This is a genomic window from Streptomyces rubellomurinus (genome assembly GCF_000961885.1).
Lineage (GTDB): Bacteria > Actinomycetota > Actinomycetes > Streptomycetales > Streptomycetaceae > Kitasatospora > Kitasatospora rubellomurina.
In genome coordinates this window covers 56620-108996 of record NZ_JZKH01000018.1, presented here as the reverse complement: position 1 = coordinate 108996, position 52377 = coordinate 56620, and the positions used below count along the sequence as shown (strand labels likewise).

Below are 52377 nucleotides of genomic sequence, written 5' to 3'. Positions count from 1 at the left end.
GGGGCGGGTGGGAGTGGGCGTCGGCGACCTCCCAGGGCTCGCGCTTTCCGACGCCCAGGCGCAGGTAGCCGCGGGGGTGGGCGGGGCCGCCGAAGCCGATCTCGTTCCAGGCGGTGGGGTGGGAGTAGTAGGCGGTGCAGGCGTACCTGGTCCACAGGCTCCAGACGTGCCGGGCGGGCAGGCCGTGCCAGCGTTCGCCGTCCAGTGCGCCGACGCGGCCGATCAGGGCGCGCTGCTGCGCCTCGGTGAGCGCGGCGAACGGGCCGTCCGCGTCCTCGTCCAGGGCGTGCAGGGAGCGGCGCCAGGCCTGGTCGTCCGGCGGCATGTCGGCGTAGTGCCAGCCGTCGGTCTCCAGCTCGGCGAGGCGGGCGTCGATCATCCGCAGCAGCGGTGGTTCGGGGTGGTCGAGCAGCTGGTCGAGCAGGGCGCGGGCGGTGGCCTCCTCGGCGGGCGTGAAGAACCGCAGGGGCGGCTGCGGCCCGGTGCGGGCGTACACCACGGCCGCCGTCTCGCGGTCCCAGTACCGGGCCTGGGCGAGGACGTCGAAGCCGGGGAAGCGCGGCTCAGGCATCGCGTGACTCCCGGCGCAGTACGGCGGCGACCAGTCCCATCCCTCCGACCAGGCTCATCAGCAGCGGCGCGAACAGCGGCGGGCCCATCTCGACGTTGTAGCGGGCCATCGCCCAGCCGCCCGGCTTCTCGGCGATGCCCCGCACGTGCAGCCAGGTGCCCTGGATGCCGTTGACGGTGATCGCGGCGGAGGCGACGGGGAGCAGCGTGTGCGCGGCCCGCGGGTCGAGCGCGCCGGCCACGCCGGCCACCGCGCCGACCGGCCCGAGCCACACCGGCCACCACATGACGCGGTTGCCGAAGCCGGCCCGGTCGTGCTCCAGGTAGATCTCGGCGGCCGTGACGACCGAGCCGGCGGCGGTGGCCAGGGCGAGCGAGCGCTGGAAGCGCCCGGTGCGCACGTTGCGCAGGGCGAGGTCAACGGCGCCCATGCCGGCCTCCGAAGGTCGGCAGGAGCTCCTGCAGCTTGGCCTTGAACCCCTGGCGGACCATCGCGACGCGGTCGCTGTCGCCGCGCAGGACGGACTCGGCGGCGGCCTGGATCTGGTCCCAGGTGGCGTGCGGCGGGATGGGCGGCACCGCCGGGTCGGTGCGCAGTTCCAGCAGGAACGGGCGGTCGGCGGCGAGGGCGTGCTGCCAGCCGCTCGGGACGTCCTGCGGCCCGAGCGCCCGCTCGGCGGCGAGGCCGAGGGTGCGGGCGAAGGCCGCGTAGTCGACGTCGGGGAGCTGCTGGGAGGGCAGGAAGCTCGGCTCGCCCGCCATGGCCCGCATCTCCCAGGTGACCTGGTTGAGGTCGCGGTTGTTGAGCACCGCCACCACCAGGCGCGGGTCCTGCCACTGCTGCCAGTACTTGGCGATCGTGATCAGTTCGGCGAGGCCGTTCATCTGCATCGCGCCGTCGCCGACGAGGGCGATCGCCGGCCGGTCCGGGTGGGCGAACTTGGCGCCGATCGCGTAGGGCACGCCGGGGCCCATGGTGGCGAGCGTGCCGGACAGCGAGCCGCGCATGCTGCCGTGGAAGCGCAGGTGGCGGGCGTACCAGTTGGCGGCGGAGCCGGAGTCGGAGGTGACCATGGCGTTGTCGGGCAGCAGGTGGTCGAGCTCGTGGATCGCGTACTCGGGGTTGATCGGGTCGGCCTCGACCGCGGCCCGGCGCTCCATCACCTCCCACCAGCGCTCGGTGTTGTCGCACACGGTGCGCTGCCAACCGCGGTCCTCCTTGCGGACCAGCAGCGGCAGCAGCGCGTCGAGCGTGCGGGCCGCGTCGCCCACCAGGTTGACCTCGTACGGGTAGCGCAGCCCGACCATGAACGGGTCGAGGTCGATCTGCACGGCCCTGGCCTTGCCGAACTCGGGCAGGAACTGCGAGTACGGGAAGCTGGAGCCGATGGTGAGCAGGGTGTCGCAGTCCCGCATCAGCTCGTAGGACGGGCGGGTGCCCAGCAGGCCGATCGCCCCGGTGACGTACGGCAGGACGTCGGGCAGCGCGTCCTTGCCGAGCAGCGCCTTCGCGACGCCGGCGCCGAGCAGTTCGGCCGTCTCCTGCACCTGCCGCCGGGCGCCGCGGGCGCCCTGGCCGACGAGCATCGCGACCTTGCGGCCGGCATTGAGCACGTCCGCGGCCCGGCGCAGTTCGTCCTGCTCGGGCACGACCGTCCAGTGCGGGTTGCCCAGGCTGGACGGCACCATCTTGAAGGCGTGCTCCGGCGGGCTGTAGTCGAGCTCCTGGACGTCGGCGGGGATGATGACGGCGGTCACCGTGCGGCGGGCGGCGGCGGTGCGCACCGCCCGGTCGAGCACGTTGGGCAGTTGCTCGGGGACGGTCACCATCTGGCAGTAGTCGGCGGCGACGTCCTTGAACAGGCTGAGCAGGTCGACCTCCTGCTGGTAGGAGCCGCCCATGGCGCTGCGGCTCGTCTGCCCCACCAGGGCGACCACCGGGACGTGGTCGAGCTTGGCGTCGTACAGGCCGTTCAGCAGGTGGATCGCGCCCGGTCCGGACGTCGCCACGCACACGCCGGTGCGGCCGGAGAACTTCGCGTAGCCGACGGCCTCGAACGCGGCCATCTCCTCGTGCCGGGCCTGGACGAACACCGGCCGGTTCTCGGCCCGGCCCCAGGCCGAGAGCAGCCCGTTGATGCCGTCGCCCGGGTAGCCGAAGACGTACTCGACGTTCCAGTCGCGCAGCCGTTCCAGGATGTGGTCGGAAACCTTCGGGGTCACGGTGCTCCTCCTTCGCGTACCTCACACGGGCTCTGCCCCCGAGGCGCGGGTTTCCGCTGCGGCGATCGGGAAACGTCCGCACGGGCGCTGGGCTCGGACCGGCCGCGCCTCGGGCGGATCGATTCACCGGCGGGTCGCCGGGTACACGTGCTCGCGCAACGACTCCCGAGGAGGCAGCGCGATGACGATCCCCTCGCCCCCGGATCCGGACACCGAGCCGATCCCCCACCCCGACCCCGTGCCGCGGCCGGGCCCCGACCCGGCACCCCCGCCCACTCCGCCGTTCCCGGGGCCCGAGCCCTTCCCGGACCCGGACCCGGCACCGCTGCCGACGCCCCACCCCGGGCAGCAGTAGCCGGGCCCGAGGAGTCCGGAGGAACCCGGAGGACCCCGGAGTCGATCCCATGACAGCACCCAGCACCGGACGCACCGCCCGCACCCACGTGCCGCGGACCGGACGGCGGGAGTCGGCCGACGAACGGGCCGACCGCCGCTGGACCGACCTGCTCCAGGAGGTGCGGATCGCCCAGACCGGTTCGCAGGTGCTGTTCGGCTTCCTGCTGAGCGTGGTCTTCATGCCGCGTTTCACGCAGCTCGGCGGCCTCGACCGGGCCCTGTACGTGGTCACCGTCGTCCTCGGCGCCCTGGCGACCGGCGCGCTCACCGCGCCCGTCGCCTATCACCGGATCTTCGCCGGGCACCGCTTCAAGCCCCAACTGGTCGACGCCGCCGCACGGTTGGTGGCGGCCGGCCTGCTGATGCTGGCCCTGACCATCGGCTCCGCCCTGCTGCTCCTGCTGCGCGTGGCGACCGGCTCCGCGGTCTCGGCCTGGATCGCCGGGGCCGTCATGCTCTGGTTCGCCTTCTGCTGGTTCCTGCTGCCGGCCCAGCACCTGCGCCAGCAGAACGGGCGCTGCCCGCCCGAGGATCCACCGGCGGGCCGTCGTCCGTCGGAGGGCGAGTCCTGACGTTGCGGGCGCCGAGGTTCCGAGCCCTGACGTTTCGGGCCCTGACGTTTCGGGCCCTGACGTTTCGGGCCCTGACGTTTCGGGCCATGACGTTTCGGGCCCTGACGTTTCGGGCGCGGTGCCCCGGCAAGACGCCCGCCATGACGACTTCCCGCACGCCTTCCGAGCCCCGCACCGTGGTCATCACCGGCGCCACCGCAGGCGTCGGCCGGGCCTGCGTCCGGGCCTTCGCCACCGGCGGCGACCGCCTGGTGCTGATCGCCCGCGGCTCCGCCGGGCTGCACGCGGCGGCGGCCGAGGCCCGGGCGGCCGGCTCGCCGGTGCGCACGATCCGCGCGGACGTGGCCGACCCGGAGGCCTGCGAGGCCGCCGCCGAACGCGCCGAGGCCGAGTTCGGGCCGATCGACGTCTGGGTCAACGACGCCTTCGTCTCGGTCTTCGCGCCGTTCACGGAGATCAGCGCGGAGGAGTTCCGGCGGGTCACCGAGGTCACCTACCTCGGGTACGTCAACGCCACCCGCGCCGCGCTGCGCCGGATGCTGCCGCGCGACCACGGCACGGTCGTGCAGGTCGGCTCTGCCATCGCGTACCGGGGCATCCCGCTGCAGACCGCCTACAGCGGCGCCAAGCACGCCCTCCAGGGCTGGCACGAGGCGCTGCGCTGCGAACTGCTGGCCAGCGGCTCGGGCGTCCGGGTGACGATGGTGCAACTGCCCGCCGTCAACACGCCGCAGTTCGACTGGGTGCTCAACCGGCTGCGCGGCCGGGCCCGGCCCGTCCCGCCGGTCCACCAGCCCGAACTCGCCGCCCGCGCCGTCCGGTACGCCGCCGAGCACCCCGGGCGCCGGGAGTACTGGGTGGGCGCCAGCACCGCCGTCACCCTGATCGCCAACGCCGTCGCCCCCGGCCTGCTCGACCGCTACCTCGCCCGCAACGGGGTCGACGCCCAGCAGGACGAGCGGCCGCGCCGCGCCCAGGACCCGGACAACCTGTGGGCGCCCGCCGACGACACCGCCGACCACGGCGCCCACGGGCGCTTCGACGCCGAGGCCCGCGAGCACAGCGCGCAGCTGTGGGCCTCCCAGCACCACGGCCTGCTCGCGGTCGGCGGGGCGGCGCTGCTCGGCGCCGCCGCGGCCGGCGCGCGGGCCCGGGGCCGGTGACCGGCGGCGCCGCGTGCGCCACCCGTGGACGAGAAGGAGACCGCCACCAGGAGGTGAGCAGGATGAGCGACCAGCACGAGCACGCGCCGGTGGACCCGACGACCCCGGTCGAGACGCCGGAGTCGCGGATGACCGGCGAGGGCGGACCGCCGCCCGAACACGAGGAGGAGAAGGGGCCGCAGGACGGCCCGGAGTACGAAGTCACCGAGCCCGCCCACGAGTCCGCACCGCCCGGCCCCGGCTGACGGCCCGGCCGATCATCACAGGACCTGTTCCCGCACTGCGGCGAACGGGTGGTCCGCAGGGGCGATCCCGCGCGCGGCGGCGTTGCGCGCGGGGCCGGTCCGCCGAACGGACGGTACACCTGGGGGCCGCCCGCCACGGTGGCGGGCCCACGGGTGGTACATGGGGGTGGTGCGGTGCGCTCGGCCATCGAACTCCTGCTCTGGTGGGGGCTGTTGCTGCTCCTCAACACGGTGTTCATCAGCTCGGTGACGCCGCTGGAGGTGGCGGTCGGCGGCGGCGTCGCGCTCCTCGGGGCCCTCGGCGCCGGCGCCGTCCGGCGCGCCTCCGGGGCCGCCCCCGGCGGGCCGGCCCGGCTCGCGCACGCGCTCTGGGCGTTCCCGTGGACGCTGCTGGCCGACACCGGCCGGCTGGCGCTCCTCGTGCTGTCGCCCGCCCGCCGGCGGGAGGCCGGCTTCCGGACCGTCCGGCTGCGGCCCGGCACCGGCGCGGCCTGGGCCGCCGCACTGCTGTCCTCGACGCCCGGCGCGTACGTCGTCGCCACCGAGGACGGCGTGCTCACCGTGCACGCGACCAGCAGCCGGGTCTCCCTGCTGGAAGGCGCGTTGACGGGCGGCGCGCGGTGAACGCGTGGCTGCTCGCGGCGGCCTTCCTCGCCGCCGGCGGGCTCGGCCCGTGCCTGCTGGTCGGGCTGCGCGGCGCACCGCACGCGCGCCTGGCCGGCCTCAACCTGGCCGCGGCGGCGGCCTCCGCCGTCCTGCTCCTGCTCGCCCAGGGCTTCAGCCGCACCTCGTACACCGACCTCGCCCTCGACCTCGCGGTGCTCGCCCCCGCCGGGACGCTCGTGTTCACCCGCTTCCTCGCCGGCGACGAGCGGTGACGGGCCGCCACGCCGTCGCCGTGGCCCTGCTGTGCGCGGGCACCGCCACCCTGCTGCTGGCCGCGCTCGCGCTCGCCGTGCTGCCCGGCCCGTACCTGCGCCTGCACGCGCTCTCCGCCGCCGGCACCCTCGGCGCGCCACTGGTCGCCCTCGCCCTCGCCGTCGACACCGGGCCGGGGCGCGCGGCCGTGAAACTGCTGGTCATCGGCCTGCTACTGGCCGCCGGCGGCACCGTCACCACGATGGCCGTCGGCCGTACCACCGTCCGCGGCGAGCGGCGGTCCACCGCGGGGGCCGACCGGTGACCGACACCCTGATCGTGATCGCCCTCCTCCTCACCGCCACCGCCGCGACCGCCGCCGCGCTCACCCGCGACCCCGTCCGGCAGGCCGTCGTCCTCGCCCTGCTCGGACTGAGCCTCGCCGTGCTGTTCACCGTGCTCCAGGCACCCGACGTCGCGCTGTCCCAGCTCGGCGTCGGCAGCGCGATCACCCCGCTGCTGATCCTGCTGACCGTCCGCAAGGTGAACCGCCGGGAGACTCAGCCCCAAGAGGGCGACGACGACCGCCCGGACCGCGCCGAGTGAGCCGGACCACCCGCCTGCGGCTGTTCCTGACCGCCGCCGCCGTCCTCGCCGCCGCCGTCCTCGCCGCCGCCCTGATCGTCGCCGCCGAGCAGCTCCCCGGCTTCGGCGGCGCCCGACACCCGTACGGCGAGCGGGCGGTGGCCGCCGGGCTGGCCCGGCAGAGCGCCAACATCGTGTCCGCCGTCAACTTCGACCAGCGCGGCTTCGACACCCTCGGCGAGGAGTCGATCCTGTTCGGCTCGGTGCTCGGCGCGGGCATGCTGCTGCGCCTGGCCCGGGACGAGCACAAGCGCCGGCCCGCGGCCGAACCGGTCCTGCCCACCACCCGCCTGTTCGGCGCCACGCTGCTCCCCCTCACCCTGCTGACCGGCGGATACCTCGTCGCCCACGGCCAGTTGAGCCCCGGCGGCGGCTTCCAGGGCGGCGTCGTGCTCACCACCGCCCTGCACCTGGCGTACGTCGCCGCCGACTACCGCGTGCTCAAACGCATCCGCCCGCTGGCCGTCCTGGACGTCACGGACGCGATCGCCGCCGGCTCCTACGCCGCCCTCGGGCTGATCGGCCTGGCCCAGGGCGCCGGCTACCTCGCCAACACCCTGCCGCTCGGCACCTTCAACGCACTGTCCTCCAGCGGCCTGGTGGCCGTCATCAACGCCGCCGTCGGCGTCGAGGTCGGCTCGGCCGTGGTGGTGCTGCTGGCGCACTTCCTGGACCAGGCCGTGGAGGTCACCCCCCGGAGGAGGAACCGATGACCGTCCTGCCCTACCTGGTGGCCGGGTGGATCCTGCTCGCCGGGCTGTACGGCCTGGTCACCAGCCGCAACCTGGTGCAGGCGGTCGGCTGCCTCGCCGTCGCGCAGTCCTCGACGTACGTCCTGCTGCTCGCCGTCGGCTACCGCCGCGACGCCACCGCGCCGGTCTTCTCCGACCTGCCCACCGACGCCCCGGTCGTCGACCCGGTCGTCCAGGCGCTCGCGCTCACCGACATCGTCGTCGGCGCGACCGTCACCGCGCTGCTCCTCTCCCTCGTGATCCAGCTGCGCAAGCGGCACGGCACGGTGGACCCGGAGGAGCTCACCGGACTGCGCGGGTGACGGCCGATGGACACCGCGGACCTCCTGCCGCTCGCCGTCGCCGTCCCGCTGCTCGGCGCCGCCGTGGTGGCCGTCGCCGGGCGGTGGCTGCCCCGCCCGGGCCGCGACGCGCTCGCCACCGCCTGCGCCGCCGCCGACGTCGGCTGCCTCGCCCTGCTGTGGGCCCGCACCGACCCGGACGGCCGCGCGGTGTCCTGGCTCGGCGGCTGGCGGCCGCGCGGCGGCCACGGCGTCGGCATCGTCCTCGTCGCCGACCGGCTCGGCAGCGGACTGGCCCTGCTCGCCGCCGTCCTGGTCCTCGCCGTGCTCTGCTACGCCTGGCGCTACTTCGACGAACCCTCCGGCGAGCACGGCGGGATGTTCCCCGGGCTCCTGCTGCTCTTCCAGGCCGGCATGTGCGGCTTCGCGCTCACCGGCGACCTCTTCGACGCCTTCGTCTTCTTCGAGCTGATGGGCGCCGTCGCCTACGCCCTGACCGGCTACCGCATCGAGGACCCGCGCCCGCTCCAGGGCGCCCTCGCCTTCGGACTCGTCAACTCGGCCGCCGCCTACCTCTCCCTGCTCGGCATCGGCCTGCTCTACGCCAGGACCGGCGAGCTCGGCATGGCCCAGATCGGCGCCGCGCTGGACGAGCGCGCGGCGGCCGGGCACGGCCGGGACGCCCTGGTCGTCGTCGCGTTCGTCCTGGTCCTCGCCGGCCCGCTGGTGAAGGCCGCGACGGCGCCCTTCCACTTCTGGCTGCCGGACGCCCACGCCGTGGCGCCCAGCCCGGTCTGCATGCTGCTGTCCGGGGTGATGGTCGAACTCGGCGTCTACGGCGTGGCCCGGATCCACCGCGTCGTCTTCGCCGGCGCGGGCGGCCTGCCGGACGCCGCCGTCCGGGACACCCTGCTGGCGGCCGGAGTGCTGACCGCGCTGGTCGGCGCCGTCATGTGCTGGCAGCAGCGGCACCTGAAGCGGATGCTGGCCTTCTCCACCGTCGGGCACGTCGGCCTCTTCCTCGTCGGCACGGCCCTGCTCACCCCGGCCGGCCTCGCCGGATCCGCCGTGTACGTGGCCGGCCACGCGGGCGCCAAGGCCGCCCTGTTCGGCCTCACCGGCGTCCTGCTCGACCGCTACGGCTCGGTGGACGAACACGGGCTGCACGGCCGCGCCCGCGAACTCCGGCTGCCCGGCGCGCTGTTCGCCCTCGGCGCGCTGGCCCTGGCCGGCCTGCCGCCGTTCGGCACCGGCCTGGGCAAGGCCGTCGCCGAGGAGGCCGCCGGGCGCGAACTCGGCTGGCTGCCCGCCGTGTTCGTCCTGGTGTCGGCCCTCACCGGCGGCGCGGTGCTGCGCGCGGGCCTGCGGGTCTTCGGCGGGGTGGGCTCCCCGCCGAAGGAGCACCCCGAGGTCGCCGCGACCACCGGCGAGGGCGAGGAACCCGAGATCCGCGGCCCCGGCCGCCGGCTGCCGGCGCCCATGATCGCCGTCCCCGCCGCCCTGCTGGCCGGCTGCCTGGCCGTCGGCCTCGCCCCGGGAGTCGGGCGCGCGCTCGCGGCGGCGGCCGCGGCCTTCACCGACCGCACCGGCTACCTCGCCGACACCCTCGGCGGCACGGCACCGGCCGCCACCCCCGCGCCCGACACGGACTGGACGGCCTCCGGCATCCTGCTCGGCCTGCTCTCCGCCGCCCTGGCCGCCGCGTTCGCCACCGCCGCCGTCCGCCGCGACCCGCGGCGCGGCACCGGCGCCCTGCACCGCGCCACCGTCCTGCCGCTGCGCCGCTTGCACTCCGGCCTGCTCGGCGACTACGTCGCCTGGCTCGCGGTCGGCCTGGCCGCCCTGCTGGTCGCCCTGGTGGCCCAGCTCTGACCGGTGGCCCGGCTCTGACCCGGCCCGCCGGGGGCCGCGGCCGGCGGGCACGCGCACCCCGTCGCTTCGACGGACCCGGTCGCACGTGCGGCGGCCACAGGCGCTGACCTCGGCCTTTTCGACCCCGACCTGCCCGCGCACCTGGGCTCGGCCGTCCTCGGCCCGGACCGGGCCGCCTGGTCGAGCGGCAGCGGGCACTACGCCTACTGCACCCTGCGCCGCCTGGACGGCGGCCCGCTCACCGGCGACTCCGCGCCGTGAGACCGTGCGGAGCGCAGCAGGTGGTCGCGGACCAGCGTGACCTGCGGATTCGTGGCCGATCCGGGGCGCTGGACCAGGAAACCCGTGTTGATCGGTGGGTCGTCCGGGTCGTCGAGGAGGACCAGGGCGCCCGAGGCCAGCTCGTCGGCGCACAGGTAGCGCGGCAGCACGCTGAATCCGGCGCCGCCGACGACCGCCGCCCTGACCGCTCCGAGGTCGGGGACCGTGACGGCCGGACGGCAGGTCAGGCGCCTGCCGAACACGTGGCGCCAGTAGCGCCGGACGATCGGCAGGTCCTCGGCGTACGAGACGAGCGGCACCCCGTGCAGGACCGCGGGCCCCTCGGTGGCGAGCCGCGAGCCGATCCGTTCGGCCCATGAGGGTGCGGCGACCAGGACGAACTCCTCGTCGGCCAGCGGCACGGCGGCGAGCGCGCGGCCGCGCGGGCGCACGGTGGCCACCACCAGGTCGTGCCGGCCCGCGCGCAGTCCGTCGAGCAGGTCGTCGGTCAGGCCGAAGGCGACGCGCAGGCGCACCCCCTTGTCGACGAGCGGGGCGAGCGTCGGCATCACGCAGTGCGTGAGGTACTCGGCCGGCCCCGCCAGGTGCACGGGCTCCGCGTCGCCCCCGCCGAGGAGAGCGCCGCCGCCGACCGGGCCGAGAGCGTCCAGCGGCTCCGTGACCCGCGCGGCCAGCTCGTCGGCGAACGGGGTCGGGGCGACGCCGCGCGACAGCCGCTCGAACAGCTCCCGGCCCAACTGGCCCTCCAGCGAGCGGATCTGCGTCGTCACCGTCGGCTGCGACAGACCCAGCACGCGGGCGCCCGCGGTGAAGGAGCCGGCCCGGTACACCGCGAGGAACGTGCGCAGCAGGTTCAGATCGAGGAGGCCGCTCCCCTGCGGCGACGGCGTTTCCGGCCGCCCATCGGAATCCCTATCTCTCACATGCACGAGCCTATTGGATTCCGATGGGGTCGGGGCTCTACCGTCGAGGACGCCGCCGCACTGACGAACTGTGCGCGAAGAAGTGTCAGTCCCTCGGAAACGTCGGCGGCGGCCACCTACCGTCCCCGATCCCCGTACGGGATCCGCACCGCTCGGAGCTCCCCCCATGTCGAAGATCCTCTTCGTCGTCACCGGCGCCGACCACTGGACGCTGGCCGACGGCACCAAGCACCCCACCGGCTTCTGGGCCGAGGAGGCCGTCGCGCCGTACCAGGCCTTCAAGGCGGCCGGTCACGAGATCGTGGTCGCCACTCCCGGCGGTGTCGTCCCCACCGTCGACCGGGGCAGCCTCGCCCCCGAGGTCAACGGCGGCCAGGAGAACGCCGACCGCATCGCCGCCGCCCTGGCCGGCTTCAGCGAGCTGCGCTCGCCCGTCGAGCTCGACGAGGTGGACCTCGACGACTACGCGGCCGTCTTCTACCCCGGCGGCCACGGCCCCATGGAGGACCTCGCGGTCCACCCCGGCTCCGGCCGCCTCCTCACCCGCGCCCTGGAGTCCGGCAAGCCGCTCGGCGTGGTCTGCCACGCCCCGGCCGCGCTGCTGGCCGCCACCCGGGCCGACGGCACCAACGTCTTCGCCGGCTACGACGTCGCCGCCTTCACCAACGCCGAGGAGACCCAGGCCGGCTTCGCCGACAAGGCGAAGTGGCTGCTCCAGGACCGCCTCACCGAGGCCGGCGTGAACGTCCGGGTCGGCGAGCCGTGGGTGCCGAACGTGGTCGTCGACCGCAACCTGGTCACCGGCCAGAACCCGGCCTCCTCCGCCCCGCTCGCCGCCGAGCTGCTCGGCAAGCTGGCCTGACCCGATGGGCACCGACCGGCTCGACGAGGTCCTCGACGCCGCGTACGACTGCCTGCTGGGCCTGCCCGTGCCCGCCGTGGCCGCCCTGACCGCGGGCGGCTGAGCTCCCCGACTCCCGCCCCCGGGCCCCATGGCCCGGCGGCGCGGGTCGTACACGTGCCACGTTCGGATGAATCACCTGCCGGGAGCACCACCGGCTCCCTCCTCGGCGCCAAGATGGCACCGCACCCGGCCCCGGGCAGCGGGCCCGTGTGCTCCCCACCCGCTTGCTCCGCGCCCGCGCGGGCATGCACCGCACGGCAGAGGGGCCACCATGGCGAACGGCACCGTCCTCCTGGCACTGCGCGACGACCCCCTCGGGGGCGGTGTGAGCGCCGAGCAGCTGCGCCGGATCGGCAAGGAACTGGAGGACCGCGGCCTGGAGTTGCGCTGGGCCGGCGACAGCAGGGACGCCACGGCGACGCTCCGGATCGAGGCCGGCCTGGCCGCCGCGGTCGTGGCGTGGGGCCTGCCGCGCCCGCCCGGCGGCGGCGGAGCCGACGGTGCCGCGGAGAGCGGGGTCGAACTGCCCACCGGCGGGGCCGAGGTGCTGGACCGCATCCGGCACCGCTTCAAGGACCTGCCGGTCTTCCTGCTCATGACGGACGGCTCCGACCGCGACCTGGAGCACCTCCCGCTGTGGGTCGCCGAGGCCGTCATCGGCTACATCTGGCCGCTGGAGGACACGCCCGCGTTCATCGCCGGCCGGGTCGCGGCCGCTGCCGCCGCGTACCGGCGCGACGTCCTGCCGCCGTTCTTCAGCGCCCTGCGGCAGTTCGACGACGCGCACGAGTACTCCTGGCACACTCCCGCGCACTCCGGCGGCGTGGCCTTCCTCAAGTCGGCGGCCGGCCGGGCCTTCTTCGACTACTACGGGGAACGCCTGTTCCGCACCGACCTGTCCATCTCGGTCGGTGAACTCGGCTCCCTCTACGAGCACTCCGGCCCGATCGGCGAGGCCGAACGCAACGCGGCCCGGGTCTTCGGCGCCGAGCACACCTACTTCGTCCTGCACGGCGACTCCACCTGCAACCGCATGGTCGGCCACTACAGCGTCACCTCCGACGAGATCGCCCTGGTCGACCGCAACTGCCACAAGTCCGTCCTGCACGGCCTGGTCGTCACCGGCGCCCGGCCGGTCTACCTCGTGCCGACCCGCAACGGCTACGGCCTCGCCGGACCGCTGCCCCCCGCGGCCATCGACGCCGCGGCCGTCGCCGAGCGCGTCGCCGCCAACCCGCTGAGCGCCGACGCCCCCTCCCCGCACCCGCAGTACGCCGTCATCACCAACTCCACCTACGACGGCCTGTGCTACGACACCCTCGCCGCCGCCCGGGCCCTCGCACCCAGCACACCGCGCCTCCATTTCGACGAGGCGTGGATCGCATACGCCCGCTTCCACCCGCTCTACCGCGGCCGGTACGGCATGGCCGTCGGGCCGGACACCTTCCCCGAGCCGCAGCGGCCGACCGTCTTCGCCACCCACTCCACGCACAAGCTGCTCGCCGCCCTGTCGCAGTGCGCCATGGTGCACGTCCGCCCCTCGCCCCGCGCGCCCGTCGAACACCACCGCTTCAACGAGGCGTTCATGATGCACGGCACCACCTCGGCCTTCTACCCCGGCATCGCCTCCCTGGACGTGGCGACCGCCATGATGGACGGCCCGCAGGGCCGCTGGCTCATCGACGAGGCCGTCACCGAGGCCGTCCGCTTCCGCCAGGCCGTCGTGCGCACCGGCCGCCGGATCGCCGCCGCCGGCGACCGGCCCGGCTGGTTCTTCGGCGTCTGGCAGCCCGAGACGGTCACCGACCCCGCCACCGGCACCGGCATGGCGTTCGCCGACGCGCCGCTGTCCCTGCTCGTCAGCGAGCCCTCCTGCTGGCAGCTCGAACCCGGCGCCGCCTGGCACGGCTTCGACGGCCTGACCGACGGCTACAGCCTCCTCGACCCGATCAAGGTCACCATCACCTGCCCGGGCGTCACCGCCACCGGCCGGACCGAGCCCTGGGGAATCCCGGCGCGCATCCTCACCGAGTACCTGGCCGGCCGCGGCATCGTCGTGGAGAAGACCGACAGCTACAGCACCCTCGTCCTCTTCTCCATGGGCATCACCAAGGGCAAGTGGGGCACTCTCATGGACGGCCTGATGGACTTCAAGGCCCTCTACGACACGAACGCCCCGCTCCACCAGGTGCTGCCCGCCCTCACCCGCGACCACCCCCGCCACTACCGGGGCACCGGCCTGCGCGAGCTCTGCGCACGGATGCACCGCCACCTCGGCGACGGCGCCTTCGTCGAGTCCCTCGACGAGGCCTTCCGCCACCTGCCCACCCCGGTCCACCCGCCCCGGTACTGCTACGAGCAACTCGTCCGCGGAGGCACCGAACGCGTCCGCCTCGCCGACGCCGCCGAACGGACCGCCGCCGCCATGGTCACCGTCACCCCGCCCGGCATCCCGGTCCTCATGCCCGGCGAGTCCCTCGGCGCCCACGACGGCCCCCTGCTCCGCTACCTCACCGCTCTCGAAGCCTTCGACCGCGCCTTCCCCGGCTTCGGCAGCGAAGCCCACGGCGTCGTCATCGACCCGGACACCGGCGACTACCTCATCGAGTGCCTGCTCCCCGCCGCGCCACCGCGATCCTGACGGCCCCGTCCGCCGGGGTGACGCCCACGCGCGACGCCCGGCCGGGAGACCCCGGCCGAGCGCGTGCCGTGCCGTTCCTCCGGTGGGCCGGGGCTCAGAACTCGGTGCTGACCGTGACTCCGCTGAAGTCGGTCACGGCGTACAGGCCGAGGTAGTGGTAGCCGGCCGTCTGGTTGGTGACGGTGAGGGTCTGGGCGGTGCCGGCCTGGGTGGAGGAGGCGGTGTAGGCCTTCGGCGAGGCCCAGGTGCCCGGGTTGTAGTACAGGTGCGCGGTGCCGGTGCCGCCGGAGGTGGTGACCTTCAGGGTGGTGGTCCCGGCCGGCAGGTAGACGTACAGGTAGTCGGTGTTGCCCGCGGTCGCGGCGCGGCCGGTGCGCGAGCAGTTGCGGCCCATCGCGTCGGTGCGCCGCTCGGTGCAGGCCGGCAGGGTGGCCGGCGGGGCGGTCACGGTGACGGTGGTGGGGGTGGTGGCGATCCGGCCGCTGTCGTCCTTGGCGGTCAGGGCGACGGTGTAGCTGCCGGCCGCCGCGTAGGTGTGGCTGGGGTTGCGCTCGTCCGAGGAGGTGCCGTCGCCGAAGGTCCAGTGCCACGCGGTGATCCGGCCGGGGCCGGTCTGCACGGACCGCTCGTTCACGCTGACGGTCGCGCCGTTCACCGTGGTGTCGAACAGGGCGGTCGGGCCGGCGGCGTAGCAGGCGCCGGCGGCGCAGGCGGTGAGCCAGGCGTCGAAGTCGGCGTCGTAGGCGGTGCCGAGGCCGTTGTAGACCGCGTAGCCGCCGGTGTAGTCGCCGACCCGGAACCGGTCCAGCACGGCCCGGACGTCGGCCGGGTGCTTCTCCAGCATGTACCGGACGGCCAGGTAGCCCCACGGGTAGACGCGGGTCGAGTCCGCGTTGTCGTAGGTGGTCTGGAAGAGGGTGCTGAGCTGGTAGGTGTGCTTGCCGGCCTGCGTCATCGCGTCGGTGTCGGTGGCGCCGCGGTAGCTGTACGAGGTGTACTCGGCGAGGCCCTCGATCCACCAGATGTCCGGGACGGACGTCTGGGCCTTGAAGTTGCCCTTCATGTCGTAGATGCCGTCGAGGTAGTGGGTGTACTCGTGGTTGAGGTTCCACACCCGGGCGGGGTCGTTCTCGTTCCACTTCTTCTGGTACATCACGGTCACGGCCTGGGAGTTCGGGTCGGTCGCGTCCATGAGGGTCTCGCCACCGTTGTCGGTGTCGTTGCCGAAGATCGCCCACGAGTAGGTGGTGTAGTCGGCCTTGTTGGCGAAGATCCCGAAGGTGACCGTCTTGGCGTACTGGTTCGGGACCGGCCCGTTGTCCTTGACCACGCCGTGGAAGAACCCGTCCTGCTTGCGCAGGCTGGCGCAGACGGTGGCCAGTTCGTCGGCCGACAGCGCCTGGGCCTGCAGGGTGCGGTTGTCGCAGACCAGCCGGTGCGGCAGGACCACCGAGGCGAGCTTGGCGGGGAGGTCGCAGATGCCGTAGTACGAGCACTGGCCGGGGTCGTAGGACGCGGCCTGGACGGCCGTGTGCACGTACAGCGGCGCCGCGGGCGTCAGCAGCGGCGCGGCGTCCAGCACCTTCCTGACCAGCGGCTTGACCTTCGGCTCGACGGCGGGGCCGCTCCCGGCCATCCGGGCCAGGTCGTTGCCCGCGTTGGTGTCCAGGACCTCGTGGGGCCCGCCGATCAGGTCCTTGTGCTTGATCGCGAAGTCGGCGAGGGAGTGGGCCAGGCCGGGGTCGGCGGCGACCGCCCGGACGAAGTCCGGGTTCGCGTTGCCCCGCCAGAGCGGGTTCTGGAGAACGGAGTTGACCGCGCCGACCATCGCCGGGACGGAGTTGTAGGAGTTGTCGTAGCCGTCCAGGATCCGCCGGTAGACGCCCAGGTAGCCGGCCTGGACGTCGGCGCTGTCGGTGAGCGACACCACGTCCGCGAGCACGGCGCCGTTGTTCTCGGTGACGTCGCGCCAGCGGGCGCCGGCGAAGAACGCGTCCAGGGCGGCCCGGACGGCGGTGGTGAGCTCGCCGGTGTACGGGCCGGTCTCGTCGGGGTGCTGGACCTGGATGTGGTAGCCGGCCTGCAGGTAGAGCGCCAGCTGGAGGATGCCGGTCGAGTTGTCGCCGGTGTAGCCGGCCGCCAGGTCCTTGAAGGCGGCGGCGACGGACAGCATCCGGGACTGCCGGAAGATGCCCGGCTCGGCGGCGCCGGTGTCGGACAGGCCCCGGACGCACTCCGGGGTCGAACCCTTGATGAACGCGACCAGGTCGGCCCCGGTGCGGGCGGCGAAGTCGGCCGGGGCGCAGGACTGCGCGGCGGCCGCCGCGTCCGCGCCGGAGCGGCCGTTCGCTCCGGAGCGGCCGTTCGCGACGGAGGGCTCGGGCCGGACGGGGGCGCCCGTCACGGCCGACCTGGCCATCAGGCGCTCGCCGATCAGCGCCGGGGGCAGCGGGGCGGCGGGCGCGGCGGGGGCCTCGGACCCCGCCGTCGGGGTCGGGGCCTGGGCCGGCGCGGCGGCGACGACCGTGGGTGCCGCGAACGCCTGGGCGGGCAGCACAGCGGTGGCCGTGGCGCAACAGGCGACAACGCCGGCCGCGAGCATGGAGAGTCTTTGTGTACGCAGGAGCACGCCGAGTCCTTCTTCGGATGGGGTCAGCCCGACATCGGTGCGGGCCGGGTGAAGGAGATTGGCGTGCATCCTGTCACCGACCGACCGCCAGAACAATGTCACAGGTTATATTGCACGACTCTTTCGGCCACCTTCCCGCCAGGGGCGGCCCCCACCCGGCTGACCTGCGACGGCGGGGCCCGGGCCGGTGCGGCGCACGGGTGCCGACGGCCCGTCCGACCACGAGCCGGGAGGTCCGCCCGTGGCCGACCGGGCCGGCGGGCGGCGAGGAGTGGCCGATCCGAACAGCGGATCCCGGAGCTCTCGCCGGGGGGCTATCCCCCGGGAAGGTGTCGGGCCGGCCCCAGCGCGCCCGGGCCGCCGCAGGCGTGACGATCTTTCTCAGCAGCATTCGACGTCGCACGGATTGAGGAGTGGTCACACATGATCGGCTATCGGAAGCGCTGGGCGGCCGTGGCTCTCGCACTGGCCGCGGCAACGGGCCCCGCGACGGCCGCGTACGCGTCACCGGCGGTGCCCACGCCCACCGCCGCGCCGGATCCCGTCCGCGCGCTGGACCGCATCGCCCGTCCGCTGCTGTCGGCGGAGCCGGGCACCGGCACCACCGACCTGCGCGCCCTCGGGGCCATGGTCGGCGACGCGAGGATCGTGGGCCTGGGCGAGGCCACGCACGGCTCGCACGAGTTCTTCGCGCTGAAGGACCGGGTCTTCCGCTACCTCGTCGAACACAAGGGATTCACCACCTTCGCCCTGGAGATGAGCTGGTCGGCGGGGCTGCGGATCGACGACTACCTCCAGCACGGCGACGGCGACGGCAACGGCGACGACACCGGCGACGCCCGGCGGCTCGTGCACGAGACGATGGCCGGCTCCCCCTGGGACCGCGAGGAGTTCGTGACCCTCATCCAGTGGATGCGCGGCCACAACCGCGAACACCCCGACCACCCGGTCCACTTCCTGGGCGACGACATCGGCGCACCCAGCCTCGACGCGCCCGTCTTCGACGCCGTCACCGACTACGTCCGCCGGACCCGTCCGAAGTCCCTGGCACGTGTGGACGAGCTCCTCGCCGGCCTGCGCCCGCTCGACGACGCCATCGGGTACCTGAGCCGACCGCTCGCGGAGCGGCAGCGGAACGCCGCCACGGCACAACAGCTGCTCACGCTGATGGCGGGCCAGGGAAAGCCGGGTGACGACGACTTCGAGTTCGCCCTGCAGAACGCCCGCAACATCGCCCAGACCTACACCTTCCTCACCGTCGACCCGGGCGACCCCGCCTCGTTGACCGCCATGGAGCGCTACCGCGACCAGGTGATGGCCGAGAACACCGCATGGTGGCAGCGGCGGACCGGCGGCCGGATCCTGCTGTCGGCCGCCGACGACCACGTCGGCTACACGGCCACCGACCCCGCGACGTATCCGAAGACCCAGGGGTCCTTCCTCCACGACGCCCTGGGTACGGACTACCTCGCCATCGGCACCACCTTCGACCGGGGGTCCTTCCTCTCCAAGGCGCAGGCGCTCGGCGGCGACTGGAAGACGTTCACCCTCCCTCCCGCCGGCCCCGGCACGAACGAGCACACGCTCGACCAGGTCCGCTACCGCGACTACTACGCCGACCTGCGCAAGGCCCCGGCCGCAGCCCGCGACTGGCTGGCCGTCCCGCGCCCGACCTACGCCGTCGGCACCCAGTTCCCCAACCCCACGCCGCCCGAACTCGCCATCGGCCGGGCCTACGACGTCCTGGTCCACCTCCACGACGTCCGGGAGGCGAGCCAGCTCTGACTGATCATCTCGGAATGAGGTCCGGAGCCTGCGCGGGCAGATGATGCTGCAGGCGAGTTGGAGCAGACCGTAGGGGATCCGCCGGCGCCTGAACCCACGCGCGCTGTTCTGCCAGCGGCAGAACAGCGGCCGGACCGGGCGCGACGATCACTACAGTCCGGTCTCATGGGGACGATGACGACGCGCACGGTCGAGTACCCGGCGGACGGCTTGACGATGATCGGCCACCTCGCTCTCCCGGCGGGTGTCGACCGCCGGCCCGCGGTGCTGCTCGGACCAGAGGGCATGGGGCTCAGCGACGTCGAGCGCCGCCGGGCCGACATTCTCGCCGAGCTGGGATATGTAGCGCTGGCCTTCGACCTTCACGGCGGGCGCTATTTGGGCGCCCCCGAGGAGATGCTCGCCCGGTGCTTACCGCTGCTCGCCGATCCGGACCGGATGCGGGGCATCGGCCATGCCGCGCTCGACGTGCTGCGCACCGAACCGCGGACCGACCCCGACCGGATCGCCGTCGTCGGCTACGGCACCGGGGGCGCCGTCGGGCTGGAACTCGGGCGCGACGGCGCCGACCTGCGCGCGATCGGGACAGTCAACGCTTTGACCACGGGCCGGCCGGGCGAGGCGGCGCGCATTCGCTGCCCGGTGTGGGCCGGGGTCGGGTCGGAAGACCCGATCATGCCGCCCGCGCAACGGAACGCGTTCACCGCCGAGATGCAGGCCGCCGGCGTCGACTGGCGCCTCACGGTCTACGGCGGCGCCCTGCACGCCTTCCACCACCCCCCGGTCGACCACCCCACGGTCCCCGGCGTCGGCTACCACCCGCAGCACGCACAGCGAGCCTGGCGCGACGTCGTCAACCTCCTCGCCGAGTGCCTGCCCGTGACGGAGGCTCTGGGGGCATGACCCAGGCGGTTGAACGACAAGCTCAGGTCGGGTGGACGAGGCGGCTGTCGTAGGCGAGGACGACCGCCTGGATCCGGTCGCGGAGTCCGAGTTTCTGCAGGATCCGCCCGAGATGGGCCTTCACGGTCGCCTCGGCGAGGTGCAGGGCGGCCGCGATCTCGGCGTTGGACAGGCCGCTGCGCCCCGAGACCTTCACCGCCGACCCGGACGACCGGCGCACGGTCGTGGTCCAGCTCTGGTACCCCGCGCAGAAGAGTCCCGCGGGCGCGCAGCGGGCCCAGTACCTCGGACGCACGGAGCAGGAGGCGCGCACCGTCTCCGATGCCCTGGCCGGTGCCGTCTGCCTGCCCGGCTTCCTGGTCGACGGCGTTCCGCGGGCCCGCACCCACGCGGTCTTCAACGCCCCGGTGGCCGGTGGGGGCGACCGGTTCCCCGTCGTGCTGTTCTCTCCCGGAGCGGGCGGGGTGCGCACCCAGAACACCGCCTGGGCGGAGGAACTGGCCAGCCACGGCTACGTGGTGGCCGCCCTCGACCACCCGTACGACTCCGCGGCGGTCGTCCTGGACGACGGCCGGACGATCCGCGCCGCGACCGCCTCCACCGGTGACCGGGACGCGGACGAGGAACTCGCGGCCGGCTGGACGGCCGTCCGGGCCGCCGACCTCGGCTTCGTCCTCACCCGGCTGGAGAGCCTGGACCGCGGCACGATCGCCGCCCCGCTGGTCGGACGCGAGCCGTCGACCGGGCGTCTGGACACCGCACGGGCCGCGGTGACCGGCCACTCCATGGGCGGTGCCGCCGCCCTCCAGGCAGCCCGGCAGGACCCCCGGTTCGCCGCCGTCATCGACCTGGACGGCTACCCCCACGGCCCCACCTCGTCGCCGTCACCACGCTCGCCTTCCTGGACGCCACGCTGCGGCACGCGCCCGGCGACCTGGCCGGCGCGCTGTCCGCCTACGGCAGCCTCAGCGTCCATCGCCCGGACGACCCCCGCTGACCTGCCGCGCCGTCACCGGCCCACCGCGGCGCGTGGAGCCCGGTCCCGCGCCGGGGCCGCTCCGGGGAGGTGGAGCGGCCCCGGGGGGACTTGACGTCAGCGGGTGCCGAAGTCGGCGTTCCAGGAGGCCGCGCCCGTACGGGCCAGGCCGACCTCGTTGAAGTCGCCGATCATGATCCCCAGGTGCTTCGGGGAGTTGATCCAGCCGTCGACGGCCGCGTCGACGGTGGTGGGCCCGTAGAAGGCGACCTCCCCGAAGCCCCGCCAGGTGTAACCGAGACCTGACGCGATGCCCGAGGAGTTGCAGAAGTGCCCGGAGACCCGGCGCTGGTCCATCTGGTCGGCGTTGCACTTCGCGACCTGGGAGAGCGTCGAGTTGAGCCGCACCGGCGCCTTGCCGTATTGGGCGCGCAGGGCGTTCACCCGGTCCAGGAAGCGCTGCTGGTCGGGGGTGACCGGGCCCGGGCTCGTGCCCGCCCCGTTCAGGTCGAACCGCTGGGACATGCTGCCGTCGCAGCCCTCGACGGTGACCTCCCGGTCGACGCCGTGGTAGGTCAGGCAGCCGTTGTTCTCGGCGTTGCGCAGGTAGGTGCCGCCCTCGGCGGCGGTCTCCAGGGTCCACTGCTGGTTGGCGCCCGCCCACCAGTGGACGAACTGGGTGGACCGGCCGTCCCGGGTGTCCATCTCCAGCACGCGCTCGGTGCCGTTGACGCTGCGGGCGAAGTCGACCCGGTCGCCGGGCTTGTTGGACATCCAGAACGAGGTGGAGGCGTCCTGGAAGCCACGGGCGACGATCCGCGAGCCCTCGCCGTCCGAGCTGGCCAGGGAGTGGTGGTTCTGGTGGTCCTGGATCGTGACCATCTGCTCGACCACGCCCGCGGTCGCGGCGCTGGCCGGCGCCGCCAGCAGCGTGGCACCGCTCGCGGACAGCGCGGAGACGGCGAGCGCCAGGGCCGCCAGCCGGGTGCGGCGGCGGGTGCGGCGGGCGGCGGCGCCCGGGCGGAGGGTACGGGTGGACGGGTGGGACACGGGCTTCTCCTGCTCTCGAGGGACCGCGTGCGGAGGTGCAGGCGGACGCGGGGCAGGACATCAGGGTCGCGTTGACAACCGATCAACAGCGCCGTGAACGGTCATATGAATGACGATTCACTCGTGCGAGTGCAGTTACTCTGCACACGATGCGTGACACCGCCGATCCGTGCTGTCATAGCTCTGCCAAATCCCCCGGCACGCAGCGCACTTGCGCGGGAAGGCAGCAGAATGGGCAGATCCACGTTCGCGGCCACGACGACGGCCGTCGCACTGACGGCCTCGGCGTTGCTCGCCGCCGCAGGGAGCCCGGCCCACGCCGAGGCGGGGCAGGACACCATCACCATGTACAAGCAGGAGAAGTCCCAGTGGTGCTGGGTCGCCTCCGGGCTGACGATCGCCAAGTTCCAGGGCTACGGCAGCACGCAGACGGACTTCTGCACCCGGGCCAACCCCTACTACGGCTGCAACAACCAGCCCGCCACGCTCGACGACATGGCCAGGGGCTGGAACAGCCTCGGCATGACCCACCTCGGCACGGGCCTGAACAGCGCGGCCACGTTCAACCAGGTCTACACCGACGTCAAGGCGGCCCGGCCGGTCGCCGCCCGCATCGGGTGGAAGTCGGGCGGCGGCCACATGAACGTCGTCTACGGCTTCGACACGTCGAACAACACCATCGGCGTCGCCGACCCGTGGCCGGACACCGCCACCTACACGTGGTGGAACTACAACGACTACGTCAACAACAGCTCGTTCGCGTGGACCCACTCCCGGATCGGCATCTCCCGTTAAGGCAGGCGGCATGCACGACACAAGAACGTCCGGCAGGCGGGCGGCCTCCCGCCTCTCCCGCCTGACCACCGTCCTGGCGCTCAGCGCGTCCGCGCTGCTGTCCGTCGCCGGCCCCGCCCGCGCGACCGCCCCCATGGACCCGCTCCCGGCCGACATCCCGGACTACCAGGCCGCCCTCGACCTGGTGAAGTCGGCCGACGTCCACAACACCGTCTGCCGCTTCCTCAGCGTTCCGGTGCCCCAGGGCGACGGGGGCGGGACGCCGCAGCCGATCCCCGACAAGGCCGACCCGTGCGAGGGCCTGCCGGCGTTCACCGTCAAGGACCCCTTGGCGCTGAACGAGATCACCCCCGGCTTCGTCGCGGGGACCTCCCTGCCGATCGCGAGCCAGGCGGTCCAGCTGAGCCACCTGGTCTCCGCGCTGGACGCCCCGGTCAACGGCCGGAACGCCACCGTCATGCTCGCCCCCACCCAGGGCGGCGGGTGGCACCTGGCCGCCGTGCGCGACGGCGACAGCGACGCCGCGTACGCGGGCAAGGCGACGGTGGGGACCCTGGTGTTCACCGAGCCGCAGATCCGCGGCTGGTACCAGCTGAGGCTCACCACGGTCGAACCGCTCAACGACCAGGCGCGGCAAGGCCTGGCCGGCCGCTCGTCGGTCTCGCTGAGCGAGTACCAGAAGCTGGTCAAGGCCCGGTACGCCGACAAGCAGCCCGGCTCGCTGTACGACACCTCGGGCATGTCCAGCGGCTACGCCGCCGCCAAGAAGACGGCGGACACCCCCTCGTCGACTCCCCTGCTCATCGGCGGTTCGGGCGCGGCCGTGGCGCTGGCGGGCGGCGTCTTCGCCCTCCGCCGCCGGCACGACACCACCACCTGAGCCCCGCCCCCTTCGCCCCCCTTTCGCCCTGACCCCGGCCTCCGGCGGGGGGTCAGGGCGAAGCGCTTCAGCGGAGGTCGGCGAGGGCGGTCTCGACGGCACGGTGGAACGTCGGGTAGGCGTAGATCATGTGCCGCAGGCGCTCGGTCGGCACCTGGGCCTGGATCGCGACGGCCAGGCCGTACAGCACCTCGCCGCCGGCCGGGCCGGCGGCGGTGGCCCCGACCAGGACGCCGCGGTCGGTGTCCTCGACGAGCTTGACGAAGCCGTCGTTGCCGGCCTTGTGGATCCAGCCGCGCGCGGAGGACGGCAACTCGAAGCTGCCGGTGCGCACGCGCAGGCCCTTGTCGCGAGCCTGTTGTTCGGTCAGGCCGACAGCGCCGACCTCGGGGTCCGTGAAGGTGACCCGGGGCAGGGCGCGGTAGTCGGCGTCGGGGCCGGGGTCGCCGAGGATGCTGCGGACGGCGATCTCGGCCTCGTACATGGCGACGTGGGTGAAGGCGCCGTGGCCGGTGACGTCGCCGATCGCCCACAGGCCGTCGCCGGCGCGCATCTGCCCATCGGTGCTGAGGGCGCGGGCGGCGGGGTCGAGGCCGACCGTGTCGAGGCCGAGGCCGGCCAGCTCGGCGCGGCGGCCGGTGGCGACCAACAACCGTTCCGCGGAGAGGAGTTCACCGCCGTCGAGGTGCAGCGTGAAGGTCACCCCGTCGTGCTCGGCGCGCACCGCCCGGGCATCGGTGCGGATGCCGACGCCCTCCCGTTCGAGGACCTCGCCGATGAGGCGGCCGGCCTCCGGTTCGTCCGCAGGCAGCAGGCGGTCCATGGCCTCGACGACGGTGACGGTGGTGCCGAAGCGGGCGAAGACCTGGGCGAGTTCGAGTCCGATCGCGCCGCCGCCGAGCACCAGCAGCGAATCGGGGAGTTCCTTGACGGCGACGGCGTCCCGGTTGGTCCAGTACGGCACCTCCGCCAGCCCCGGGACGGGCGGGGCCGCCGGGCGCGTGCCGGTGGCGACGACGATGCCGCGCCGAGCAGTGACGACGAGGTCGTCGACCGTGACGCGCCCCGGGCCGGCGAGGCGGGCCCGGCCGCGGACGAACCGGGCGCCCTTGCCGGTGAGGCGGTCGACGGCGACCTGGTCGTTCCAGTCGTCGGTGGCCTCGTCCCGGATCCGCGCGGCGACCTGCGCCCAGTCGGGGGTGACCTGCGAGGCTCCGGCGATGCCGGGGACGCGACGCGCCTCGGCGACGAGGTTTCCGGCGCGGATCATCATCTTGCTGGGAACGCAGCCCCAGTACGGGCATTCGCCACCGACGAGCTCGGCCTCGATGCCGACCACGTCCAGACCGGCCTCGGCCAACCGCCCGGCGGCGTGCTCGCCGCCCGGGCCGAGGCCGATCACGACCACGTCCGCCTGCTGCTCCTCGGCCATCGCCGGTTCCTCCTCGGGTGAGTCCGTCGCTCTCCCCACGCTAAGGCCTGTCTCCTGGATCCTTGCCGGGCGCGCTCGGCCGGCAGCGGCCCCGAGCGGGAATCCGCGTGGCGGGCGGCGGGCGCCGGGGTCCATGCTGGGCGCGTGACACGGACGGCGAACGAACCGACGGCCCGCCGAGTGGCGGACATTCAGCGGCGGCTGGCCGCACTCGCCTCCGGGCGGCCGGGTCGGCCTCCCCGGTCGTCCGGCCGCCCGGTCGACGCGGCCGCCGTACGGGAGTTGGAGGCCTTCCTGGGCGCGCCGCTGCCGGCGGCCGTCGCGCTGTTCCTCACGGAGATCGGACTCGGGGTCGGGCCGTACGGCGGCTTCCTGGCTCCGGAGAAGATCCGCTACGAGGTCCAGCTCGACCGCGACGACTGCGCGGACGACGGCATCCCGGTGCCCGACCTGGCCGCCCCCTTCCCGATCACCGCGCAGGACGTCCGCACCCGGCCGTTCCCGATGCGGCCGCTTCCTCTCGACGGCGCGGTGCGGATCGGCCAGCAGGGCTGCGGCCGGTGGACGGTCCTGGCACTGACCGGTGAACTGGCTGGCACAGTCTGGGACTTGGACGGCGAGTGGGCCGAGCGGACCGAGTGGCGCCCGGCGGCGCACTGGCCGGAGGAGCCACCGGCGAGCGGCCCGGTCCACTTCCTCGACTGGGTCGAGCGGTGGCTGGACCGGCAGTAGCCGGATCGGCCGGCGACGCCCCCGACCCGACCCGGCCGCCGTCAGGCCTCCCGCAGCGCCGCGTCGAGGGCCTGGAGGTGGCGGTCGACCGGCCCCAGGGTGAGCAGGCCGCTGCCGGCCCCGACGAGTTCACCGGCGGCGGGCAGCAGCCGGTCCCGGGCCCACGCGACGGCCTCGCGGTCGCCGAGTTCGAGGGCGAGCACGCCCTCCAGGCAGCAGCACGCCTCGTACAGCAGGTCGGCGGGCGGCTGCGGCAGGGCACGCAGGACAGCTCGGGCCGCGCCGCGGTCGCCGGTGGCGAGCAGGGCGAACGGCTCGGCCCAGGGCCGGTACGGGCCCCAGTCCTGGCGCAGGTCCACCGCGGGCCGACGGTCCCCGCCCGCGATGCGCAGGGCGAGCAGGGCCAAGGGCAGCAGGCCGGCCTCCAGGCCCGGCATGCCGGCGCCGTCCAGGCCCACGGCCGCCGCACGGTAGGCCGTCTCCGCTTCCACGGCGGGGCCCAGGGCGGCGATCCGCAGCGCGCGGTACCAGTCGGTGAACACCTTCACCAGGGGGAGTTCATGACGGTCGGACAGCTCCTCGACCGCGCGCACGCACTGCTCGGCCGCCGCGAAGTCGCCCAGCGCGCAGGCGAATTGGAGGCGGATCAGGTGCCCGAGCACCTCGTGGGTGGTCAGCCCGTGGCGGGCGGCCAGCTCGACCAGTTCGGCGCCGATCGCGTCGCGTTCGCCGGCCAGCCCGGCCCGGGTGCAGGACTGCATGAACCGGCCGTTCAGCGCGAAGGCGAGCAGCGCCGGGTCCCGCAGCCGTCTGGCGATCGCCTCGGCCTCGCGCGCGGCGCGCGGCGCTCCCGGGTCGCGGGTGCCGCGTGACTCCAGGGCGACGGTGGCGAGCAGTCGGCAGCGGGCGACGGTGTCGCCGGCGGGCAGTGCGTCGAGGGTGCGCTCGGCGGCCGCGACGACGCGGGCGGCGAGCTCGGGGTCGTCGCTGCGGGTCCAGATCGCCGGGACGTCGAACGCGCCGATCACGCGGGCGGTGAGCTCCGGGTCGCCGTGCCGCTCGGCGGCCGCGATGACGGCCATCCGGTGCTCGCGGGCCGCGCGCAGGCCGCTGCCGCCGCTCACGGCGAGGCCGCGCATCAGGCCCACGGTGCTCTCCAGCCGCGCCCGCGCACCCACGGCCAGCGTCCGGTCGTACGCCGTCACGGCCTCGTGCCAGAGCCCGGCCGGCGTCGTCGCGGCCGGCGTCGTCCCGCCCGGCGTCGTCGCGGCCGCCATCGGGGCGAGGTCGAGCCCGGGGTCCTGGGCGAGGATGTCCGCCTCCAGGCGGCGCAGCGCGTGGCTCGGGTCGAGCCCGAGGCCGTCCGCGAGCACCGTTCTGGCCTCGCGCAGGGCGGCGAGGGCTTCGCCCTGTCGGCCCGTGCGGTACTGGGCGAGGGCCAGGAGCCGCCAGGCGTCCTCGCGCCAGGGGTGATCGGCGAGGTGGGCGCGCAGGTCCGGGACGGCCTGGGCGCCGCGGCCGAGGGCGAGCAGGGCCGCGGCGCGCTGTTCGACCGCGCGCAGGCGCAGTTCGGTGAGCCGGGTGCGTTCGGCACGGGCCCAGTCCTGGTCGGCGTGGTCGGCGTGGGCGGGGCCGCGCCACAGCGCGAGGGCGTCGTCGAGGCGGGCCAGTGCCCGGTCGGCGGGCAGCTCGGCCGCCGCGCCGACCGCCGCCTCGAAGCGCCAGGCGTCGACGGCGTGCGGCGCGGGGCGCAGCGCGTACCCGGGGCCTTCGGTGACGAGCAGCCGGGCGGGGGCGCGGGGCGGCCGTTCGGGTTCGAGGGTGCGGCGCAGGTCGGCGACGAAGGTGCGCAGGGCGCCGAGGGCGGCGGGTGGCGGGTCGGGCCAGAGGTCGTCGATGAGGCGGGTGACGGGGACGACGCGGCGGCGGGCGACGATCAGGCGGGCGAGCACGGCCCGGTGCCGGGGGCCTTTGAGGGCGAGGGCCGTGCCGTCCCGATCGGCGGTGAGTGCGCCGAGCACGCCGAAGGTGACCTGCGTCATCGCTGCCCTCCTGTCGTTTCCGCAGGTCGGGCCTGCCGTTCCCGCGGGTCAGGCTATCGCGCTGGCCGGTTGCTGATCGGTTGCTGATCGGGGCCCGGCAGGCTCGTGCCGTCCGCTCACTCCCCGCTCCCCCTCCCCTGTTCCCCCGCTCCCCCGCTCCCCCGAACGAGAGGTCTCGTCATGACCGTCACCATTCCCGGCTTCGACCACCGCCGGGTGCCCGTCGCGGACGGGGTCGCCCTGCATGCCGCGGTGGGCGGCCAGGGCAGCCCGGTCGTGCTGCTGCACGGTTTTCCGCAGACCCACCTGATGTGGCGGCACGTCGCCGTGGATCTCGCCGCCGAGCACACGGTGATCTGCCCGGATCTGCGCGGCTACGGCGCCAGCGACAAGCCCGCCGAGACCTCGGACGGCCTCGCGTACGCCAAGCGCACCATGGCCGCCGACGTCGTCGCGCTCGCCGCCGCCCTCGGCCACGAGCGGTTCGCGCTCGCCGGGCACGACCGGGGTGCGCTGGTCGCCTTCCGCACCGCCATGGACCACCCGGACCGGGTGACCCACCTGGCGTCGCTGGACGTGCTGCCGACGCTGGACATGTGGGAGGTGATGCGCGGCCGGTCGGCGGCGGTCGGCTTCCACCTGTACCTGATGGCCCAGCCGCCGGGCCTGCCGGAGCGGCTGATCGCGGCGTCGGCGGACGGGTTCTTCGGCCACTTCCTGGACCTGTGGTGCCGCGACGCCGGCGCGATCCCCGCCGAGGTGCGGGCCGCCTACCTGGCTGCCTGCCGGGCGGCCGTCCCGTCCATCGTGGCCGACTACCGCGCCTCGGCCGGTGCGGACGTCGACCACGACGCCGCCGACCGCGCCGCCGGGCGGCGGCTCCGGATGCCGGTGGCCGTCCTGCAGCAGGACTGGGGCGCGGCGCTCGGCTTCGACGCGGCCGCCCTCTGGCGCGCCTGGGCGCCCGACCTGGTCCACCGCACCGTGGACTGCGGTCACTTCATGGCGGAGGAGGATCCGGGTCTGGTCGCCGACGCGCTCCGGGCGCTGCTGGCCCGGTAGGGCGCGGCCAGGGACGGCCTCGGGCGGCCTCGGCGGGGTTCGGAGAGCCCGCCGGGGCCGCCCGCGTCACGGAACCGTCCGGTTCACCCGGCGGCGGTGGGGTGTGCGGTCAGTGCAGCCAGGGCCGGTAGTTCGGGTTGTCGACGCAGCCCGACTCGACCAGGGAGGCGGTGGCCCGGTCGACGGGGCAGGCCCGGCGGATGAAGTGGCGGTCGACGCCGCCGGGGAACGCGACCTCGACCTGGTCGGCGTACTGGTGCTGGTCGCCGATGGTCGCGTTGACGTCGAGGCCGCCGGGGGCGTCGATGAAGTAGTCCCAGGGCACCTTCTTCCACTTCTTGAACAGCTCGGGGTCGTAGGTCGTGCTGACGAACGGCGAGGGCTGGTTCTGCAGGACGTAACTGGTGACGTCGTACTGGCCGTTGACAGTGTCCTTCGGGGCGAAGCCCTGGTCGAAGATGACCGACGGGTCCCGGCCGTCCGAGCGGAAGAGCGGGTGGCAGTCCTTGCGCCAGTGCGGCGCGGGGGTGATCCGGGGGACGTCGACCCGGCGGTCGACGGCGGCGTACAGCGGGTCCGGGCCCGCCGGGATGTGCTCGAAGACGGGGGCGGGCAGGGTGACGGCCCGGTGGTCGGCGCAGTCGGCGGCGCGTAGGTCGGCCTCGTCGGCGAAGTCGATCCGGCGGCCGTCCAGGACGACGGCGACGGCCTCGGTGCCGAATTCGCGGACGACGAGGCCGTCGCACTGGGGGCCGCTCCAGAGCCCCGTCCCTCCGGGGTCGAGGCAGCGGAACGGGGCGGTGTCGGCCGGGGCCGCCGCCGGCACGGCGACGGCCTGGCTCGCGGGGGCGAGCACGACGGCGCAGGTGACGGCAACTGCGCTGGCGGCAGCCCGAATTCGCATGTTGATCATGACCGCTACCCTGGCGGCTCACCACCGCCGCGGCGCGGCACGTCATCCTTTCGAGGGCGTGTCCGCGGCCTCGGTGGACTCCGCTCGACGCCCCGGGGCGGTGAAGGGCCGGAGCGGGGCGCGGCAGCACGTGCAGGAGCGCGACCACGACCGTGGACTCTTCCTCCTCGTGGCGATTGTCGGGACGGATGTGGTGTGCGTCCGGCCGTGCGGAGTAGTGGCTGGGTGACCGGTTTCGTCATCCTGGCGTTCCGGATGCCCGTCGGCTGTCGCCGCACTGTCCCCCGCCCGTCTGCGCGGGTTCGATGCCCCGGCCCGCCCCTCACGGTGGAGCCTTCGGTGGGCTGGGCTTGGAGCAGTGCCGTGACCGCATACCGAGAGCACGCGGAACGCGTGTGTTCGGAGCCGGACCTGAGAATCGAGATCACCCGCGCGGGCAACGCCGTCGTGTGCTCGCTGGCCGGTGACCTGCACATGGACAACGAACAGCAGGTCCGGGACGCCCTGTCCCAGGCCTTGGACCGGGGCCCGGGCTTGCTCGCCGTGGAGATGTCCGCCGTCACCCTGTTCACCTGCAGCGGCCTGGACACCCTGCTCACCGCCCGCCGCCGGGCCGACGCCGATGGCGCCGTGGTGGTCCTGGCGGCGCCCAGCCCCGCGGTGCGCCGCGTCCTGCGGATCACCGAGACCGCGGTCTTCCCGGTCTACCCGTCCCTGGAGCAGGCGGTGCGCCATCGGAGACCCTCCCCCAGGGTGCAGTACGTCTCCGACCGGGCACACGCCGGACCGGACCCGACACGGACTTCACGGAAGCTCTCATGCCCAGACCGCTTGCCGCCCCGGCCTTCCACGACCGCCTCGACTTCCCGCTGGGCAGCACGGGGTGCGCACGCCGCGGCCTCGCGTTCACCCGGACGGCGATGACGCTCTGGCGGCCCGACGCGCAGGGCACGGCCGTCGACGACGCGCTGCTGGTGACGGCCGAGATGCTCTCCAACGCCGCCCATCACGCCGGCGGCCCCCTCGCCCTGGACCTCCGCCTCGACCCCGGCCGGCAGACACTGCGGATCGCCGTCACCGACGCCGCACCCGACCCGCCGCGGATGCGGCGGCTCCCGGCGGCGGACGAACCGCACGGCCGTGGCCTGCGCATCATCGACCGGCTCACCACCTCCTGGGGGACCACCCCCACGGGAGGGGGCAAAACCGTGTGGGCGGAGCTCGCCCTTCCCCTGGCCGACGACCAGGTGACGTCGCGCGACGGCGACCGGCCGCCGCGAAGCTGACCACCACCCCGCCCGCACGCCGACGATCGGTCGAGGGCGGGGGTCGGCGAGCCGGGTGCGGATGCGGTGGGCGGTTGGCTCAGCGGCCGGTGAACGCGGCGGCGTTCTCGGTCGCCCACTGGTGGAAGGTGCGCGCCGGCCTGCCGAGCAGGGTGTGCGTGGTCTCGGCGATCGGCGCCGGGCCGGCGCACGCGGCGGCCCACAGGGCGAGCAGCGAGCGGACCATCGGGGCGGGCATGAAGCGGCTCATCTGCTGCTCCGCCTCGGCGTGGGTGATCGTCTCGACGGTGATGTCGCGGTCCAGGACGCCTGCCAGCACGGCGAGTTGCTCGCGGAAGGTGAGGGACTGGCCGCCGGTGAGGGTGACGGCGCGCCCCTTGAGGGCCGCGCCGGTCAGCGCCTCGGCCGCGATGTCGGCGATGTCCTCGGGGTGGATGGGCGCGATGTGCGCGTCGGGGTAGGCGAGCCGGATCGGCTGTCCCTGGCCGATGGGGTGGGACCAGCCGAGGGCGTTGCTGGCGAAGGCGTCCGCGCGCAGGAAGGTGCAGGGCAGGCCGGAGGCTGCGAGGGCGCGCTCGACCCGGAGGCTGTGCGAGGCGAGCGGATCGGTCTCGGCTCCGGGCGCCAGGACCGAGGAGGACGAGAGCAGGACGATGTGCTCGACACCGGCGGCCCGGGCGGTCTCGACGAAGGCGTCGATGCCCCCGGGCTCGGGATAGAGGAAGACCTCGCGCACGCCGTCGAGCGCGGCCGGGAAGGTCTCCGGCCGGTCGAGGACCAGCTCGGCGACCTCGACACCGGCCGGAACGGTCAGCCGGGCCGGATCGGCACTGGCGGCACGGACGGGCCGGCCTGCGGCGCGCAGACGGCTCGTGACGGCGCGGCCGACCTTGCCCCGGGCACCGGTGATGAGAACGGTCATGGGAACCCCCGAAAGTGATGGCATCGGCTGTCGCAACGATGCTTGCGAACATATGCATGCTCACATGCACGTATTTTCATGTCAACACATGCCTTCCTGAGGTCATGGATACTAGGATGGGCGCATGACGACGAACGACGCACCGCAGGAGCAGCCGGCGACCGAGGAGCTGACGGCCGACGAACTGCTGAACGCGGTCGGCCCGGCGTTCGGAAAGCTGCGCCGCACCTCCCTGCTGGAGGTCGAGAACCCGATCTCGGCCAAGGACCTGAGCCGCACCCTGGTGCTCGGCCTCGTCATGGAGCACACCCGCGACTCCGAGAAGGAGATCACCGTCGGCGCCGTGGCCGAACTCCTCGGCGTCGACCCCTCGGTCGCGAGCCGGATGGTCACCGACAACATCAAGGCCGGCTACCTGCTGCGCGCCGCCTCCCAGCAGGACGGCCGCCGCACCGTCCTCCACCTCAGCCCCGAGGGCACCGAGCTGATGGCCCGGTTCCGCCGCCACCAGCGCGCCGCGTTCGAGTACATCACCGCCGACTGGGCCGAACACGACCGCCTGGAGTTCGCCCGCCTGATGCTCAAATACGTGGACTCACTGGGCCAGTTGAAGGAGCGAGGGCGCGCGGGGGACGCGAAAGGGCACTGATCGGCGAGCGCAGGCGCAGCCGGAAGCCAGCGACCCTGCCGCTGGACGTCTTGAGCGACTCACCACTCTCACCGGAGCAACCCCGTGACGTTCACCCCGCCCGCACCGCCCGCCTTCTCCGAGTCCACGCCCGCGCAGAAGGCCGCCAAGATCATCACGGACGCCCTGGCCCCGGCCAACCTCGTGATCGCGCTGCTCCTGCTCGTCGGCTGGCACAGCACCCGCTCCTGGGCCGGACTCGGCTGGGGACTCCTCGCCGCCCTGTTCTGCGGTGTCGTCCCCATCGGCATCGTCCTGCTCGGGGTGAAGCGCGGCGAGCTCACCGACAAACACATACGGGTCCGGCGACAGCGGGTCGTCCCGATGACCCTCAGCCTGATATCCGTGGCCGCCGGCATCACCCTGCTGCACGTCCTGAACGCACCGGCCGACGTCTCCGCCCTCGTGGTCGCGATGCTCGTCGGACTCGTCTCCTCCCTCCTCGTCACCATCGGCTGGCAGATATCCATCCACAACTCGGTCGCCGGCGGCACCGTCATGATCCTCCTGCTCGCCTTCGGCCCCCGGATGCTCCCCGCCGCCCTCGCCGCCGCCGCGATCGGCTGGTCCCGCATCATCCTCAAGGCCCACACGAACGCCCAGATCCTCGCCGGCACGGCACTCGGCGGCACCGCCGCCCTGACCTTCGCACTGCTCCGATGACGACCTCGGACTCGGCCGGCCGCCCCTGGGCGTAACCCGCGGCCCCGCACGGACCCACCCGTCGATCCGGTGGCATACGTACGACTAGTGCGGCAGACGGTGTGTCGGATCGTCAACAGGGCCCAGCCGCCCGTCGAATGAGCGCGGCGGCCGAGTCCCCGGCCACCGTCCCACCCACCGCTCCGGAGGTACCCCATGCGCATCGCGCGCAGGATCGTCGGACCCCTGCTCGCCGCCGGCCTCGCCCTCACCGGGTCGGTCGCCGTCGCACCCGCCGCCCCGGCCACACCGCTCCTCTCCCGCCCGCTGCCGATCCCGGCGGTGCAGTACTGCGCCGCCGTCCTCGGCCACGCGCCCGGCGCGGACGGCCGGTCCCCGATGCTCGGGCGCGCGTGTTCGGCGGACTCCCCCGAGGACGCCCTCGCCCAGGCGGACGGCGTGGACCGGTCGGCCGAGCAGCGGATGGACCGCACCCTGCTGCTCGAGGAGTTCAAGGACGTCGACTACGGCGGCGGCGTCATCTACGCCTTCTACGGCGACGCGGGTGGCTGCGACACCACCGGCTACCACCTCGTGAACTACTTCGGCGTGGCGCTCAGCGTCTCGTCGATGAAGGGCTACAACAACTGCAACGCCGTCCACCTGTGGTCCACCCTCGACGCGGAGAAGACGATGGACCTACCGGCCCCCGCCCTCGGCGGCAACTTCAACGACGCGGTCCGGGAGCTCCAGGTCTTCCACCGCTGAGCCTCCGCCCCGGCGGCCCCGCTCACTCCGCCGGGACCGCCGCCGCGCGTCAGCAGCGCCGGCCGGGCGCGATCAGGCGTCAGTCCGGTCCCGTCCGCCGTCCGACCCCGGCGGGTCGGTTCGGGCCCGCCGGGACCGGACGGCGGCTCAGGCGGGGCGGCTGCCGGGGACCTTCCACCAGAGGCGCCAGGCGCCGGTGGAAATGATCAGTACGTTGATCACGACCTCAGCCCGGCTCTCGCCGAAGCCCAGGGTCCGGAGGCCCAGCATCTGCACGGCGACGGCCTTCGCGGTGGCGAAGATGGGCTACCTCGACTTCCTCGACTTCCTCCTCGCCGAGGAACTGGCCGTTCGCGACGACCGCCGCTTTCGCCAGGGCTTGAGACTGTCGAAGCTGCCGCACCACAAGACACTGGACGACTACGACTTCTCGGTCCAGCCCGAGCTCGACCCGCGCAAGGCCAAGGACCTGGCCGCGCTGTCGGTCGTCGAAGCCAAGGTCGCAGGCTGTGGCGCTTCGACCGGATGGCACCCGGTCGTCGGGGAGGAGCGACCTCACGGCCGCCCCTCCCCTGCGTGTCTCATCCCGCGTTTTCCGGACCGGTAGCCGGAGCCGACAGCACATCGAGCTCGTGGCCGATCGCTTCGCGCAAGGCGTCGTGCTCCGGCCCGAGCGCACTTGCGGGATCGCGCCAGTTCTCCGCGGGATACAGCCACACCGGGTAACGGACGAGATCCGCACTCTCCCACTCGAACCGAGGCCACACATGCGCGTGCAGAAAACCGTCGGTATTGCCGAGGATCTCCAGGTTCACCCGCCGGAACTCCCGGTCCATACGCCGGCAGGCCCGCTCCACCGCCTCTCCCAGCCGATCCATGTCCGCCAGGAACGCCATCCGCTTGCTCCGCGGGAGATCGGACAGACGCTCCACATCGGGCTCGTCCACCAACAAAACCGAATACCCTGGCAGGAACTGCACGTCGCCAATCACCGCGAAGCTGGCGTCAAGCCGCCGGAGCACAGTGGGATTCGTGCCTTTCAGGGCACTGCCGATCCTGTCGTCCCGCCAATCATCAACCATGACAGCGCACCCTACACGCGCGTGATCAAGCAGGACTCAGCCGATCGCCCCCGATGACGGTCGCTCGCCACTCCCCAGACTCCCCGCTCCGTTCAAGCCGGACGAAGTGAGGCGAACAGCAGCACTAGCCAAAATCAACCAGCCTCATCAGTTCGATCTTGCCGTGGCGAGCGATGACCGAGGACCCGCGCGGCGGCTCGCGTCGGCCCGGCAAACCGCCTGCTGATCAGCCATCAGTCGACCCGCCAGGCCGGCACGTCTGAACCTCAATCGCGGACCGAGTCGTAAGACGGTCGGTGGTGCACTCAACTCCGTACCCGCTGGAGCACTCAGATCAGTACGCGGACACCCGCCGGTAGTCGGTGCTACGACTCCCAGGTAGGGCGCAGCGCCGGGCTGCTGCGGCGGCACCCAGGTGTCGCCAAGGTGACCGTTCCGGAGGTCGCCAACATCGCCGCCATCTGCCTTGTGGGCGCTGCCTGCCGGGCGCGACGCCCCGGGGCCAACGACTGACCCGCCCGGTTCCCCGCGATAACGATCAAGGCCCCACACCCGCACCAGCAGCCGAAGCCGCCAGGGTCCGCCCGGCGGATCACGGAGGTCTCCAGGGTTATAGTCGTCGGCGCCATATCGACGTGATCACCGAAAGGAGCTGCTCGACGTGTGGTCGGCCCCGTGGACCGTGGTGGCCGACTCCGACCGAAAGCTCTGGGACTGCGCGCCTCTGGAGCGCGTCGGCCCACTGCGGTTCGGCATGAGCGTGGAGGAGGCGACCGGCGCGATGCTGGCATGCGGCTTCACGTCCGACCCGGCTTCCGAGCTCGGCAAGTCGGGCCCGTTCAAGCAGTTGCGTACGAGGTTCCGTGCGGTGGACGCCCCCTTCCATCGCACGGACGTGGTGGCCTACTACGTGGGCCCGATGGGACTGACCTGCATTGCGGTCGACGCCCTGACCGGTCCCCAGGTCACGTTGGAGGGGATGCGACTGGTCGGCCGGCCTCCCTCCGAGCTTTCGGATGAGCTCGCCGCCTACCTGGAGAGCACCAACAGGAGGGTCGAGATCACACCGGGTGGCGACATCGGCTCGCAGGAGCTGGGCATCATGCCGTGCGCTCAGCGAGCCGGTGACAGGCTGCTGACGCGGCTGGTCCTCGGCAGGCCCAACGACTGGGCCAACACCATGAGCGACTGCATTCCGGCCGACGAAATGCTCGGACGCTACTGATCTCGTCCAGCGGGGGCACGAAGGCCGCCGCTCAAGGCTGGAACCAGAGGCGGATCGGTGCCACGGAGGCGGTTCCGGCGAAGACGCAGGCGCGCTTGGCGTATCGCGTGACCGATCCCATTGTCAGACGGCCACAAGATCCGCCGGACGGACCCTCATCCGATCGCAGAGCACCGCCGCTCCGGCGCCGGCCCGGCGCGACGCCTGCGGGTTGGAGCCGAACCCGATGCGCCCTCCGGCCGGGGATTGATGTCACAAATGACACTAACTCGCTGGCTGGCCCGCCCAATGACCGTCAATCGGCCGGGCTGTGCACCGCCGCCGCCGCGGCTTCCGTGTCACCGGACGACGGAACCGGGATCGCGTTGTTGGCGGCCGAGGCGTGCTTCCGGGGCCTTCCCTTGGGACGGCGGGTGGGCGCTTCCGCACCCAGTCTTGAGAGCTCCTCGGCGCTCCAGCCTGCGGCCTCGGCGGCGGCGTAGGCCCGCCCGTACGGTGCTTCGGTCTCGGCCAGCAGGTCCTTCAGGCGGCGGCGCTCCGTCATGATGGCGGCGAGCGGGACGATGGCCTTCTCACGGTCGTCCTGGATCTCGCGCATCCGTCGCAGGAACTCGTCTTCTCTCGTCATGGCCGGGATCGTACGGGCACGATCGTCCCTGATCGTGGATCGACTCCGGAGGGTCACCCGTGTCAGCGATTTTCGGTTCGCACACCGGCGTAGCGGCGGGCGGACGACGCGTCGGCGCAGCAGAGTGACGCGGCGGGAGGGCCCGCGATCGCTGTCCTTCCGCGCAGCGGTTCCGTGAGGTCGAGGAGGGTCGAGGTGGGTGCTGGTCAGGGGGCGCGGCGGCGGGAGCGGCAGATGGAGTCGCCGCGGTCGTACCGGGTGAATCTGGCGTACAACGAGGCCGAGCTGACCATCGTGCGGGAGGCCGCGAAGCGCGAGGGCATGGCGGTGTCGGCTTGGGCCGCTCGCAAGGCGTTGGCGGTCGCGAAGGACCAGCTGGTGCCGGTGTCGGCGGATGCCCGCGAGGTGCTCGAGGAGCTGATCCGGTCGCGCGGGGAGCTGGTCCGCCTCGGTGAGTCGGCCGGGGTGGGCGGGGGCGGTGCCGGTTCGGTGGCGCGGTTCGTCGAGGAGGCCGTGCGGCGGGTCGATCGCGCCACGTTGCAGCTGATGCGGGAGCGGGCGGCGCGCTGGTGATTCCCAAGCGGGCGAGGGGCGGGAGCGACACGTCGGGGCTGCTGCATTACCTGTACGGCCCGGGCAAGCGGGACGAGCACGAGGATCCCCGGATGGTCGCGGCCTGGGCGCCGTGGGTGCCCGATCCGGCGCGGTCGGCGGAGGTGGCGATCGGGGACTTGGCGTTGCTGCTCGACGCGCCGGTTCGGGCGTTGCGGGGCAGTGTGCCGTCCGAGCACGTCTACCACGTGGCGGTGCGGGTCGCGCCTGATGATCCGGTGTTGTCGGACGAGCAGTGGGCCGAGGTCGCGCGGGGGATGATGGCCGCGGCGGGCATCGCCCCGCACGGTGATCCGTGGGGTTGCCGGTGGGTGGCGGTTCGTCATGCGTGGGACCACATCCACATCGTGGCGACGAAGGCGCGCCAGGACGGGATCCAGCCCAATCTGTGGCAGGACATCGTGCGCATGCAGCAGCTCGCCCGGCGGTTCGAGGCGAGGTGGGGTCTGCGCCGGTTGACGTCCGGGGACCGGACCGCCAAGCGGTGGCCCACGACCGGCGAGACGCGCAAGGCCGTACGTCGACGGCTTACGGAGAGCGTGCGCGAGCAGCTCGAGCGGACGGTTCGCGTGGCGGCGGCCGGCGCGGCGGACGAGGAGGACTTCTTCGCCCGGCTCCGCTCCTCCGGGGTGCGGGTCGCCCGCCGTGCCGCCCCGGGCGGCGGCTCCCCCGCGGGCTATGCGGTGGCGCTGCCGGGCGACCGCGATCGGGGGCATCGCGCGGTGTGGTTCGGGGGTTCGAGTCTGGCCTACGATCTGTCGCTCCCGCGGGTTCGCGAGCGCTGGCAGCGCCTGCCGGCCCCGACACCGGAGGTGTCGCCGTCCGCGCTCTGGCCGATGCTCGAACGCGGCGTTCTCGCGGCCTCCGAGCACCTCGGCGGGGCGGGAGCGCCCCGGGGGGCGGGTGACGTGGCGGCGCTCGGCGATCTCCTCGTCCTGGCACCTGGTGCTGCGCCGCCCGTTGTCCGAGCTCGTCTGCGCGAGTGCGCGACCGCGTTCGAGCGGGCCGCCCGGGCACCGGGCAAGCGCGACCTCGACGGGCAGGCGCGGGCGCTGTTCCGTTCGTCGGCGCGGGTCCTCTCCTCGGCGGCTGCGGCGTCGGGTCGCAACGACACGGCCGCGTTCCTCGGCTTCCTCCTTGCCCTCGTCACGGCCGTCGCGGCGGCGCAGCGTTGGCACGAGGAGCAGGGGTTCGGGTTGCAGGCCGAGGCTGCGGGGCGGGCGGGGCGGGTGTTGCGCGAGGCGGTGGAGGTGGGCACCGGAGCGGCGGCGGGTGACGTCGCCCGGCCGCGTGCGCGGCGGGGGACGGAGTCGGACGGAGCGTTTCTGCTGACGAGGGCTCTTCCTGCCCACGCGTCGACGGTGCTGATGGATCCCGCCTGGCCGGACCTGTGCCTGCGTCTTGCCGCCCTGGAGCGGCTGGGCATCGACGCCGGGTCGGTCCTGGCGGCCGTGGCGGCTCGACGCGAGCTCCACTCGGCGGGCTCGATCGCCCAGGTGCTGGTCTGGCGGCTGGACGGCTGGCTCGCCGCTCACGACCGTGCGTCCGATCCCCCTCCGGCTGCTCCGGGCGGCGCCAGAACGCCTTCCTCGCCGGCAGCAGCCGCCGCACACGTTCGCAGTGATCGGGACGGACCCAACCGGGTCCGCTGAGACGGGAGAGCACGATGACGATGCCCTATCCGGGCGAGCCCTTCGCCGAGGCGGTCGGCGAGGCGGTGCAGACCTCCGCCATGGCCGTCCGCCTGGTCCTGGCCGTGGCGGACGCGGTGCGGCGCGCGGCCCAACGCAGGGCGGGTGGTGAGCAGCCGTTGCCGCCGCCCGGCCAGGCCGTCCCGGAAGCGGCCGGCGATCTCAAGGCCCTGGTCTCCCCCGACGTGGCGTGGGCCTTGATGTCCGGCGCGGACTGGCCGGCCATGGCGCAGCAGTTGGTCGCGCTGCGCCGTGCCGGTGTCGACCTGGAGCAGTTCCTTCCGCGGGTGGGCGAGATCGCCGTTCTGGTGCGGGACTCGGTGGCGGCTGACGCGGCGCGGACCGCCGCGGAGGGAACGGAGGAGTGGGCGGGGCTGTTGCGCTCGACGATGCCGGCGGGTCCGGTTCGCGAGGCGATCCTGTCCTCCCCCGCGTGGCCCGGGCTGGCGGCCACGATGAACGCGCTGCGGGAACGCGGCGTCGACGTCCGGCAGCTCCTGGCGGCCGCGCACGCCGAGGGCGTCGGCGTCGACCAGGCGATCAGCCGGGTGCTCGACGCGGGCCGGCGTACGTCGGCCGGGCCGAGCCGGGATGCGGTCCGCTCGTACGGCCCGCTGACGGTCGGTCTGGACCTGCCGCCGGACCTCGACCTCGGCGACCGTCGACGGGCGCTGGCGCAGCTGGGTGTCAGCGAGGCCGAGAACGCGCGCTACGTTCGATGCGTACATCTGGCGTTGGCGGGGCGGGAACGGGAGGCCGCGCTGCTGGTGAACGCCCGCCAGTGGCCGCTGTTGGCGGCCCGGATGGCCCGGCTGGAGGACGACGGCCGATCCGTGCCCGCTCACCTGGCCCGGCTGCTGCGCGACCGCTCGTGGGAGGCCGGCCCCGTCTCCGCCCTCGTCCCGCGCCTGGTCCACGCCACCGCCGAGGCGCTGCACCGGCCGACGCACGACGGCCTCGCGTCCGCTCCGGTGGTGACCGCCTCGGCCAAGGCCTCGTCGGCGACCACGGGCGGACCTCCGTCGCGGGCACGAGGCAACGCACCCTCCCACCGCCCCAAGGGCACGCCCTACCGCGCCCCTGTCCCCCACCCCGCTTCGAGGCGTTCGAGGTAGTCACGACCCGGGGCGCGGCCAGCGCGAGGCGTCGGCGCGGAGGACGGGCAGAGGGCAGCGTCGCCCGCGGACGAGTCGCGCACGCTGCCCCCTGGAACTGTCCTGCCCCCCGCTGTCTGACCTTCAGGGTCAGGGGGTGGTACACAGCACGTCGACGAGGAGCTTGCGCCGGTCGAAGCCGTCGTTCTTGGCCCACGCCGTCCAGCCCGTCGCTGTCGGGGCCGAGGTGGTCAGCAGGACATCGGTGCCGCCGTCCGCGCTGCCGCTGAGCGGCACCTGCCCGGCGGGGCACTCCGCAGTGGCGTTTCCCACCTCCCCGGGTGCCAGGTCGGCGGTGGTGCCGAACTTCCACACGGGCTGCGTGTCGGAGCAGACGGCGGCGGACCTCTGGAAGGACGCAGGCGCGTCCGGGCTGTAGTTGGTGTACTTCATGTACACCGCCCACCCTCCGCCATTGAGGGAGCCCGAGGAGGTGACGAAGGTCCTGTCGCCGCCCTCGAAGCCGCCACCGACGACGTAGCGGTTGGTACCGCACTTCGCCTCGGTGAACCCGGTCTCCCCGGGTTCGAGCTGCGTCTCCTTGCTGGCTTCGTAGGTGAGGGTGCTGTCGGTCGAGCAGATCACCTTGGGGTGGACGGTCTGCACGTCGGGGCTGGCGTTGTACGCCAGCAGCACCCAGCGGTTGCCCGCCGGGTCCGGGAGGGACTTGCGGAAGTAGACGGCGCTGCGCAGGTCGCTGTCGACCGACGCTCCGCCTCCGGTGGGTTTCGTCCCCTGCGGGCAGTACGCGGCCACCGTCCGCTCCTGGCCCGAGTACAGGACGGCGGGGTGGCCCGGCTGCTGGCCGACGCCGCGGGTCGCCGGCGCCGGCCCGCCGTCGGCCCGCGCGTCGGGGGCGGTGAGCGCGCACGGCACGGACAGGGGAAGGGCTGCGGCAAGGAACGTACTGATCGTCCGTGCGGTGCTGCGGGTGCGTGGCACTACGGCCTCCTCGTGGCCTGGTCCTCGGTCGGGAGGAGAGCGTTCCCCGTCCCGCGCCCGGACGCCTGCGGGCGGACGCGGATCGCCCGGACGGAGCGACGATGCGAAAAGCCGTCCTGGCCGACTCGGCGAGCCTGGTGACGACATTCCTGCGCTGATGACGTCCATCGGGATTCGGCACACCTCCCCCTTGTGACGGAGCGCGCTATCTGTCAGTGGCCCTCTGTTTGGAGAGCCGGTACGGGCCGGTGGCCGGCCAACGTCGTCGGCCGGCCACCGGAGGGGGTGTCGACCGTGACCGGCCGGTACCCGTGGATGGTCAGTGGCTGATCTTCAGTCAGCCGGCCTTGGTCCAGCCGTCGAGGCCGGAGGCGCGGGCGGAGGTCACGGTGCCGTGCAACCGGACGGCGGCGGGCAGGGGTTGCAGGTGGGCGCCGGCTTGACGCAGACGGTGACGGAGTCGGTGTTGTTCTCCGGGTGGGGGTCCTTCTCGTTGCCGTGGGCGGTGGCGGTGTTGGTGACGGGACCGGTGGTGGTGGCCTTGGCCCGGAGGGTGAGGGTGGCGGTGGCGCCGACGGCCAGCGTCCCGACGGTCCACTGCCCGGTGCCGGGGTTGTAGGTGCCGGCGGCGGCGGTGGCGGAGATGAAGACGAGGCCGGCGGGGAGGGCGTCGGTGACGGTGACGCCGGTGGCCGTGTTGGGGCCGGCGTTGCGGACGGTGACGCGGTAGGTGACGGTCTGGCCGACCGTGACGGTGGTGGTGTCCGCGGACTTGGTGACACTCAGGTCAGCGGCCGGGAGGACCTGGGTGTCGGCCTCGTTGGACGTGGCGGTCAGCGGCTGCGGGGTGGGGCCGAGGCGGTTCTCGTAGGTGGCGGTGGCGGTGTTGGCGACCTGTCCGCCGGCGCTGGCCTCGTCGATGGTGACCCGGTACTCCACCGTCGTCCCGTTCGGCAGGGTGTCGGTGTTGGGCAGGCTGCCGCCCTGGGCGCTGGTGGCGCCGTTGCCGAGGTTGAACACCACCCGCTTGCCCGCCGGGTCGAAGGAGGCCTGGTCGTCGCCCGCCGGGTCGGTCTTCGCGCCGGCGTTGGGGCCGTTGGTGATGCGCAGCGAGCCGGGCAGGTAGGTGGTGCCGGCCGGGATGGTATCGGTCAGGACGAGGGCCTCGGCGTTGCCGCCGCCCTCGTTGCGGGCGGTGATCCGGTAGGTGATCGCGTCGCCCACCTGCAGCGGCCCCTGGGGGATGGCTTCCTTGGTGAGGGTGACGGAGGGGGCGGTGCCGAAGAAGATGCCGTCGAGGAAGTTCCCGATCCCCTGGTTGCCGCCGGCGGCGGAGACGGAGCGGAAGGCGAAGCGGGTGGTGGTCTGCCCGGCGGGCACGGTGTAGGTGCCGGTGTAGAAGCCCCAGGCGGTGTTGCCGTCGGTGAACTGGCGCTGCTCGATCACCGCGCCGGGGGCGCCGATGTCCAGGGCCATGGTGTCCTGCCCGAGCCGCCCGCGGTGGTACAGCCGCCAGTACAGGACGGCGCCGGGGGTTGTGGCCAGGTCCTGGTAGAGCGTGGAGACGAAGTTGGCGTTGAGCTCCGCGAACTGGGTGCCGACGGCGGCGGGGACGCCGTTGAAGCCGTCGTGCCAGATCTCGATCTGGTGGTCGGGGGCGGTGGTCAGCCAGCCGGGGACGTGGTTGGGCTGCGGCTGGGAGGCGTCGGGGAAGAACCCGACACCGGTGGTGACGGTGGGCTGCTCGAAGCTGCCGTTCACCAGGGTGATGCGGGACGGGACGGGAGTGCTCACGGTGGTTCCCCTTTGGTGCTGTGCTTGCTGGCGATCGCCGGCAGGCCGGACCGGGCGAGCTTGGGCCCCGGTGACGGGCGGCCGGTGCACGGGAACGGCGGTCCCGGTCCGGTCAACCGGGGAACGGAGCCGCGCCTCGATGCGGTGGTGAGGGGATGAGTGAGGGACGGAGCCCACAGAGTCCACGGCCGGTCCGGAACAGGGTCGGGGCCGCAGGAGGGGCATCCGACCTCAGCGTGCGCTTTGGTTCCCGTACACACCAGAGCGTGAGTTCCGGCTTCCGGAGTGCACCAGGTCGCGATCCGCCCAACACACGCCCGGTCGCTGCGCGGCCCGCGCAAGGACAGCGGCATAGGACGGGGGCATGCCTCCGCACGCCCCAGCGTCCTGGCTCGCGCATCGGTGACAGGTGTCGTGCTCAAGCGACAGCTAGTGCCGCATCAGGCAACGTTCGCCCCCAGCCCTTGGGGGCTTGCCCCACCCACCCGTCGCAGGTATTACCGGTAGCCGGTAGCGGGCAGCCGGTGGCATGCTTGCCACTCGCATGTGATCAACCGGGGTATCCGTGTCTGCAGAACCATCAGGGTCCAACCTGCCCTCGGCGGCACCGAGTCCTGGCACTCCGACAGAGAGACCGCCTCCGATGGACGATGCCGACCGCATTCCCGAGGACCTGACCGAACTCGAAAGGCTGCTCATGCGCAGCTGCTCCCCCTTCCGGTGGGTGGAAGCGGCCGAGCGGCTCGTCCTGCAGGTGGACAACCTGCGGGACTGGCTCATCAAGAACCACTTTCTTCGTATGCACATGAGCGAGTCCGGCCCGTATGCCGCCACGGACTTTGCCGAGGCCTTCGACGCCGCGTGCGAGATCCTGCGTGGCGGCAGTAGTGCCCTGGAGGCCTCTGGTCTGCGCAGGTCAAGCTTCTCCGTTCTCGGTGTCGCTGCCAACCTCTGTGGCCGTGTGCAGAACTCGCTCCGCTACTCCGTCCACGAGATCGACGACCACGATGCCCAGGCGGTGGCGTTGGCGGTCCTTTATGCCATGGGCTATATGGACGCTACCGTGGACGTGAACGGCAATGAGGTGGACGGCTGGGGGCCGAACTCGTTGGCCTACGAGGAGCGGTTGTCCCAGCCCTGAGCAGCCGCGCGGCTCCCACGACGGTTCGGTCCCGCCTGCCCGTCGTCGGCGGCCCAGCCTGAAGGGTCGCCTCCCCGACGCCCGCGCCCGGCCCGGCCCGGCCCGGCCCGGCCCGGAATCGAGGACACATACGTCGTTTCGGGAGCTTATGCCGCATCAGGCAACGTTCGCCCTGGTGACGACTTCGCGGAGGCGTTCGTCGGCGGCGTGCTTGTGCCGCCAGATGATGTGCGGCGGGTCATGCTGCCCTGTTCCTTGTGGCTGGCACCAGGTAGCCGGGGCGGAGCGGATCGCTCCGCCCCGTGGGACCTGGTGACCGCCGACACCGCCTTGGCCCGCACCACGCTGCCGTCCGCCTTGACCACGGCGCCGGCCCGCACGTACGGGGCGTTGATCCCCTGGTCGGTCCGGGGTGCGTCGGCGGGGACTTCGATGCGGAGGGACCTGATGCTGTTGTTCCAGCGCACTTCCGCGTACCAGCTGCTGCTGGTGTCCACCTGCGCGCTCAGGTTGGCCCGGGCACCACCGTCGGGAACCACCAGCTCGTTGCTGCCGGCTGACGATCTTCTTCACGCGCTCCGAATGTCGAGTCCGTGCTGCCGTGGTGGTGGCTGCCTCCGCCGGTTCGGGTTCTCGCGGCCGACGGTCCACATGTGGGCGGTGTCTGGGTCGCTGGAAGAGGTTGCTGTTGGCGGTGGCGGTGTGGGCATGCAGAAATTGGGGTGCCGGAACCGGGGGCACATCCCTACCCTCGGCCCATGCGCCACGAATCCTCCCTGCTGAACGTCATTGATGTGGAAGCCACCTGCTGGGACGGACAGCCGCCGCCCGGCTCTGTGAACGAGATCATCGAGATTGGTCTCACCGTCGTGGACGTGTTGGCTCGGCGCCGCGTGTCCCGGCATCGTGTCTTGGTCCGCCCTGTCCGGTCGGCGGTGAGCGACTTCTGCACTGAACTGACCGGACTGACGCAAGCCGAGGTGGAACGGGGCGTCACCTTCGCCGAGGCCTGCCGGATCCTCGTCGAGGAGTACGAGGCCGGGGAGCGCCCCTGGACGAGCTGGGGCGAGTACGACCGTCGGCAATTCGCTCGGCAGAGTCAGGCTGCCGGGGTGGCCTATCCGTTCGGCTATCCAACGGAGCGCACCCACACCAACGCCAAGGCCGTGTTCACCGCGGCCTACGGGCTGCGCAAGAAACCCGGTATGGACCACGCTCTACAGATCGCCGGACTGCCGCTCGAGGGACGCCATCACCGCGGCGAGGACGACGCGTGGAACATCGCCGCACTCGTCCTCGATCTGTTGGACCGCAGGGCATGGCCAGTCACGGCCACAGTCGTCTAGGGACTGCGAGTTCAGATCATGTGGGTTGGAGACTGCGGAGCCATATGACGGCACCGCGAAGGTGGAGTCCGGCCAGGCAGCTGGTCGGGGTCTTGTCTGTAGCGGGTGGCCAGGCCGCGCCACTCCTTGATCTTGTTGATGCAGCGCTCGACGGTGTTGCGTTCCTTGTAGAGCGCGGGGTCGTGGGTGACGTGGCGGCCGCCACGTCACCCCGGCCCCCACGTGCACGTCGAGTCGACCGTGGGAGGTGCAGTGAGCGCCGGACCGGCGAATCGAGATTCCTCCGAACGGGGCAGAATTCATAGTTCAGCGCACGGTGCAGTGAGAACTCGCCAGCTGCCGTGCGAGAGGACGGGGAAGCTCACGTCCCCCCTCGTTCGGACTGCAGCTGGTGACAACTACCGCGCTGAAGTGACAGGCACCGCCTTTCGGCACAGATTGTCCCGTCTCAGCTAACTTTGACGTTGCCTCACCATCGGGCTCGATCGTCCCGGTGTGGCGTCCCGCGCTTTCCATGGACGCGCTCGCTCCCCACTATCAGCTCCTCCTCGCCACGCTCACCGAACAGGCATCCGGCGGGAAGCCAGTGATGTCCTGTCAGGAGATCGCTGCCGTACTCGGACCGGAGCCGGTTCCGGCACGTGCGGAAGGAGTTCGGTCGAAGATGAAGCGGCTGGCCGACCGGGGCCGGGCCGACGAGCCCACCCCGGGACGGTTCAACGCTCGCCACCGGGCCAGCCGGCGGCTCATGAGCATCGTCATCGACCCACAGCACCATCTGCTCATGCACGGCGGGGCAGCGAATCGGTCTCGTCCTCGCGGGATCGCCAACGAAAGAGCAACTGATGCAACCGATTGTCCTCTTCGACCTGGACGGCCTTTTGATCGACTCCGAGCCGATCTGGGACGCGGCAAAGCGTGAAGTGTTCGGTCCGCTCGGCCTGCACCTCACAACGGAGATGCAGGCGGCGACGCGCGGGCTGCGGCAAAGGGACATGGTGGCCTACTGGTTCGATCGGGCCACCATCCAAGCCGACCCCGACGACGTCGAGCAGCAGATCGTGGCCGCCGTGTGTCGCAGGTTGGCGGGAGTGGCGCTGAAACCCGGCGCCGAACACGCCGTCGCGGCGTGCGCGCGTGCATCGAGGGCGATGGCCGTCGTGTCGTCTTCGCCGGAGTCGGTGATTCGGGCTGCGCTCGCGAGTACCGGCCTTGACCGATCTTTCGATGCCGTGTTTTCGGCCGAAGACGACGAACACGGCAAACCCCACCCGGGCGCCTATCTCCGCGCAGCCGCCGCCCTCGGCGGGTCACCCGACGAATGCATCGTGATCGAGGACTCGCTCAACGGCGTCCTCGCCGGCGTGTCAGCCCGGATGACGGTCGTCGCCGTTCCCGAGGCCGCTGATCGCTGCGATCCTCGCTTTGCCATTGCCACTCTGGTACTGGAGTCCCTCAAGGATCTCGATACCTCTGCATTCGGCGCTTATGTCTCCAGGGGGAGCCGGGACGCCACGTGGGCATCGCGTGCTGCGGATCCTCAACCGTTCCGCGCACCGGATCGTGCTGTATGACGCCCTCGATCGTGGGTTCGGGCCTTCACGGGTGAAGGCCCGAACCCACCTCGGGACGGTTCACGCGCGCCACCGGGCCAGCCGGCGGCTCATGAGTATCGTCATCGACCACAGCACCATCTGCTCATGCACGGCGGGGCAGCGTCTCGTAGCCGCGCACCAAGCGCCGCGAGCGCATCAGCCGGCTCAGCGTGCGTTCCACCCCCCAACGTCTGGGCAGCACCACGAACCCAGAGGCGTCGTCGCTGCGCCTGACGATCTCCAGAGCGAGCCCCAGTTGCTGCGAGGTAGTCGGCGACGGCTGCCGGGATGACGAAAGGGGCAGCCGGGCGGGTGTCCGCTCGGCTGCCCGCTTCGGGTCACTGTGTCAGTGCGCGGCGGGCCGGTGCGCCAGGTCGGCCGGATCGGTGTTCGCCCCGCACAGCACCACGCAGACCTTCTCCCCGCTGCCGGGCCGGTAAGTGCGGCTCGGGCCAGTGGGCCGGGTCGGCAGGTCGCGGTCGGCGACGGGCTGGTCCGGGCCGGTGAGCGCGGCCAGCGCGGTCGCGGCGCCGTGCTCGACCGCGATGCGGCGGTGGTCCCAGAGCGCCTGGCGGGCGCGGACGATCTCGCCGTCCGCCACCAGCACGGACTGCACGCCGTCCTGCTGGGCTGCGCGCAGGGCCATGGCGGAGGTGCGGCGGGCGCCGAGCGAGTCGGCGGCGATCGAGTCCACCGTGACGTCGACCGGGCGGCCGGCCTCGATCGCGGCGTTGAGCGCGCGGCAGTTCTCCGGCTCCACCGCCACGGTGCGGATGCCGTGGTGCTGCGCGGCGGTGGCGACGCCGGCGAACAGGCCGCCGCCGCCGACCGCGACCACCACGGTGTCCAGGCCAGGGAGCTGGGCGTGGATCTCCTCCAGCAGGGTGCCGGCCCCCGCGGCGATCAGCGGGTGGTCGTAGGCGTGCGAGGCGAGCGCCCCGGTGGCGGCGGCGAACTCCTCGCACGCGGCCAGCGCTTCGGCGTATTCCGAGCCGACCAGCCGTACCTCGGCGCCGTAGCCGCGGAGCTTGGCCACCTTCACCTGCGGGGCGGTCTGCGGCAGGTAGACGGTGGCGCGCACGCCCTGCTGCTGGGCGGCCCAGGCACACGCCAGCCCGGCGTTACCGCCCGAGGCGATGGTCACCCCGGCGTCCGGCAGGCTGCCCGCGTCGCGGTGGGCCTGGATGAAGTTCTGCGCGCCGCGGGCTTTGAACGAGCCGGTGTGCTGCATGAACTCCAGGGCCACCCACACCTCGCACGGTGCGACCTGACGGTCGTCGTCCAGGGGGTCGCGGTGGGCGGTGCGGATCGCACCCGGATCGAGCTGGGCCAGGGCGACGGGGCGGACGCGCCCCGAGATGCGGTCGGTGGCGGCCTTGATGTCGCCGTACGTGAGCTGGTGCACGTCGTTGCTCCTGCGATGAGAGGGTCACGACCAGGCGATGAGCCGGCCGGTGGTGGTCAGGCCGAGGAAGAACGCGAAGGCGATCCGGCGGCCGGTGGGGTTCGGCGCTTCCGGGTGGAAATTCGCCGGGTTGAACGGCATCCCGCCTCGGCCCCGTAGCCGTACCCCTGGCGGTGCTGCTCGTCGGCCGGCTCCCAGCGGTGGCGCCATACGGTGGTCGCCCCGCCTGCCTCCGGCACCGGCACCCAGGCGTTGAACGCCAGCTGGGCGAGCACCTCCTGGTCCCGGACGCATCCCGGCCCGCTGCCAGGCCGCCCGGGCGGCCTCCGCGTCGCGCCCGTGGGTACCCGGGTCGGGTCGTGGTCGGCGGTCGGCAGCCGGTCCAGCGCGGCCATCGCCGCCTGGCAGGTTTCCGGTCGAGGAGGTCGGGGACGCGGACGGCCGCGAGGGTGCCGGCCGCGAGGTTGGCCAGGTGCCGGTCGGTGAGGGCTGCGGCGTCCACCGCGGTGAACAGCGGGTCGAGGGCCGTGGTGCGGGGCATGTCGCCTCCGTGAGGAGTCGGGGACCTACCGTGGCGGTACGCTGTACCGTACGCTGACTCGCATGCCGAGGCAATCCACTTCCCTGGACCGCGCGACTCCCGAACGGATCGCCGAGCAAGCCCTGTTGATCGTGGATCAGGACGGGCACGCTGCGCTCAGCTTCCGTACGCTGGCCGCCGCGCTGGACATCTCAGTGGCTTCGCTCCAGCGCCGCTGCACCGATCTGGCCGGACTGCTCGACCTGGTCACCGACCACCTCGCCGCCCGGCTCCCGGACATCGAGCCCGGAACCGACTGGGCCGGCGCGACCGAGCGGCGGTTCACCGCGCTGTACGAGGTGCTGACGGCCCATCCGGGCCTGGTCGCCCTGCGCGGCGGCCGGCCCTGGCTCGGCCCGCAGCTGCTGAGGCGCCTCGTGGAGCCCCAACTCGCCGATTCGATCGCGGCCGGCATGAGCCCCGAGGAGGCGATCGTCACCTACCGGCGGCTCTACCTGCTGACCCTGGGCAGCGCCAGCTTCGTCGACCACCGCGACCCCAAGGCCGCCCAGGTCACCACCCGCCAGGCCCTGGCCGCCCTCGACCCGGACGAGTTCCCGGCGCTGACCGGCCACCTGGCGCAGGTCCTGCCCGCCGTGGTCGACCACGAGGTCTACTACGGCGCCCTCCGCCAGCTGATCAGCGCCGCCGACCCAGCGCGGGCGGTCGCCGGTCCTGGACAGGCGGCCGAGGGGATGTAGGCGGAGTGGACAGTGCCCTCGCCCCCTACCGCGGCCGGATCGGGTGGCCGGGGCTGATCCACGGCCGCCCCACCATCGTCCACCGCCGGTACAAGCCGCGAGACCTCCCCGTCGCCGAGAACGCCCACGCCCACGCCCACACTCACACCCACACGACCAAGCTCCCCGTCTGGCATCGTGAGCAGGATCTCGAACTGGCCGAGCAGTACGTGCGCGCGGCCATCAAGATCAGCGACCATCACAAGGAGCTGCAATGACCGTCACCTCCCCCGAGTTCGTGGCCGGCCTGGTGGCCGACGCCGAAGCCGCCGGAATCACCGGCTTCGTCGCCGCTGCCGTGATCAACCACGACGGCCGCACCCTGCTCGTCCGTCGCAACCCCGACGACTACCTGGGCGGGATGTGGGAGATCCCCTCCGGTACGGTCGAGCCCGGGGAGACGATCCTGGACGCCCTCTACCGGGAGACCACCGAGGAGACCGGCCTGACCGTCGACCAGGTGACCGGCTACGTCGGCCACTTCGACTACCGGAACAGCCGCGGCGGCACCACGCGCCAGTTCAACTTCGCCGTCACCGTGGAGAAGACCGAACCCGTCGTCCTCACCGAGCACGACGCCCACCAGTGGGCCCTCCCCGGCGAGCTGCCCGAGGTGAGCGACGCCGTACGCGGCCTGCTGACCTGCTGACGCCGAAGATCGAAGGCCCTCTGGCCCGTCCGGGCCCGTGGCCGGCCGTTCCAAGGTCTTGGCCAGCGCGTAGAACAGGTCCTTCAATCCGGTGTGCTTGTGGGTGAGCTTGTTGCGCCGCAGGCCCGCCTCCTCGGCGAGGCTTGCTCGACGGCTTGTCGCGCCAGGCGGTGACTCACGCGACGTTGGCGGCTGCCCGCAGTTCCGGATCTCCGGCCGGCTGCCCCGGCTTTCGGGCCATGAGGTATGCCTGCTGGCCTTGCCGGGGCTTCTCGCTCTCGCTGGGCTCGCAGATCAACCGGGCATCCACCACCAGCCCGGTCTGGCTCAGCAGCTCGGAGATGCGGTCGGGAGACACCCAGTAGACGTCGAGGGAGAGCTCGTGCCCGTATGCGTTCTCCAGGCGTCGGTGCTTGTCACCCGCCTTGAAGGCCATGAGTAGATGGCCGCCCGGGGCCAGCACGCGGTGGAACTCTGCGAACACCACCGGCAAGTGCTCCGGAGGGGTGTGGACGGTTGAGTACCAGGCGATGATGCCGCCGAGAGTGCCGTCCGCCAGATCCAGGTCGGTCATCGACCCTTCGTCGAATTGCAGGTCCGGGTGCGTGCGACGGGAAACCGCAACGGTCTCCGGCGACAGGTCTATGCCGAACGCGGTCACCCCGAGGGAGTGCAGGTGTGCCGTCACGTGGCCGGGCCCGCAGCCGAGATCAGCGACAGGCCCGGCGTCGACGGCCCGCGTGAGTTCAGCGAACGTGCTGATCATCGCGCGGCCGTACAGGTCGCCCTCGAACGCAGGTGGCACAAGTTTGGCGTAGTCGACGGCAACGGTGTCGTAGGCCACCCGGGTGGCGTGCAGGTAGGTCGGCTGGGTCATGGCTGAGGACAATAGTGTCTGCCTGCTGTTGGCGAGGGGTCGCTGAGTGCGCGTTGGGGCTGTTCGAGCCTACGTCTCCCCGGACGGCAGCTACCTGATGGCCGCCACCGACGGGCGCGGTCTATGGAGGATCGCCGGCTGACCGCCGGCGTCTCTCACCCGGCCCCGCCGGCCACCCGTGGCCGGCGGGGCCTTCGCGCGTCCTCGGAACCGGACGGGCGCCGCCACCGTCCCATCGGCAGACCGTCCGCCGGACCCGGGAGTACCCTCGCCATGCACCGACCCAGAGCCGTGGGGATCGCCGTCCTCGTCCTCGCCACGCTCGGAGCCGTCTCGGCCTGCGACTCGGACAAGGGCGGCGCCGACCAGCCCTCCGGCCCGCCCGCCGTCACGACACCGCCTGTAACGGCCACTCCGACCGCGCCGGGCACCGCCACGACGGCCGCTTCGCCGACCCTCCCCGCCGCCACCCCGTCTCCGGCCACCCCCGCGTCGCCCCGGACCGCCCCGGCCGGTAGGCCCCCGGCCGCGACCCGCACGCCCGCTCCCCCGCCCGCGGCCGCCACCCCTTCACCGGAACCGACACCACCCCGCGACGTCGAGAACCCGGTCGACCAGATCCACGGCGGCCCCACTGCCCCCACCCGCCCCGCGCACTGATCGAGGGCGGCCGGCCCGCCGTGGGGGTGGGCCGGCCGCCCTCGGTCAGTGCCGCACCGGCGGCTGGAGGGCCATCGGGTGGTCACCGGCGGCGGGCAGCACCGGGCCGGTCACCGCCCTCGCGGTGCCACCGGTCACCGCGAGGCCGCCCAGGACGGCGTACATCGCCTCGTCGAAGGCCTGGCCGTTCGCGGGGGCCTTGCCGACCGCGAAGATCGCCACCGCCCGGCCGTTCACGGCCGCCAGGTAACGGGTGAGGGACTCGAGGGCGGCCTCGCTGGTGCCGATCGCGGCGTAGTGGGGGACGACGAGGGTACTGCTGAGGGAGGAGACGTTGACGATGGCGCTGCCCCGGCGCAGCACCGCCGCGACTTGCCAGTTGGAGGTCGGCTACGTGTCCTCCGCCAACGGCGGCAGCAGTTGG

General features: G+C 73.1%; 54 protein-coding genes and 4 pseudogenes (1 of these 58 only partly in view). 37 read left to right on the top strand and 21 right to left on the bottom strand.

Going from position 1 to position 52377, the window contains the following annotated elements; all coding sequences use genetic code 11:
- The 3 genes from VM95_RS11905 to VM95_RS11895 form a co-directional block, all read right to left on the bottom strand.
- Positions 1-571, bottom strand: a 571-nt coding sequence (locus tag VM95_RS11905) for a gluconate 2-dehydrogenase subunit 3 family protein (RefSeq protein WP_045695159.1), incomplete at its 3' end; no start/stop codon positions are given.
- Entirely contained in the window at positions 564-1001 is a 438-nt protein-coding gene (locus VM95_RS11900; RefSeq protein WP_045695157.1) for a hypothetical protein, read from the bottom strand. The genes VM95_RS11900 and VM95_RS11905, both read right to left, overlap by 8 nt.
- The gene (locus VM95_RS11895; RefSeq protein ID WP_045695156.1) at positions 988-2793 is read right to left on the bottom strand and encodes a thiamine pyrophosphate-requiring protein; all 1806 of its coding nucleotides are present in this window, start codon (positions 2791-2793) and stop codon (positions 988-990) included. Before VM95_RS11895 ends, VM95_RS11900 begins: the two co-directional genes overlap by 14 nt.
- A gap of 404 nt (positions 2794-3197) precedes the next feature.
- On the opposite strand from VM95_RS11895, the gene VM95_RS11890 reads away from it, so the two are divergent.
- From VM95_RS11890 to VM95_RS11850, 10 genes are all read left to right on the top strand, one after another.
- A complete protein-coding gene (locus VM95_RS11890; protein WP_045695153.1) occupies positions 3198-3761 on the top strand; it encodes a DUF6328 family protein in 564 nt (187 codons plus the stop codon).
- 140 nt (positions 3762-3901) lie between these two features.
- Positions 3902-4924, top strand: coding sequence for an SDR family oxidoreductase (locus tag VM95_RS11885; RefSeq protein ID WP_045695152.1), 1023 nt, complete (start codon positions 3902-3904; stop codon positions 4922-4924).
- Between the two features lie 62 nt (positions 4925-4986).
- Positions 4987-5169, top strand: a complete 183-nt coding sequence (locus VM95_RS11880) for a hypothetical protein (RefSeq protein WP_045695150.1) — start codon at positions 4987-4989, stop codon at positions 5167-5169.
- Between the two features lie 174 nt (positions 5170-5343).
- Positions 5344-5793, top strand: a complete 450-nt coding sequence (locus VM95_RS11875) for a Na+/H+ antiporter subunit E (RefSeq protein ID WP_045695148.1) — start codon at positions 5344-5346, stop codon at positions 5791-5793.
- Positions 5790-6047, top strand: a complete 258-nt coding sequence (locus VM95_RS45140) for a monovalent cation/H+ antiporter complex subunit F (protein ID WP_052707313.1) — start codon at positions 5790-5792, stop codon at positions 6045-6047. The genes VM95_RS11875 and VM95_RS45140 overlap by 4 nt, the downstream gene beginning before the upstream one ends.
- On the top strand, positions 6044-6352 hold the full coding sequence (locus VM95_RS39640; RefSeq protein ID WP_052707312.1) for a monovalent cation/H(+) antiporter subunit G: 309 nt from the start codon (positions 6044-6046) through the stop codon (positions 6350-6352). The genes VM95_RS45140 and VM95_RS39640 overlap by 4 nt, the downstream gene beginning before the upstream one ends.
- The gene (locus tag VM95_RS11865) at positions 6349-6633 is read left to right on the top strand and encodes a Na(+)/H(+) antiporter subunit B (RefSeq protein WP_045695145.1); all 285 of its coding nucleotides are present in this window, start codon (positions 6349-6351) and stop codon (positions 6631-6633) included. The genes VM95_RS39640 and VM95_RS11865 overlap by 4 nt, the downstream gene beginning before the upstream one ends.
- Positions 6630-7385 carry an MnhB domain-containing protein gene (locus VM95_RS11860; RefSeq protein ID WP_045695143.1) on the top strand — a complete coding sequence of 252 codons (756 nt, stop codon included), beginning with the start codon at positions 6630-6632 and terminating at the stop codon, positions 7383-7385. Before VM95_RS11865 ends, VM95_RS11860 begins: the two co-directional genes overlap by 4 nt.
- On the top strand, positions 7382-7726 hold the full coding sequence (locus VM95_RS11855) for a sodium:proton antiporter (RefSeq protein WP_045695141.1): 345 nt from the start codon (positions 7382-7384) through the stop codon (positions 7724-7726). Before VM95_RS11860 ends, VM95_RS11855 begins: the two co-directional genes overlap by 4 nt.
- 6 nt (positions 7727-7732) lie before the next feature.
- Entirely contained in the window at positions 7733-9577 is a 1845-nt protein-coding gene (locus VM95_RS11850; RefSeq protein WP_045695139.1) for a complex I subunit 5 family protein, read from the top strand.
- A 203-nt stretch (positions 9578-9780) separates the two neighbouring features.
- On the opposite strand, the gene VM95_RS11845 is transcribed toward VM95_RS11850, so the two are convergent.
- On the bottom strand, positions 9781-10782 hold the full coding sequence (locus VM95_RS11845; RefSeq protein WP_244178730.1) for a LysR family transcriptional regulator: 1002 nt from the start codon (positions 10780-10782) through the stop codon (positions 9781-9783).
- A gap of 166 nt (positions 10783-10948) precedes the next feature.
- On the opposite strand from VM95_RS11845, the gene VM95_RS11840 reads away from it, so the two are divergent.
- Together VM95_RS11840 and VM95_RS11835 are read left to right on the top strand one after the other, a co-directional pair.
- Complete coding sequence (locus tag VM95_RS11840; protein WP_045695134.1) at positions 10949-11644, top strand: type 1 glutamine amidotransferase domain-containing protein; 696 nt, start codon at positions 10949-10951, stop codon at positions 11642-11644.
- A 313-nt stretch (positions 11645-11957) separates the two neighbouring features.
- Positions 11958-14327: an Orn/Lys/Arg family decarboxylase gene (locus tag VM95_RS11835; protein ID WP_045695133.1), complete on the top strand. Its 2370-nt coding sequence runs from the start codon at positions 11958-11960 to the stop codon at positions 14325-14327.
- Between the two features lie 94 nt (positions 14328-14421).
- Here VM95_RS11835 and VM95_RS11830 read toward each other — a convergent pair whose 3' ends face one another.
- Entirely contained in the window at positions 14422-16929 is a 2508-nt protein-coding gene (locus VM95_RS11830; protein ID WP_045695132.1) for a collagenase, read from the bottom strand.
- A 450-nt stretch (positions 16930-17379) separates the two neighbouring features.
- Here VM95_RS11830 and VM95_RS11825 point away from each other — a divergent pair, with 450 nt between their 5' ends.
- Positions 17380-18741 carry an erythromycin esterase family protein gene (locus VM95_RS11825; protein ID WP_045695130.1) on the top strand — a complete coding sequence of 454 codons (1362 nt, stop codon included), beginning with the start codon at positions 17380-17382 and terminating at the stop codon, positions 18739-18741.
- A 165-nt stretch (positions 18742-18906) separates the two neighbouring features.
- The gene (locus tag VM95_RS11820; protein WP_045695128.1) at positions 18907-19644 is read left to right on the top strand and encodes a dienelactone hydrolase family protein; all 738 of its coding nucleotides are present in this window, start codon (positions 18907-18909) and stop codon (positions 19642-19644) included.
- A 22-nt stretch (positions 19645-19666) separates the two neighbouring features.
- Here VM95_RS11820 and VM95_RS40180 read toward each other — a convergent pair.
- Positions 19667-19819 (bottom strand): annotated as a pseudogene (locus VM95_RS40180) (response regulator transcription factor); the annotation flags it as partial.
- A gap of 49 nt (positions 19820-19868) precedes the next feature.
- Between VM95_RS40180 and VM95_RS11815 the strand changes: the two are divergent.
- A complete protein-coding gene (locus VM95_RS11815) occupies positions 19869-20735 on the top strand; it encodes an alpha/beta hydrolase family protein (RefSeq protein ID WP_425265297.1) in 867 nt (288 codons plus the stop codon).
- 2 nt (positions 20736-20737) lie between these two features.
- Here VM95_RS11815 and VM95_RS38755 read toward each other — a convergent pair whose 3' ends face one another.
- Positions 20738-21670, bottom strand: coding sequence for a CAP domain-containing protein (locus tag VM95_RS38755; protein ID WP_052707310.1), 933 nt, complete (start codon positions 21668-21670; stop codon positions 20738-20740).
- Between the two features lie 231 nt (positions 21671-21901).
- On the opposite strand from VM95_RS38755, the gene VM95_RS11800 reads away from it, so the two are divergent.
- The gene (locus VM95_RS11800) at positions 21902-22465 is read left to right on the top strand and encodes a papain-like cysteine protease family protein (protein WP_045695122.1); all 564 of its coding nucleotides are present in this window, start codon (positions 21902-21904) and stop codon (positions 22463-22465) included.
- Between the two features lie 10 nt (positions 22466-22475).
- Complete coding sequence (locus tag VM95_RS11795) at positions 22476-23345, top strand: hypothetical protein (protein ID WP_045695119.1); 870 nt, start codon at positions 22476-22478, stop codon at positions 23343-23345.
- Between the two features lie 67 nt (positions 23346-23412).
- On the opposite strand, the gene VM95_RS11790 is transcribed toward VM95_RS11795, so the two are convergent.
- Complete coding sequence (locus VM95_RS11790) at positions 23413-24777, bottom strand: dihydrolipoyl dehydrogenase family protein (protein WP_045695118.1); 1365 nt, start codon at positions 24775-24777, stop codon at positions 23413-23415.
- Between the two features lie 180 nt (positions 24778-24957).
- Here VM95_RS11790 and VM95_RS11785 point away from each other — a divergent pair, with 180 nt between their 5' ends.
- Positions 24958-25509 carry an SMI1/KNR4 family protein gene (locus tag VM95_RS11785; protein WP_045695116.1) on the top strand — a complete coding sequence of 184 codons (552 nt, stop codon included), beginning with the start codon at positions 24958-24960 and terminating at the stop codon, positions 25507-25509.
- Positions 25510-25550: 41 nt separating this feature from the next.
- Here VM95_RS11785 and VM95_RS11780 read toward each other — a convergent pair whose 3' ends face one another.
- Positions 25551-27551 (bottom strand): AfsR/SARP family transcriptional regulator, encoded by a 2001-nt coding sequence (locus tag VM95_RS11780; protein ID WP_045695113.1) that lies wholly within the window; start codon positions 27549-27551, stop codon positions 25551-25553.
- 180 nt (positions 27552-27731) lie between these two features.
- Here VM95_RS11780 and VM95_RS11775 point away from each other — a divergent pair, with 180 nt between their 5' ends.
- The gene (locus VM95_RS11775; RefSeq protein ID WP_045695111.1) at positions 27732-28613 is read left to right on the top strand and encodes an alpha/beta fold hydrolase; all 882 of its coding nucleotides are present in this window, start codon (positions 27732-27734) and stop codon (positions 28611-28613) included.
- A gap of 109 nt (positions 28614-28722) precedes the next feature.
- On the opposite strand, the gene VM95_RS45450 is transcribed toward VM95_RS11775, so the two are convergent.
- Positions 28723-29526 carry an ADP-ribosyltransferase gene (locus VM95_RS45450; RefSeq protein WP_157882064.1) on the bottom strand — a complete coding sequence of 268 codons (804 nt, stop codon included), beginning with the start codon at positions 29524-29526 and terminating at the stop codon, positions 28723-28725.
- A gap of 255 nt (positions 29527-29781) precedes the next feature.
- Between VM95_RS45450 and VM95_RS45605 the strand changes: the two genes are divergently transcribed.
- Together VM95_RS45605 and VM95_RS11755 are read left to right on the top strand one after the other, a co-directional pair.
- Complete coding sequence (locus VM95_RS45605; protein ID WP_425265296.1) at positions 29782-30450, top strand: STAS domain-containing protein; 669 nt, start codon at positions 29782-29784, stop codon at positions 30448-30450.
- Entirely contained in the window at positions 30345-30812 is a 468-nt protein-coding gene (locus VM95_RS11755; protein ID WP_107072931.1) for an ATP-binding protein, read from the top strand. Before VM95_RS45605 ends, VM95_RS11755 begins: the two co-directional genes overlap by 106 nt.
- A gap of 79 nt (positions 30813-30891) precedes the next feature.
- Here VM95_RS11755 and VM95_RS11750 read toward each other — a convergent pair whose 3' ends face one another.
- The gene (locus VM95_RS11750; protein ID WP_045695105.1) at positions 30892-31734 is read right to left on the bottom strand and encodes an SDR family oxidoreductase; all 843 of its coding nucleotides are present in this window, start codon (positions 31732-31734) and stop codon (positions 30892-30894) included.
- A 124-nt stretch (positions 31735-31858) separates the two neighbouring features.
- On the opposite strand from VM95_RS11750, the gene VM95_RS11745 reads away from it, so the two are divergent.
- The 3 genes from VM95_RS11745 to VM95_RS11735 all read left to right on the top strand — a co-directional run bounded on the left by VM95_RS11745 (position 31859) and on the right by VM95_RS11735 (position 33832).
- The gene (locus tag VM95_RS11745) at positions 31859-32383 is read left to right on the top strand and encodes a MarR family winged helix-turn-helix transcriptional regulator (RefSeq protein ID WP_045695101.1); all 525 of its coding nucleotides are present in this window, start codon (positions 31859-31861) and stop codon (positions 32381-32383) included.
- Positions 32384-32467: 84 nt separating this feature from the next.
- On the top strand, positions 32468-33085 hold the full coding sequence (locus VM95_RS11740) for a hypothetical protein (RefSeq protein WP_045695099.1): 618 nt from the start codon (positions 32468-32470) through the stop codon (positions 33083-33085).
- Positions 33086-33280: 195 nt separating this feature from the next.
- Complete coding sequence (locus tag VM95_RS11735; RefSeq protein WP_045695096.1) at positions 33281-33832, top strand: hypothetical protein; 552 nt, start codon at positions 33281-33283, stop codon at positions 33830-33832.
- Between the two features lie 147 nt (positions 33833-33979).
- On the opposite strand, the gene VM95_RS45135 is transcribed toward VM95_RS11735, so the two are convergent.
- On the bottom strand, positions 33980-34108 hold the full coding sequence (locus VM95_RS45135; RefSeq protein ID WP_279616824.1) for a hypothetical protein: 129 nt from the start codon (positions 34106-34108) through the stop codon (positions 33980-33982).
- Between VM95_RS45135 and VM95_RS45445 the strand changes: the two are divergent.
- A pseudogene (locus VM95_RS45445) lies at positions 34047-34331 on the top strand (ATP-binding protein); the annotation flags it as partial. The gene VM95_RS45135 and the pseudogene VM95_RS45445 sit on opposite strands and share 62 nt — an antisense overlap.
- A gap of 82 nt (positions 34332-34413) precedes the next feature.
- Here the strand turns inward: VM95_RS45445 and VM95_RS11725 are convergent.
- The gene (locus VM95_RS11725) at positions 34414-34914 is read right to left on the bottom strand and encodes an HIT family protein (protein WP_045695093.1); all 501 of its coding nucleotides are present in this window, start codon (positions 34912-34914) and stop codon (positions 34414-34416) included.
- A gap of 685 nt (positions 34915-35599) precedes the next feature.
- Here VM95_RS11725 and VM95_RS38745 point away from each other — a divergent pair.
- A complete protein-coding gene (locus VM95_RS38745; RefSeq protein ID WP_157882063.1) occupies positions 35600-36139 on the top strand; it encodes a hypothetical protein in 540 nt (179 codons plus the stop codon).
- A gap of 295 nt (positions 36140-36434) precedes the next feature.
- Here VM95_RS38745 and VM95_RS11715 read toward each other — a convergent pair whose 3' ends face one another.
- Positions 36435-36767, bottom strand: coding sequence for a hypothetical protein (locus VM95_RS11715; RefSeq protein ID WP_157882062.1), 333 nt, complete (start codon positions 36765-36767; stop codon positions 36435-36437).
- Positions 36768-36962: 195 nt separating this feature from the next.
- On the opposite strand from VM95_RS11715, the gene VM95_RS11710 reads away from it, so the two are divergent.
- The 3 genes from VM95_RS11710 to VM95_RS11700 all read left to right on the top strand — a co-directional run bounded on the left by VM95_RS11710 (position 36963) and on the right by VM95_RS11700 (position 40185).
- A complete protein-coding gene (locus VM95_RS11710; RefSeq protein WP_045695087.1) occupies positions 36963-37340 on the top strand; it encodes a hypothetical protein in 378 nt (125 codons plus the stop codon).
- Between the two features lie 92 nt (positions 37341-37432).
- The gene (locus VM95_RS11705; protein WP_157882061.1) at positions 37433-39031 is read left to right on the top strand and encodes a relaxase/mobilization nuclease domain-containing protein; all 1599 of its coding nucleotides are present in this window, start codon (positions 37433-37435) and stop codon (positions 39029-39031) included.
- A 14-nt stretch (positions 39032-39045) separates the two neighbouring features.
- Positions 39046-40185 carry a hypothetical protein gene (locus VM95_RS11700; RefSeq protein ID WP_052707304.1) on the top strand — a complete coding sequence of 380 codons (1140 nt, stop codon included), beginning with the start codon at positions 39046-39048 and terminating at the stop codon, positions 40183-40185.
- 129 nt (positions 40186-40314) lie between these two features.
- Here VM95_RS11700 and VM95_RS11695 read toward each other — a convergent pair whose 3' ends face one another.
- Both VM95_RS11695 and VM95_RS11690 read right to left on the bottom strand, forming a co-directional pair.
- Entirely contained in the window at positions 40315-41166 is an 852-nt protein-coding gene (locus VM95_RS11695) for a hypothetical protein (RefSeq protein ID WP_157882060.1), read from the bottom strand.
- Positions 41167-41550: 384 nt separating this feature from the next.
- Entirely contained in the window at positions 41551-42960 is a 1410-nt protein-coding gene (locus VM95_RS11690) for a DUF7507 domain-containing protein (protein WP_244178728.1), read from the bottom strand.
- Positions 42961-43603: 643 nt separating this feature from the next.
- Here VM95_RS11690 and VM95_RS11685 point away from each other — a divergent pair.
- Both VM95_RS11685 and VM95_RS11675 read left to right on the top strand, forming a co-directional pair.
- Positions 43604-44101: a hypothetical protein gene (locus VM95_RS11685; RefSeq protein ID WP_045695082.1), complete on the top strand. Its 498-nt coding sequence runs from the start codon at positions 43604-43606 to the stop codon at positions 44099-44101.
- A gap of 758 nt (positions 44102-44859) precedes the next feature.
- Positions 44860-45447 (top strand): 3'-5' exonuclease, encoded by a 588-nt coding sequence (locus VM95_RS11675; RefSeq protein ID WP_045695078.1) that lies wholly within the window; start codon positions 44860-44862, stop codon positions 45445-45447.
- Between the two features lie 16 nt (positions 45448-45463).
- On the opposite strand, the pseudogene VM95_RS40175 reads toward VM95_RS11675, so the two are convergent.
- Positions 45464-45653, bottom strand: a pseudogene (locus tag VM95_RS40175) (IS5/IS1182 family transposase); the annotation flags it as partial.
- A 639-nt stretch (positions 45654-46292) separates the two neighbouring features.
- Between VM95_RS40175 and VM95_RS11670 the strand changes: the two are divergent.
- The gene (locus VM95_RS11670) at positions 46293-47021 is read left to right on the top strand and encodes an HAD family hydrolase (RefSeq protein ID WP_052707303.1); all 729 of its coding nucleotides are present in this window, start codon (positions 46293-46295) and stop codon (positions 47019-47021) included.
- A gap of 124 nt (positions 47022-47145) precedes the next feature.
- Here VM95_RS11670 and VM95_RS45600 read toward each other — a convergent pair.
- Both VM95_RS45600 and VM95_RS11665 read right to left on the bottom strand, forming a co-directional pair.
- A pseudogene (locus VM95_RS45600) lies at positions 47146-47286 on the bottom strand (IS5 family transposase); the annotation flags it as partial.
- Between the two features lie 102 nt (positions 47287-47388).
- The gene (locus VM95_RS11665) at positions 47389-48447 is read right to left on the bottom strand and encodes a threonine/serine dehydratase (RefSeq protein ID WP_045695077.1); all 1059 of its coding nucleotides are present in this window, start codon (positions 48445-48447) and stop codon (positions 47389-47391) included.
- 603 nt (positions 48448-49050) lie between these two features.
- Between VM95_RS11665 and VM95_RS11660 the strand changes: the two genes are divergently transcribed.
- From VM95_RS11660 to VM95_RS11650, 3 genes are read left to right on the top strand one after another with little or no spacing between them, the layout of a single operon-like run.
- Positions 49051-49728 carry a TetR/AcrR family transcriptional regulator C-terminal domain-containing protein gene (locus VM95_RS11660; protein ID WP_045695074.1) on the top strand — a complete coding sequence of 226 codons (678 nt, stop codon included), beginning with the start codon at positions 49051-49053 and terminating at the stop codon, positions 49726-49728.
- A gap of 5 nt (positions 49729-49733) precedes the next feature.
- Positions 49734-49985, top strand: a complete 252-nt coding sequence (locus tag VM95_RS11655) for a hypothetical protein (RefSeq protein ID WP_045695072.1) — start codon at positions 49734-49736, stop codon at positions 49983-49985.
- Positions 49982-50416, top strand: coding sequence for an NUDIX hydrolase (locus tag VM95_RS11650; RefSeq protein ID WP_045695070.1), 435 nt, complete (start codon positions 49982-49984; stop codon positions 50414-50416). The genes VM95_RS11655 and VM95_RS11650 overlap by 4 nt, the downstream gene beginning before the upstream one ends.
- A 175-nt stretch (positions 50417-50591) precedes the next feature.
- Here VM95_RS11650 and VM95_RS11645 read toward each other — a convergent pair whose 3' ends face one another.
- On the bottom strand, positions 50592-51293 hold the full coding sequence (locus VM95_RS11645) for a class I SAM-dependent methyltransferase (RefSeq protein WP_045695067.1): 702 nt from the start codon (positions 51291-51293) through the stop codon (positions 50592-50594).
- A gap of 273 nt (positions 51294-51566) precedes the next feature.
- Between VM95_RS11645 and VM95_RS42415 the strand changes: the two genes are divergently transcribed.
- On the top strand, positions 51567-51953 hold the full coding sequence (locus VM95_RS42415; RefSeq protein ID WP_157882058.1) for a hypothetical protein: 387 nt from the start codon (positions 51567-51569) through the stop codon (positions 51951-51953).
- 45 nt (positions 51954-51998) lie between these two features.
- On the opposite strand, the gene VM95_RS11635 is transcribed toward VM95_RS42415, so the two are convergent.
- Positions 51999-52316 carry an SDR family oxidoreductase gene (locus VM95_RS11635; protein WP_045695062.1) on the bottom strand — a complete coding sequence of 106 codons (318 nt, stop codon included), beginning with the start codon at positions 52314-52316 and terminating at the stop codon, positions 51999-52001.
- On the opposite strand from VM95_RS11635, the gene VM95_RS11630 reads away from it, so the two are divergent.
- Positions 52294-52377, top strand: the 5' end (the start) of a protein-coding gene (locus VM95_RS11630; protein WP_157882057.1) for a hypothetical protein. Its footprint extends 252 nt past the window's final position; only the first 84 of its 336 coding nucleotides appear in the window; it begins with the start codon at positions 52294-52296; the stop codon falls past the right edge of the window. The genes VM95_RS11635 and VM95_RS11630 overlap by 23 nt on opposite strands.

Coding starts and splice junctions, on each gene's coding strand:
- VM95_RS45605 (WP_425265296.1), top strand. CDS start 29,782: ATGCCCGTCGGCTGTCGCCGCACTGTCCCCCGCCCGTCTGCGCGGGTT.
- VM95_RS11775 (WP_045695111.1), top strand. CDS start 27,732: ATGACCGTCACCATTCCCGGCTTCGACCACCGCCGGGTGCCCGTCGCG.
- VM95_RS11830 (WP_045695132.1), bottom strand. CDS start 16,929: ATGCTCGCGGCCGGCGTTGTCGCCTGTTGCGCCACGGCCACCGCTGTG.
- VM95_RS11675 (WP_045695078.1), top strand. CDS start 44,860: ATGCGCCACGAATCCTCCCTGCTGAACGTCATTGATGTGGAAGCCACC.
- VM95_RS11735 (WP_045695096.1), top strand. CDS start 33,281: ATGCGCATCGCGCGCAGGATCGTCGGACCCCTGCTCGCCGCCGGCCTC.
- VM95_RS11725 (WP_045695093.1), bottom strand. CDS start 34,914: ATGGTTGATGATTGGCGGGACGACAGGATCGGCAGTGCCCTGAAAGGC.
- VM95_RS11835 (WP_045695133.1), top strand. CDS start 11,958: ATGGCGAACGGCACCGTCCTCCTGGCACTGCGCGACGACCCCCTCGGG.
- VM95_RS11650 (WP_045695070.1), top strand. CDS start 49,982: ATGACCGTCACCTCCCCCGAGTTCGTGGCCGGCCTGGTGGCCGACGCC.
- VM95_RS11685 (WP_045695082.1), top strand. CDS start 43,604: ATGGACGATGCCGACCGCATTCCCGAGGACCTGACCGAACTCGAAAGG.
- VM95_RS11670 (WP_052707303.1), top strand. CDS start 46,293: ATGCAACCGATTGTCCTCTTCGACCTGGACGGCCTTTTGATCGACTCC.
- VM95_RS11700 (WP_052707304.1), top strand. CDS start 39,046: ATGACGATGCCCTATCCGGGCGAGCCCTTCGCCGAGGCGGTCGGCGAG.
- VM95_RS11800 (WP_045695122.1), top strand. CDS start 21,902: ATGGGCAGATCCACGTTCGCGGCCACGACGACGGCCGTCGCACTGACG.
- VM95_RS11790 (WP_045695118.1), bottom strand. CDS start 24,777: ATGGCCGAGGAGCAGCAGGCGGACGTGGTCGTGATCGGCCTCGGCCCG.
- VM95_RS11850 (WP_045695139.1), top strand. CDS start 7,733: ATGGACACCGCGGACCTCCTGCCGCTCGCCGTCGCCGTCCCGCTGCTC.
- VM95_RS11855 (WP_045695141.1), top strand. CDS start 7,382: ATGACCGTCCTGCCCTACCTGGTGGCCGGGTGGATCCTGCTCGCCGGG.
- VM95_RS11900 (WP_045695157.1), bottom strand. CDS start 1,001: ATGGGCGCCGTTGACCTCGCCCTGCGCAACGTGCGCACCGGGCGCTTC.
- VM95_RS11885 (WP_045695152.1), top strand. CDS start 3,902: ATGACGACTTCCCGCACGCCTTCCGAGCCCCGCACCGTGGTCATCACC.
- VM95_RS11795 (WP_045695119.1), top strand. CDS start 22,476: ATGCACGACACAAGAACGTCCGGCAGGCGGGCGGCCTCCCGCCTCTCC.
- VM95_RS11705 (WP_157882061.1), top strand. CDS start 37,433: ATGGTCGCGGCCTGGGCGCCGTGGGTGCCCGATCCGGCGCGGTCGGCG.
- VM95_RS11840 (WP_045695134.1), top strand. CDS start 10,949: ATGTCGAAGATCCTCTTCGTCGTCACCGGCGCCGACCACTGGACGCTG.
- VM95_RS11660 (WP_045695074.1), top strand. CDS start 49,051: ATGCCGAGGCAATCCACTTCCCTGGACCGCGCGACTCCCGAACGGATC.
- VM95_RS11745 (WP_045695101.1), top strand. CDS start 31,859: ATGACGACGAACGACGCACCGCAGGAGCAGCCGGCGACCGAGGAGCTG.
- VM95_RS45450 (WP_157882064.1), bottom strand. CDS start 29,526: ATGATCAACATGCGAATTCGGGCTGCCGCCAGCGCAGTTGCCGTCACC.
- VM95_RS11715 (WP_157882062.1), bottom strand. CDS start 36,767: ATGACGAGAGAAGACGAGTTCCTGCGACGGATGCGCGAGATCCAGGAC.
- VM95_RS11820 (WP_045695128.1), top strand. CDS start 18,907: ATGGGGACGATGACGACGCGCACGGTCGAGTACCCGGCGGACGGCTTG.
- VM95_RS11825 (WP_045695130.1), top strand. CDS start 17,380: ATGATCGGCTATCGGAAGCGCTGGGCGGCCGTGGCTCTCGCACTGGCC.
- VM95_RS11755 (WP_107072931.1), top strand. CDS start 30,345: ATGCCCAGACCGCTTGCCGCCCCGGCCTTCCACGACCGCCTCGACTTC.
- VM95_RS42415 (WP_157882058.1), top strand. CDS start 51,567: ATGCACCGACCCAGAGCCGTGGGGATCGCCGTCCTCGTCCTCGCCACG.
- VM95_RS11780 (WP_045695113.1), bottom strand. CDS start 27,551: ATGACGCAGGTCACCTTCGGCGTGCTCGGCGCACTCACCGCCGATCGG.
- VM95_RS11890 (WP_045695153.1), top strand. CDS start 3,198: ATGACAGCACCCAGCACCGGACGCACCGCCCGCACCCACGTGCCGCGG.
- VM95_RS11645 (WP_045695067.1), bottom strand. CDS start 51,293: ATGACCCAGCCGACCTACCTGCACGCCACCCGGGTGGCCTACGACACC.
- VM95_RS11750 (WP_045695105.1), bottom strand. CDS start 31,734: ATGACCGTTCTCATCACCGGTGCCCGGGGCAAGGTCGGCCGCGCCGTC.
- VM95_RS11880 (WP_045695150.1), top strand. CDS start 4,987: ATGAGCGACCAGCACGAGCACGCGCCGGTGGACCCGACGACCCCGGTC.